The organism is Micromonospora sp. NPDC049359 (genome assembly GCF_044466585.1).
Lineage (GTDB): Bacteria > Actinomycetota > Actinomycetes > Mycobacteriales > Micromonosporaceae > Micromonospora.
Genome location: NZ_JBITMW010000001.1, coordinates 978,416 through 1,034,152, shown reverse-complemented (window position 1 = coordinate 1,034,152; position 55,737 = coordinate 978,416). Strand labels below are relative to the sequence as shown.

Below are 55,737 nucleotides of genomic sequence, written 5' to 3'. Positions count from 1 at the left end.
CGGGGCAGGGCGGCCACGTGCCGGGCGTCGGTCAGGTGCATCGGGCCGTAGCCGCCGCTGGTGCTCGGCGTGCCGGCATTGCTGTCCCAGCGGGACTCCAGGTAGGAGACGCCGAGTAGTACGTCGATGGGTACGCCGTACTCGGTCGCCGCGGCGGCGTACTGCTGCTGGCGGTCGGCGGCGGGGGCCGCGGTGGCCGGGCCGGCGGGCAGCGGTACGGCCGCCGTGGCGGTGACGAGCGCGACGGCGAGCAGGGTCGGACGTTTCATCGAACCCCCTACATGTGAACTGGTGTCGGTGCCGTCACCTTCGTCCTGCTCGGGAGCCCACGTCAATACCTTTCTATGTTTCGAAACGTACGGAAGGAAATCTTCACGTCCGCTCGATGGCCCGCCGCAATCGGTACGGAGTGTCACGGCCGCACGGGTTGCGGATCGGTAACGGCCGTCTCTACTCTGGTCATTCGTCGGCCCGGTAGCAGGTCTGCCCACCCCGGGCGGTAACGGACCGACACCGCCGAGTCGCTCGCGAGCGAGCCGGGGACCCAGGTTCCTCGGGGTGAATCCGCAGTTCCTGCGGTAGGGCGCCCACTTCCCGCCCGAACCCGTCAGCTAACCCGGTAGGCGGTCAGGAAGAAGGAGTACGGAACCCGGTGGCCCTCCAAGCCCCGCGGCCGTCGTCCGGACGGTCGGCCCCGGCCGACCCGACGTCGATCGTGCCGCGTCCACGCTGGTCCCGCTTCACCACCGCCCTCGCCGCCCTGGTCGGCGTCGCCGTCGTCCTGACCGGTAGCGCCACGGTGGCCCACGCCGACCCGTCCGTCGCCGAGATCGAACGGCAGATCGACGACGACTGGAACAAGCTCGAACCGATCATCGAGCGGCACAACGCCACCCGAGCCGACCTGGCCCTCAAGCGCAAGCAGGCCGACACGCTCGCCGCCCGCATCGCGCCGCTGGAGCGCCAGGTCGACGCCGCGATGGACAAGGTCAGCGCGCTGGCCGTCCGCGCGTACATGGGTGAGAACCTGTCGACCGTCAACACGATGCTCGGCAGCCGGTCGCCCAGTGAGATGGTCGGTCAGCTCGAAATGCTCGACCGCTTCGCCCACAACCAGCAGGAGGACGTCCGCCAGGTCGCCGACCTGCGCAACGAGCTGGCCCGGCAGAAGGCGCCGCTGGACGAGATGGTGGTCCAGCTGACCCGCACCGAGGCCCAGTTGGCGGCGAAGAAGAAGCAGATCAACGAGGAGATCGACCGGCTACAGAAGCTGCGCCTCAAGGTGTACGGCAACGGCGGCGGCGGTTCGCTGCGTCCCGCGCCCTGCCCGGCCAGCTACCCGGGTGGCGGTGCCGGCATCGCGGTCAAGTTCGCCTGCGCCCAGATCGGCAAGCCGTACGTGTGGGGCGCCGAGGGTCCGAACTCGTACGACTGCTCCGGGCTGATGCTGGCCGCCTGGGCGAAGGCTGGTGTGTCGCTGCCGCACAACGCCGCCGCGCAGAGCAGGGTGACCAAGAACGTCAGCAAGGGCGAGCTGCGCCCCGGTGACCTGGTCTTCTACTACAGCGACATCCACCACGTCGGCATGTACGTCGGCGACGGCTGGGTGGTGCACGCCTCCCAGGCCGGTGTGCCCGTCAAGATGAAGAAGGTCGACGACGGGCCCATCCACAGCTACGGCCGCCCCGGCTGAGGTGTAAGGAAGGGCCCCCTTCTAACGCCTCAGGTATAGAAGGGGGCCCTTCCTTACATCGCAAGGGCGGATCAGCGCGTCGGCCAGGCACGCCAGTTCTGCCAGGAGCGACTGGGCGTCGGGCCTCGCTGACCCTGGTAACGCGAGCCGTAGACCACCGAGCCGTACGGGTGTTCGGCGGGCGACGAGAGCCGGAAGATGCAGAGCTGACCGATCTTCATACCCGGCCAGAGGGTGATCGGCAGGTTCGCCACGTTGGACAGCTCCAGCGTGACGTGCCCGGAGAAGCCCGGGTCGATGAACCCGGCGGTTGAGTGGGTGAGCAGGCCGAGGCGGCCCAGCGAACTCTTCCCCTCCAGTCGGCCGGCGAGCTGGTCGCCGAGCGAGATCACCTCCAGCGTCGAGGCGAGCACGAACTCTCCCGGGTGCAGCACGAACGGCTCGCCGTCGGGCACCTCGACCACCGAGGTCAGGTCGTCCTGCTGCATGGCCGGGTCGATGTGGGTGTAGAGATGGTTGTTGAAGACCCGGAACAGCCGGTCGAGTCGTACGTCGATGCTGGAGGGTTGGACCAGGGTGGGCTCGAACGGCTCCAGGCCCAGCGTGCCGGCCTTGATCTCGGAGACCAGGTCACGGTCGGAGAGCAGCATCGGACCACCATAGCGAGGTGGGCGGTGACCAGCGTGTCGAGGTCGCTCCTCGTACATTTGTTCGATAGAATGCTCGCATGGCTTCCTGGTCCGATTTCGCCGTCGACGAGCCCCGCCTCGCCGACGGCATCCGCGTTCTCCTGCAGCAGTACGGGCCGGGCTTCGGCTATCTGGCCACGGTCCGTGCCGACGGTGGGCCCCGGGTCCATCCGGTCTCCCCGGTCATCACCGACGAGGGTCTGTTCTGCTTCATCATCGACTCGCCGAAGCGCCGGGACCTCGAACGGGACGGCCGATACGCGCTGCATTCGTTCCCTCCGGAGGAGAGCGACGACGAGGCGTACGTGGCGGGTCACGCCTGGCCGGTCACCGATCCGGTCCGGGTGGCCCGGCTGGCGCAGAGCGCTCGGGCCGAGCCGCGGGCCGACTGGCGGCTGTTCGAGTTCACCGTCGACGTGGCGATGCTGACCCGTCGTGACCAGCACGGCCTGGGCATCGCCGTGGGGCGTCCGGCCGTCCAGGTCTGGCTCGATCCGCAGACCCCGCCCGCGGCGGCCGCGCCCGCGGCCGTACCGCAGACGCGCCCGACCCGCCGCAGCCGCGACGTTCAGTGCACGGCCGCCTGACCACGGCCCTGGGGGCAGAGACGCCGGTGCCGGCTCCGTCGTGACGGAGCCGGCACCTGGTGTACGCGAGGAGCTAGGCCGCGCGGTACGCGTTCCACGCGGTCAGCATGCGGCTCGCCTGACCCGCGGTGAACTGGTACATGCACGAGTCGTAGGTGTAGTCCATGAAGTTGGTGATCGGGTCCAGGCCGGCCGCCGAGCAGGTGTTCCGGCCGGTCGGGCACTCGTACGCGGGCGACGCCTCGGCCGGGGTGTCGCTGACGCCGTCACCTGAGCCGCCGCAGCCACCCTGGAAGGTGTGGTAGAGGTTCAGCCAGTGGCCGACCTCGTGGGTGCCGGTGTCGCCCTGGTTGTAGTTGGTGGCGGTGCCGCCCGGCAGCGACTCGTTCAGCACGACCACGCCATCCATGCTGCTGAGCCTGCGCTGCGGGAAGGTCGCCCAGCCCAACAGGTCGTCGCTCAACTCACCGAGGTAGATGTTGAGCGTGTTCTTGCCGCCCACCCGTAGCGACGACTTCATCGACCGCTCCGCCGACGAGCCGTCGACGATGGGATACCAGGACGGGTTCGTCACCCGGTCGATCGAGTCGAGTCGGAAGGCGAACGCGGTGGCCGCGCCGCCGGTCCCACCCGCGTAGGCCTGGTTCAGCACGCTGATCTGCGAGGTGATCATCGAGTCGGGGATGTTTCCGCCGGCCCGAGTGCTGTTTTCCTGGATCACGTGCACCACCACCGGGATGGTGACCGTAGCGGCCAGCGTCGTGGCGCCGGCGCCGGCCCGGTAGTTGGCCCGCTCGCGCAGCGCCGCCGCGAGGTCGGCGTCCCGCTCGCGGACCTGCTTGGCGGTCAGCTCGTTCGGCTCGTGCAGGGCCCCCGCGCCGGGCTTCGCCCGGGCGTTGGCGTGGCTGTCGACCGGCTGCGCGCAGGCGCCACCCGGTGCTGAGGAGAAGGCCGAAGCGGCCGGAACGACGCCCACCGCAGCGGTGCTGAGCAGCAGCGCGAGAGTTGTCGACGCGACACCGGCGACGCGCCGGGTCAGCAGGTTGGGACGGAGTCCCATGGGCCCACCTCTTTCTGGCGGCGCGGCAGGGGGTGTGTCACGCCGTGGCTGGGAACGTGTGGCCGACGTTACAACTCATCGATGCATTTGAGAACGGTCATATGTTGCCGTCTGGAAACTTCTTCGGGCAGGAGCGGGGGCGGTCGGCGCGTGGGGGTGGTTGGGTGCATGGCTGCGACGACTCGGGTACAGTGGTGCCGCCCGCGGGTGTAGTTCAATGGCAGAACATCAGCTTCCCAAGCTGACAGTGCGGGTTCGATTCCCGTCACCCGCTCCACGTACGGAAGCCCTGGTCAGGACAGATGTCCCGCCAGGGCTTCCGTGGTTCTAGGTCATGCTGAAACAGGGATGGGCCATCAGCGCGGCACGCGGGCTGTCGTGCCCCATCCGCGCCATGACGTCGCGCAGGCTCGCCCCGGGTGCCCGCGACGCGAGCGTGTTGCCGGTATGCCGCAGGTGACCCCCGGGGCACCTGGGCGCCCAGATGCCCCGCGGTCCGGTGCGCGGGCTACCCGGTGGCGCAGTTGACGTTGTTGAGCGTGAACGCGATCGGCACCGCGTCGCTGGCCTGCCAGGTGCCCAGGACGCCGAAGACCACCGAGGCGCCCGGCGTCACCAGGGGGTTGTAGCTGAGGTTCCGGGCCGTGACGGTGGCACCGCTCTGCTGGGCGGTGGCGGACCAGGACTGGGCGATGTGCTGGTCACCGCGGAAGGTGAAGCTGAGCGTCCAACCGTTGATCGGCGCGGTGCTGGTGTTCATGATGGTGATCTGGGCGGTGAAGCCTCCCGGCCACTCGCTCCCGGTGCGGTAGCTCACGGTGCAGGGCGCCGCCTGCGGCGGGCCGATCGGCACCGTGTCGGTCCGGGTGAGCAGGGTGCCGGTGGCGTCGTCCCCGACCCGGGCCGTGACCTCCAGGCCGGTGGCCGTACAGCCGGGGGACACCAGGTAACCCATGCTCCAGCTGAAGGTCGCGCCCGGATCGACGGTGACCGCCCGGCCAGGCAGCGGGTCGAGGGCCCGGCAGCCGGTGGGGAGGCCGGGGGTGGAGCCGACGAACCGGGCGTAGATCACCGTGGAGAACTGTTTCTGTTGGGCGGTGCAGTTCTGCCCGAGGGCCGTGGCGGTGATGGCCTGGCCCGGAGCCCCCCGCGGCGGGTCGAAGGTGAGCGACTAGAGCTGGACGGTACCGGCGCAGCCGTCGGCCGGATCGGCCTGCGCCGCCGCTGCGGGGACGGCCAGTGCACCGGCGGCGCAGACGGCGGCCGCGGCGAGGGTCAGGAGCGTACGCAAGAGGGTCCTCCTGGGTGAGCCGGGGGATACGGGCGCCGTCAGCGGACCGTATCAATCAATGTATGTCAATTTACCGGATCGGCGGTCGTCTCCACCATGCCCTGCCCTGCCCTGCCCCGGCCTGGCCTGGCCCGCCCCGGCCTGGCCTGGCCCGCCCCGGCCTGGCCTGGCCCGCCCCGGCCTGGCCTGGCCCGCCCTGGCTCAGCCCCACATCTGGGGCAGCTCGACAGGAGTCGAGGACACCGTCAGCCCTCGACGGGGACCTGTCGGTACGACGCGACCGATCGACCCCGTCCGGCAAAGGCATCTCGAACCCTCGTTCGTGACGTTGCCGCCGTGCGCCTTTGGGGGAGACATGCTGAGCCTCTTCGCCTTCCGCTGGCTCGCCGGGTTCGAGAAGTTCGCGCTGCGTCACCGCCGCCAGAACAGCAGGTGGGTGACGCCGCTGGGGCTGGGCACCGTGTCCAGGTGGAAGCGGTCGAGCAGGTCGGTGTGGCTGTCCCACAGCCGTTCGCCCCGGTGCAGGTCGACGGGGGCGACGGCGATGTGCATCGTGTCGACCAGGTCGGCGTCGAGGAACGCGCGGATGGTCGCCACCCCGCCGCCGAGGCGTACGTCCCGACCGTCGGCCGCTTCTTTCGCTCGGGCCAGCGCCTCGGCCGGGCTGGCGTCGAGGAAGTGGAACGTGGTGTCGGCGAGGGTGAACGACGGCCGTACGTGGTGGGTGAGCACGAAGACCGGCGTGTGGAACGGCGGGTTGTCTCCCCACCAACCCTGCCACTCGTGGTTCTCCCAGGGCCCACGCTGGGGGCCGAACTTGTTGCGGCCCATGATCTCCGCGCCGATGTTGTGCTCGGCGTCGCGGGTCAGGTAGTCGTCCAGGCCGCGGGTTCCGCCGGGCTCGGCGCGGTAGACGAAGCTGGCGGTGGCGGCACGCCAGGAGAACAGCGCGGTGGGGTCGGCGTGGCCGAAGGGCCGTTCCAGGCTCTGCCCCTCCCCGGTGCCGAACCCGTCACGTGAGACGTTGAAGCACTGCACCCGCAGTAGCTGTGGCATGGGAACTCCCCGATGTCAGTTGGTGGTCGCCGTCGGTCCGCCGCCGCGACCCCGGTCGTCGAGCACGAGCGGGGCGCGACCGTCCACGACGTACCGGATGTGGGTGACCTGCGGCGTAGGGATCACCCGGGTGGGCGTCAGCTCGATCGCCTCCTTGTCGCCGAGGTCGAGGTCGGCGTCGAGGAGCCGCAGGCCGGTGCCGAGCACGACCGGCACGACGTGCAGCTCCAACTCGTCGAGCAGGCCGGCCTTGAGTACCTGTCGTACGAGGCCGCCGCCGCCGGCCACGGCGACGTTCTTGCCGCCGGCCACGGCTCGCGCCTGCTTGACCGCGCTGGCCACTCCGTCGGTCACGTAGGTGAAGCTCGTGCCACCGCCGCGCAGCAGGGTTTCGCGGGGTCGGTGGGTGACGACGAAGACCGGTGCGCGGAACGGCGGCTCCTCGCCCCACGGCACCTCGCCGCCGTCGGCCATCCGCCGACCCATGACGTACGCGCCGGCCGCCTCGAACGTCTCGGCCATCACGTCGGAGTTGGCGTCCCGCTCGCCGCCGGCGAAGCCCTGTCGTTCGCGCCAGGCCGCCGCTTCGGTGGCCCAGCGGGTGATCCGGAAGAAGCCGGCGGCCTCGGCCGAGTCGATCCAGTCGCCGTCGCCGTCGAACTGCGGGCCGGCGTAGAACCCGTCGACCGAGACGGACAACTGTGCGGTCACCTTCGTCATGCGTTCGTTCCTCTGCTCGGGCGGCACCCCTCGGGTGCCTGCTCGCAACGAGGTCGGAGCCGAGCAGGACGCCCCTACGGGGGTTACCTGTGACCTGGATCACATTAGAGTCCCGGTAGGCTGGCGATCATGCGGATTGGCATCGTGATCCTGCCGGACCAGCGCTGGAGCCAGGCGCAGCACCGCTGGCGGCAGGCCGAAGAGTGGGGCTTCGACCACGCGTGGACGTACGACCACCTGGGCTGGCGGGACCTGGTCGACGGCCCGTGGTTCGACTCCATGAGCACGCTGACCGCCGCCGCCACCGTGACGTCCCGGATTCGACTGGGCACGCTCGTGGCGTCGCCGAACTTCCGCCATCCGGCCGCGTTCGTCCGTCAGATCACCACGGTGGACGACGTGTCGGGCGGTCGACTGCTGCTCGGTCTCGGTGCGGGCGGGATCGGGTTCGACTCGGCGGTGCTGGGTGGCGAGACGCTGCCGCCGCGCCAGCGGGTCGACCGGTTCGCCGAGTTCACCGAACTACTCGACCTGATCCTGCGCGAGGACGGCACCACCTGGCGGGGTGACTGGTTCGCCGCGGTGGACGCCCGCAACAACCCCGGCTGCGTGCAGCAGCCCCGGGTGCCGTTCGTGGTGGCCGCCAACGGGCCGCGCTCGATGCGGCTGGTGGCCCGCTTCGGGCAGGGGTGGGTGACCACCGGCACCGGCGACGACAACGACCTGGCGAGCTGGTGGACCAGCGTCTCGACGCTGTCCGAGCGGATGGACCGGACGCTCACCGAGGCCGGCCGCGACCCGGTGACGCTGGACCGTTACCTCCTGCTGGACTCCGCGCCGGTGTTCTCGCTGACCAGCGCGCAGTTCTTCGCCGACCAGGTCGGTCGGGCCGCGGAGCTGGGCTTCACCGACGTGGTGACGCACTGGCCGCGCGCCAGCAGTTGGTACGCCGGCGACGAGGCCGTCCTGGTCGACGTGGCGACCCGACTGCTGCCCGAGCTGCGCGGATAGCGCCGGCTCAGGTGCCCAGGTCTCCGGTGGCTACGCCGCCCTCGCCGCCGGAGACCAGCCGCAGGCGCAGGCAGACGATCGGGGTGTCGTCGTCGACGGGGGTGCCGAGCCGCGCCCAGTAGGCGGCGTGCCCCGTCCGCCACTCCTCGATCGAGCGGTCGCCCTCGCCCTCGGCGCGGGCGAACTCCCAGGGCACGTCGCCGAAGCGGACCACGTCGACACCGGTGATCTCGACCATGCCGGCCAACGCGTCGTCGTCGTCGACGAGCGCCAACCGTTCGCCGACCTGCTCCAGCTCCTCGCCCTCCTGCGCGTACTCGGCCAGCCGTCCGGCGGTCGCGGTCTTCACTCCGGCCAGCACCAACGTGTTCAGGGTCGTCCGCAGCTCGCCCGGCGTGCCGAGGGCGAGCGTGCGTAGGTCACCGATCCGAGGCCACATCCTGCCGAGGCTAGGCCAGCGCGGCCGGACGCGCCGCCGTAATCCGCCCCGCGCGGCTCAGATCAACTGCACGGCGTAGCCGGCGGCGTCGAGCAACCGCTGGTCACCGGTGGCCGCGTGGGCATCGAGGACCGCGTCGGCCAGCTTGACCACGTGCTCGTCGCCGTGCCGGACCGCCCGGGCGAAGACCTCCTCCGGGGTCCCGGCGGTCACCGACGGCGGCTTCACCGCGTCGCTCGAGGCGTACACCGAGGTCACGGCCGCCGTCGCGGCCCAGGCCGCGGCGAAGCTCGGCGCCCAGAGCCCCCGGTCGAGTGCCGGCAGGGTACGCAGCACGGCGGTCGGCGCCGTCACGGCGTGCACCAGCATGACCGGCTCGGCGTGCCCGAAGCGCAGGTAGTCGAGACCGGCGCGGTACACGAGCGTGTGGAGCCCGCGCTCCGCCTCAGCCGGCGTCCGCGCGGGGCGCAGCGCCGTGAGCGCCGGTTCCCACCGGGGTACGCTCACCAGCCGCCCCAACCGCTCGCGGATGCCCCCGGTCCGGTCGTCGATGCGGGGCAGCCCGGCCAGCGCGGCGACCACGTCCGGCTCAGCGGTGCCCGGGTGGCCCGACGGGACCGAGCTGAGCAGCCGGTCGGCGCCGGGCACCTGCTGCCAACGGGCCGCCCAGTAGCCGAGGGCCTGGCCCAGTTCGGTGAGCCGGGGCGGGTTCGCCCCGTACAGGTGCAGGGCGCGTACCGCGTGCCCGACCCGGATCACCCCGTGGGTGGCGCCCGCGGCGATGCCGGGCAGCAGTCGGGGCCACCAGGTGCCGAGCACGTCCCGCCACGGCGTCTCGCGCAACTGCCGGTCGAAGTACGCCAGCCAGTCGCCGGTCCGCTTCGCGTCGCCCAGCGCCGCCCGCCAGTCGTCGATCGGACGCAGCCCGCGCGGCAGCTCGTCCAGTCGGGTGAGGTAGTCGTCCAGCCAGCGGTGCACCTGTCGCTCGTGTCCGTGCCGGGCCAGCGCCTCGACGGCCATCGGGCCGTGGTTGGAGAGCCAGCCCTCGAACTCGGGACCGGTGTGGTGCAGCCGTTCGTACGCCTCGTCGAGGATTCCGTCGCTCATGCGTCGATCGTCGAAGGTGAAGTGCGCTTCAGGTCAACCCGGCAACTCTTCACCGCTGATCAGGCCGGTGATCCGCAGCGCGGCGGCGGTCTCCGGCGGGCAGTCCACGGCCACCACGGCCGCCCCGAGGACCTGTGCGCCGCGCAAGGCGCAGATGTCGTAGAGGGCGCGGATCTGGGCGCCGGTGCGTACCCAGTCGTCCACCACGAGCACCCGGTCTTCGGGGCCGAGGTGTCGCTCCCGGACGGCCAGGTCGACCTGCCGGCCCCGGTAGTCGGGCGGGCTCTGCGCCCAGGTGAGCGGGCCGGCCGGCAACCTGCCGTCGCCGGGTTTGTGCGCGGCCACGAAGCCGACCCCGAGGGCGGTCGCGGCCAGCGGTCCGAGCAACAGGCCGGTGACCGCCGGGGCGAGCACCACCGTCGGTCGGGCCTTCCGGTACGGGGCGACCAGGGCGGGGCCCAGCTCGGCCAGGACCGTCGGGTCGCGCCACCAGCCGGAGATGTCGCTGACCAGGTGGCTGACGTCCGGGCCGGGGTCGATCCAGCGGAACAGGTCGGCCAGACGTCCGGTCAGCTCGGCGGGCATCCGTCCATCGTGCGGCACGGGCGCTCGGCGCGTCCGCACCTGGGCCGCTCGACCCACCCCGCCTCGGATGATCGGCTATAGCTACTGGGGCAAATACTGGCATACCACCATGATCACGTTGACTTCGGAAGTGCTTCTCTCGTTACGGTCCGACCCGGTTTGTTCAATCGACGAAAGGACCGGGCCGGTGGCAGGTAGGCACTCCCGTACCCGCATCTTCTCCTCCCCGGCGGGCATCGCGGCCACCGCGGCGGTCGGCGTCGCCCTGGCCGTCGGCGGTACCGTCGGCGCCGTCCAGCTCACGTCGGGCTCCGGCCAGTCGGGGCAGGCGGCGCTGGACTTCACCCCCACCACCGCCGCCAGTCTCACCCCCGCCTCCCCGAGCGTCTCGCCGAGCGCCAGTGCCACCGCGACACCCAGCGTGACGGCGAGCCCGTCCGCCAGCCGATCGCCGCAGGCCGCCTCCCGGGGCAAGGCCCGCACCGCGTCGCCGAAGCCGAGCCCCAAGGCCAAGAAGACCACGGCGGCGGCGAAGGTCCTGGAGAGCGGATCGTGTGGCGCGTCCTTCTACTCCGACGGGCAGCTGACGGCCAACGGTGAGTCGTTCAACCCGAACGAGTTGACCGCGGCGCACAAGACCCTGCCGTTCAACACCAAGGTCCGGGTGACCAACCCGAGCAACGGCAAGTCCGTCGTCGTGCGGATCAACGACCGTGGGCCGTTCATCGACGGTCGCTGCCTCGACCTGTCCCGGGCCGCCTTCGCGACCATCGCCTCGGTCGACGTCGGAGCGCTCACCGTTCGCTACGAGGTTCTCGGCTGAGCGTATTCGAGAACGCCGATCCGGCCGCCAGTGTGGGCCGGGCGGACAGAACATCCTCGGACGACGGGCCAGGTTCATTCACCGGTTCACGTCGATCAGGCATGCTGTCCCTCGTACCCACGCGACTCCTCCAGTCGGGCCGTAGCCCGCTGAGCCCCGGATCCCGCGCCGGCATCGGCGCGGCCGTCGTCCTGCTCGCGATCGTCTCGGTGCTGGAACTGGCCGACGGCCGCCGGGCCCACTATGTCGCGCTCCTGGCCGCCGCCCCGATCCTGGCCGCCGCGCTGGCGGCCTGGCGGGTGGTGCTGGGCGTGGGCGCCGTGGCGACCGTGATCGGGATCGCCTTCGCGGCGACCGACCCGAGGATGATGTTGGTGACCTCGGTCAACATGGTGGCGGTCGGGATCGCGAGCGGGCTGGCCGTGGCGGTGGCCTGGGTACGACAGCGCCAGGCGGAGCAGATCGCCGAGCTGACCAAGCTCGCGTCGGTGGCCCAGCAGGCCGTGCTGCGGCCACTCGGACCGCAGGTCGGCATGCTCTCGGTGGCCGGCCGCTACATCTCCTCCACCGCCACCGCCGAGATCGGCGGGGACCTGTACGAGGCGATCGACACCCCGTACGGGGTCCGCATGATCATCGGTGACGTACGTGGCAAGGGTCTGGACGCGGTCCGCCTGGCCAGCATCGTCCTGGGTTCGTACCGGCACGTGGCCTACGAGCGGGCCGACCTGCGTGCCGTGGTCGCCGACCTGGACCGCGCGGTGGCCCGCAACGTCGGCGACGAGGATTTCGTGACGGCCGCGCTGGTCGAGGAGCGGGGCGGGACGCTGACGATCGTCAACTGCGGCCACCCCTCTCCGCTGCTGCTGCGCCGGGGCGCGGTGATCCCGTTGGAGCCGCCGGCGCCCGCGCCGCCGCTCGGGTTCATGCCGGCGGTCCGGCCCCGGGTGGAGCGTCTGGAGCCGGGCGACCGGCTGTTGTTGTTCACCGACGGTCTCGGTGAGGCCCGGCGGGACGGCGAGTTCTTCCCCACCGCCGACCGGGCGTGGCGGTTGCTCGGACACGGCACGGTCGCCGACGGGCTCGCGTCGCTCGAGACCGCCCTCGTCGAGTGGGTGCACGGTCGCCTGGACGACGACATCGCGCTGGTCCTGATGGAGTACGTCGGTTCCCGCACCGGGGTCACGTCGGCCGTGCCGAGCTGGGAAGTCGGCGCCGCCGAGAGCTGAACGGGACCACCGCTCGGGAACTGTGTAATCGCCGTCACTCAGGTGATCGGCTTGTCGCTGCCTACCCACGAGTAATACAGTCGGGGTTACTGATCGGTAACACCTGTCCGGAAGCGGGGCCAGCGAGCATGACCCACTACAAGAGCAACCTTCGGGACCTCGAGTTCAACCTGTTCGAGGTCTTCGGGGCGGACCGGTCGTTCGGCCAGGAGCCGTACTCGGAACTGGACACCGACACGGCCCGGAGCTTCCTCGCCGAGGTGGACCGCCTGGCCCGCGAGGACCTGGCCGCCAGCTACCCGGACAGCGACCGCAACCCACCGGTCTTCGACCCGGCCACGCACACCGCGCCGCTGCCGGAGTCGTTCAAGAAGTCGTACCAGGCGTTCATGGACTCGGAGTTCTGGCGGCTGGACCTGCCTCCGGCGCTGGGTGGCACCAACGCCCCGCGTGCCCTCTGGTGGGCCCTCGCCGAGCTGGTGCTCGGAGCGAACGCGCCGGTCTGGATGTACTCCTCCGGCCCCTCCTTCGCGCACGTGCTGCACGTCGAGGGGACCGAGCGGCAGAAGGGCTGGGCCAAGCTCTTCATTGACAAGCAGTGGGGCTCCACGATGGTGCTCACCGAGCCGGACGCCGGTTCGGACGTGGGCGCGGGTCGTACGCGGGCGATCCAGCAGCCCGACGGCAGCTGGCACATCGAGGGCGTGAAGCGCTTCATCACCTCGGGCGAGCACGACCTGAGCGACAACATCGTGCACTACGTGCTGGCCCGTCCGGTCGGTGTGGAGGGCGTCGGCGGCCCCGGCACCAAGGGCCTGTCCCTCTTCGTGGTGCCCAAGTTCCACTTCGACGAGACCACCGGCGAGCTGGGCGAGCGTAACGGCGTCTACGCCACGAACGTCGAGCACAAGATGGGCCTGAAGGTCTCCAACACCTGCGAGATGACCTTCGGCGAGCACGGCGTACCGGCCAAGGGCTGGCTGCTGGGCGACAAGCACGACGGCATCCGGCAGATGTTCATGATCATCGAGTACGCCCGGATGATGGTCGGCACGAAGGCGATCGCCACGCTGTCCACGGGCTACCTGAACGCCCTGGAGTACGCGAAGAACCGGGTGCAGGGCGCCGACCTGGTCCAGCAGGCCGACAAGACCGCCCCTCGGGTCACCATCACCCACCACCCGGACGTGCGGCGCTCGCTGCTGCTGCAGAAGTCGTACGCCGAGGGTCTGCGGGCCCTGGTCCTCTACACCGCCACCTGGCAGGACAAGGTCGCGCTCGCCGAGGCGGCCGGCGACGAGAAGGCCACCAAGCTGGCCAAGCGGGTCAACGACCTGCTGCTGCCGCTGGTGAAGGGCGTCGGTTCGGAGCGGGCGTACGAGTTGCTCGGCCACGAGTCCCTGCAGACCTTCGGTGGCTCCGGCTTCCTTGCGGACTATCCGCTGGAGCAGTACGTCCGGGACGCCAAGATCGACACCCTGTACGAGGGCACCACCGCCATCCAGAGCCTCGACCTGATCTTCCGCAAGATCGTCCGGGACAACGGCAAGGCGCTGCTGGCGGTGTCCGGCGAGATCCAGGAGTTCATCTCCACCGAGGCGGGCAACGGCCAGCTCAAGGAGGAGCGGCAGGCGCTCGGCAAGGCGCTCGCCGAGATCCAGAACATCCTCGGTGTGCTGACCGGCTGGCTGGGTGAGGCGCAGGCCGGCGACCCCCGCGCGCTCTACAAGGTCGGCCTGAGCAGCCGGCGGTTCCTGCTGGCGATCGGTGACCTGGTCGTCGGTTGGCTGCTGCAGAAGCAGGCCGACGTCGCGCTCAAGGCCCTCGCCGGCGAGGTGTCCGCCACCGACAAGGCGTTCTACACCGGCAAGGTGGCCGCCGCCCGGTTCTTCGCCCGGGAGGTGCTGCCGCGAATCGGCGCCGACCGGCGCATCATCGAGGGCACCGACCTCGACATCATGGACCTCCCGGAGGAGGCCTTCTGACCGCGCCACGGCACGCGTGAGCGGTTCCGGGTCGCACCACCCGGCACCCTCGGTGACGGCCGGTGGGGCCCACGCGCCCCGCCGGCCGTCGCCGTCTCCGAGGGCCACCAGCCGAGCGGTACGACGCGCGGCGCGTGTTGGCCGGGCGCGGTCGGGTATGCCGCTGCCGTGGCGGGTAACCCGCCTCGACCACGGGAACGCCCAGAGCCACCGCACGGGGGAGTGCAGCGCACATGGGTGTAGGAAGCGGCATCTTTCTCATCGCGCTCGGCGCGATCATGACCTTCGCGATCCGGGCCAACGTCTGGTGGATCGACCTGCGCGCGGTCGGCTGGGTGTTCATCCTGGCCGGGCTCGCCGTGCTCCTGACCACCCTCTGGTTCTGGCAGGACCGGCGCAAACGGGCCCGGACCCTCATCGTGGAGGAGAACCGGCTGTCCCATCCCACGGCGATGATGCCTCCGCCGCCGGACCCGCCGCCGCCGACCGCGCCACCGTCCTGACCCCCTGAGCGCGTACGCCTGAGCCATCCGCCGAACGGCGGGTGGCTCAGCCGCGTGCCGTGTGCCGCTGGGCGATCGGCGCTCCACCCCGGTCCCACTGGGTCCAGGTGGCCGCGCTGCGGTGCACCGCCAGTTCGGCGGTCCGCAGCCCCTCCTCGTCCGCCGTCTCCGGGTCGAGAAACGCGGAGAGCAGCGAGACGCCCGGATTGTGGGCGATCAACAGCACCACCCGAGCCGCCGGATCGGCCGTCCGGGCCAGCGACAACAGCTCCTCGGGGTGGGCGTCGTACGCGCCGGGCTCGTAACGCACGCTCGGGCGGGGACCGGCCGGCCCGCCCTCCGGGGGCGAACCCGTCATTCCCATGGCCACGCCGTGCCAGGTCTGCCGGGTCCGCAGGGCGGTCGAGCAGATCACCACGTCGGGCAGCAGGTCGTGGTGGGCCAACCACGCGCCGGCCGCCGCCGCGTCGGCCTCCCCGCGGGCGCTCAACGGGCGCTGGGCGTCGTCCGTACCCTCGCTGCCCGGCTCGGCCTTCGCGTGCCGGAGCAACACCAGTGTCCGCGCCTCGGCAGGGCTGTCCGTCATGCCCCCAGCTTGCCCGATTGGCGATCTCCCTGCCGGGGTAAGTCCACGGATGCCGCACCCCCTACCAACGGCCGCGGCGGGTCGTACGCCAGGTTAGAGCCGAGGAGCGAGACATGGGCATTGGTGGCAGCATCTTCCTGATCGCGCTGGGCGCGATCTTCGCATTCGCCGTGGAGGCCGACCTCGGGTGGCTGAACCTGTCCGTGGTCGGCTGGGTGTTGATGCTCGCCGGTGTCGCCGGCCTGCTCGTCACCCTCTACTTCTGGAACGGTCGCCGTCGTACCGTGGTCGCCGCGCCGGTCCGCGAGGACGTGGTGGTCGACCGGGTGGTGCCGGTCCAGGACGACCAGGTCATGCGGGAGTACCGCGAGGTTCGTCGGCCGGGCCGTCCGGTCTGACCCGCAACCGCGTCAGCCGGGGCCCCGCAGCGTGGCGGGGCCCCGGCTCGCGTCTGCGGCTGCGGTAGCTCAGGCGAACAGCGCGAAGTAGATCGCGACGTGGTGGCACAGCGCGGCCACCAGCGTGCACGCGTGGAAGAACTCGTGGTGGCCGAAGACCGTCGGCCACGGGTTGGGCCGGCGCAACGCGTAGAACACCGCGCCGACGCTGTAGATGGCACCACCGACGATCAGCAGCACCAACGCCGTGACACCGCCGCCGTGCAGGATGTCCGGCAGCATGGCGACCGCGACCCAGCCGAGCGCCAGGTAGAGCGGCGCGGACACCCAGCGCGGCGCGTGCGGCCAGACGAGCTTCAGCGCCACGCCGCCGAGAGCCCCACCCCAGACCAGGGCCAGCATGATGGTGGCCTGCCGGGTCGAGAGCAGCATGGTGCAGAGCGGGGTGTACGTGCCGGCGATGAACACGAAGATCATGCAGTGGTCCATCCGGCGCATCACCTGGTAGCCGCGCTCCGACCACACTCGACGGTGGTAGAGGGCGCTGGTGCCGAACAGCCCGCAGACCGTCAGGCTGTAGATGGCGCAGCTCACGAGGGGCGCCCAGCCCGGGCGGCTGGCGGCGATCGAGCAGAGCACGATGCCGGCGACCAGCGCGACGAAGAACGCGTACGTGTGTAGCCAGCCGCGCATCCGGGGCTTACCGATGTCGACCGGCTTCAGGCGAAGCGGGGCGGAGGTGCTCACGCCCTCAGGTTACGGCACCGTAGGTTACTTTCAAGTAGTCCAACCGGTGACGCGTGGCACGCGCCGATCTTGCGGTTTCGGTGGTTGAAATGAGTGGGCAGCTCCTTGTGTCGCCACAGAAAGTGCAAGATCGCGAGGGATGGAAACGACACCCGTCGGTGAAGATGGGGCGATGCGGATTCGGCCCGTCGGGGCGCACGCCCTTCTGATCGAGTTCGGCGCACTTGCCGGCCTGCCTGCGGCTCACCTGGTCGAGGCGTGGCGGGCCGAGTTGTGGCAGCGCCGCGAACGCGGGGACCTGGCCGCAGTGGAGATCGTTCCCGCGGCCACCACGGTCCTACTGGACGGGCTACCAAACCCCACCGCGACCGCCACCCTGCTGTCCCGCTGGGCACCCGAAGTCACCACGGCAGCGCGTGAAGCCGCCCGCGCCCACCCCGCCGATCTTGCACTTTCTGTCCCGACAGAACGGCCTGATCGGGTCATGTCGACAGCAGAAACTGCAAGATCGACGCACGGGACAGGCGCGGAGGTCGTCGTTCCGGTCTTGTTCGACGGGCCGGACCTGTCGGTCGTCGCCGAGCACTGGGGCGTCGACGTGCCAGCGGTGCGGCGTCGCCTCACCGGCACGCCGTTTCGGGTGGCCTTCTGCGGGTTCGCCCCCGGCTTTCCCTACCTGACCGGGCTCCCCGCCGAGCTGGCGTTGCCCCGGCTGCCCACCCCACGCCCACGGGTACCGGCCGGCTCGGTCGCCCTGGCCGGCCCGTACGCCGGGATCTATCCCAGCGCGTCCCCCGGCGGTTGGCTGCTGGTCGGCCGGACCGACCTGACCCTCTTCGACGTCGACAGCGACCCGCCCGCCCGGCTTGGTCCCGGCACCCGCGTACGGATGGTGACGGCGTGACAGGTCCCGCCGAGATCGAGGTGCTGCGCGCCGGGGCGCTCACCACCGTGCAGGACCTCGGCCGGCCCGGCTGGGCGCACCTCGGCGTACCCCGCTCCGGCGCTCTCGACCCGGCCGCGCTGCGGCTCGCCAACCGGCTGGTCGGCAACGCCGAGGAGGCCGCCGGCCTGGAGATCACCCTGACCGGCTGCGCGCTGCGGCTGACCCGCGCCACCACCGTGGCCATCACCGGCGCGCAGGTGACCGTCCAGGCCGGGGACCGGGCGGGCGACACCGGACGCCCGCTCAGCCTGCCCGCCGGTACGGTGCTGCGCGTCGGCCCGGCCCGTCAGGGCGTACGGAGCTGGCTGGCCGTGGCCGGGGGCATCGACGTGCCGGCGGTGCTGGGCAGCCGCGCCACCGACACCCTCGCCGGGCTCGGCCCGGCCCCACTGCGCGACGGTGACCGGCTGCCGCTCGGCGTACCGACCGGCGAGCCCGCACCGGTGGACGTGACCATCGGTGCGACTCCCGCGCCGGAACTGCGCCTGGGCGTACGCCTCGGCCCCCGTGACGACTGGTTCACCCCGACCGCGCTCGACCGGCTGTTCGGCAGCGCGTACACCGTGAGCCCGGTCAGCAACCGGGTCGGCGCGCGGCTCGCCGGCGCGCCGCTGCCCCGCGCGGTGGCCGGCGAACTGCCCAGCGAGGGCATCGTGCTCGGCGCGGTGCAGGTGCCAGCGGACGGCCAACCCCTGATCTTCCTCGCGGACCATCCGACCACCGGCGGTTATCCGGTCATCGGGGTGGTCACCGACGTGACCCCGCTCGCGCAGGCCCGCCCAGGTACTACCGTCAGATTTCATGGACCTCAACGCTGACCTGGGCGAAGGATTCGGCATCTGGCGGCTCGGCGACGACGACGCCCTGCTGGCCCTGGTGACCAGCGCCAACGTGGCCTGCGGCTTCCACGGTGGCGACCCGTCCACGATGCGACGGGTCTGCGAGGGCGCGGTACGGCACGGGGTAGCGGTGGGCGCGCAGGTCGGCTACCGCGACCTGGCCGGCTTCGGTCGGCGACGGATCGCGTACGACTTCGCCGAGCTGCGCGACGAGATCACCTACCAGTTGGGGGCGCTGGACGCGTTCTGCCGGATCTTCCGGACCCGGGTGCGCTACCTCAAGCCGCACGGCGCGCTGTACCACGCCGCCGCCACCGACGAGTCCCAGGCGGCGGCCGTGGTCGCCGCCGTCAGCGACCACAACCCCGACCTGCCCGTACTCTGTCTGCCCGGCTCCACGCTCGCCCAACTCGCCGTCGGCGCGGGCCTACCGGTGGTCGCCGAAGCCTTCGCCGACCGCGGCTACCTGCCCAACGGGTCGCTGGTGCCGCGCGGCGCGCCCGGCGCGCTGATCAGCGACCCGGAGGAGGTGGCCACCCGGGCGGTACGGATGGCCACCGAACGGACCGTCGTGGCGGTGGACGGCACCGTGATCCCCTGCCCGGTCGAGTCGATCTGCGTCCACGGCGACACCCCGGGCGCGGTGTCCGCCACCGAGCTCGTACGCGCCAGCCTGATCGACGCCGGCGTGACACTCACCCCGTTCGCGTGAAAGGAAGGGCCCCTTGTTATCGGATTTTGTATAACAAGGGGCCCTTCCTTTCACTTACGCGTCGAGGCCGCGCAGCACCAGGGGCAGCCGGGTCGCGGCGCCGTCGACCACGCGGACCGGGACCCCCCAGTCCTGCCGGGTCAGGTGGCAGGCCGCGTGCTCGACGTCCGCGTCGCAGGTCGCCGCCTGCGCGGTCACCTGGAGCACCCCGCCGGTGACCTCGCCGTTGAGCACCAGCCGGCGGGACAGTTCGGTGCCCGTACCGCCGCCGTCGAGCAGCAGCTCCGGCGGGGACGCCGAGACGACCAGACGGGTGGACGGCCCGTACGTCTCGTCCAGCTTCTGGCCCGGGGCGGGGGTGAAGACGATGTCCAGGGTGACCTCGCCGGCCGCCACGTCGGTCGGCTTGCGCTCGGTGCGGTGCCGAGGGCCGTCCACCGTGCTCGCGCCCGCCGCCGACAGGGCGCCCGGAGCGAGCCGGGTCAGTCGGTGCGCGGCGGACTCCACCACCAGCACCTCACCGGACGGGGTGAGCACCAGGTCGCTCGGCTCGGCCAACCCGTCCGCCACCGTGGAGACCTGGTTGCTGGCCGGGTCGAAGCGGCGCACCGCGCCGTTGTAGGTGTCCGCGATCAGCACCGAGCCGTCCGGCAACGCGCACACGCCCAGCGGGTGTTGCAGCAGCGCCGACTCGGCCGGCCCGTCCACGTGCCCGAAGTCGAACAGACCCTGGCCGACGGCGGTGCCCAGCACCCCGTTCTCGACGTACCGGACGGCGCTGGTCTCGCTGTCGGCCACCCAGAGCCGGACGCCGTCGGCCGAGACGGACAGCCCCGACGGCTGCGCCATCCACGCCTCGGGCAACGGCCCGTCCCGCAGCGCCTCCACGGTGGTGCCCGCGTACATGCCGGCGGTCCGCTTGATCGGGTCGAACCACCAGAGCTGGTGGATACCCGCCATCGCGATGATCAGCTTGTCGTCGTACCAGGCCAGGTCCCACGGGGAGGAGAGGTCCACGGCGAGCGCGTCGTGGGCGTGGTCGTCGACTGCGGCACGCCACTGCCGGCCGCTGCCGGCGACGGTGACCACCTCGCCGGACTCCAGCCGTACGCCGCGCAGGAGGTGGTTGACGGTGTCGGCGACCACCAGGTCGTAACCGGCCACCTCGGCGACGTGCGTGGGCAGCAGGCACAGGCCCTGCGGCTCGGAGAAGGTCGCCGAGCCGACCGGCCCGTCGGCCCGACCCCGCTCGCCCGAGCCGATCCGGCGTACCGGCGTCTCGCCGTCCGGGGCCACCTCGACCAGCGAGTGCCGCGCCGAGTCGGAGACCAGCAGGTTGCCGTCCGGCAGCAGCACCGCCTTGCCCGGGAAGCGCAGCGCCGTCTCCGGCGCCGGCGGAGGAACGTACGGCCCGTCGCCCCGGTGCAGGGTGCCCTTCGCCTCGTGGGTGGCGATCAGCTCATCGATCAGCCGGGCCAGCCCTTCGGCGTGACCCTCGCCGGCCATGGTGGCCACCACGTACCCCTCGGGGTCGATCACCGACAGGGTCGGCCAGGCGCGGGCCGCGTACTGCTGCCACATGTCCAGCTCAGGATCATCGAGTACGGGGTGGTGCACCCCGTACCTTTCGACGGCGGCGACCAGCGCGTCGGCGTCCTTCTCGTGCTCGAACTTCGGCGAGTGCACGCCGATCACGACGAGCACGTCGCCGTACTTCTCCTCAAGCGGCCGAAGCTCGTCCAGCACGTGCAGGCAGTTGATGCAGCAGAAGGTCCAGAAGTCGGCAAGAACGATCTTGCCACGCAGGTCCTGGAGAGTCAGATCCTTGCCGCCGGTGTTGAGCCACTGCCGGCCCCGAAGCTCGGGGGCCCGTACGCGCGCTGTCGTTCCCATGCCTGCCAGCCTGCCACGCGGCATCGGTGCGGCCGTCGTGACCCGGACGACATCACGCGCCGGGACCACCGGACGCGAAGCGGCGGGGCCACGGTCGCCCGTGGCCCCGCCGTCGTCGGTCCTACTTGGTGGCCGGCTTGAGGCAGAGCACCCGGTTGGTGCCCTCGCCGGGTAGCACCACGTGGGGCTGCGCCGGGTCGGCGCACTTGTCCTTCGCATCCACCTTGGAGACGATCGTGAATGCGCCCGCCTCGGCGCAGTTCACCTCGGAGGCGCCCTGGCCGACCTGCTTGACGCAGGTGCCGACCGCCGGGTCGAAGGCGGGCGTGTCGTTCCCGCCACCGAACTTGCCGAGCAACATGAGCAGGCCGAGCGGCACCGCCAGGATGAGCACGGCGGCGATCAGCACCGCGGCCAGGACCCGCCCGTTGCGCACCTTCGGCGTGGGCGGTTCCACCTTGGGCTCGTCCGCGTCCGGCTTGAACGAGTCGAACCGGCCCTGGTCCGATTGGCTGGCCTCCTGGCCCCAGGACGGTGTGGGCTGCGGCGGCGGGAAGGCCGGGAACTGCGCCCCTGGCGGCTGCTCGACGCTTGGTCCGAAGCCCGCAGCGCCGTTCACCGTGGCGGTGCCGGCGGCGGGCGCGCCCGGTCCGAATCGGTCGTCGGGACGCTCGCCGCCGGACTGCGGCCGTACCCCGTTCATCGGCCGGTTGTTGCCCGGCGTGTCGACGAAGGACGGCACACCGGGCGGGAAGGCCGGCGGCGCGGCTGCGGCCGCCGCGGGCGGCTCACCGAAACCGTTCGGCGCGGACGGCGCTTCCTCGCCCCATCCGGGGAAGCCCTGCCGTTCCGGCCCGTTCTGCCAGTCCGGCGGGCTCTGGCGCTCGGGCGCCTGCGGCCAGTCGGGCACGCTGGGACGGCCGGCGTCCTGCTGCCAGTCCGGTACGGCCGGACGCTCGGGTGCCTGCTGCCAGTCGGGGGCGCTGGGGCGGTCGGCGTCCTGCTGCCAGTCGGGCGTGCCCGGGTGCTCGGGGCTCGGGTTGGCCTGGAACGCCTCGGGACCCGCCTGCTGCGGCTCGTCCTCCTCGGGCCGGGACGGACGGCCGTACACCCGGGGTTGGGGCGCGGCCGCGCTGGCCGGCCGCATCGCCTGGTCGGCCGGGGGCATCACGCGGCTGGCCAGCGGCACCGAGGCGCTCGCCGAGGCACGGCCCGCCGCGCCCGCGGCCGGTTCGGCGTCCGCCGCCGGTACGACCGCGCGGCCCGCCCCGGACTCCGGCGAGGTACGCGGAGCGGGCACGAGGGCGGCACCCGGCGAGGCCTCCTCGCCCCGGCCCCAACCGACCGGCTCGGCGTCGTGCTGCACGTCCGGGGTGTCCCGCTCGGGGTACGCCGGCTGCTCGGGGAGCGCGGCGAATGGCGTCGGGGGCACGTAGTCGGCCGGTGGGGCGGCGGCGAGGCTCGCACCCGGTACACGCTGCTCCTGCGGTGGCAGCGGCACGGCGTTGGCGGGTGAGATGCCGGGTGCGGGCGCGGGCTGGTACACCGGCGGCTCGTCGCCCCGGTCGGCGTCCCAACCGCCGCGGGCCTGTGCGGATGCCTCCGCCTCGGCGCGGCCCCACACCTCGCCCGCTGACCACGGCTCGGCCTGGGCGACGCCGGGAGTGGCCGGCGCCTGGTTGTCTGGGCCGGCGGCGGCCCAGCCGGGCGTCGCGTCGTTGCCGGGCACGCTGACGCTGGCCCGGGCGGACGCGGGGCCGGCCTGCTCGGCTTGGGGCCATGCGGTCGGTTCCGGATGCTCGACGGGCTGGTCCTGGGACGGAAGCACCCAGTCCGGCTGCTGCGGACGGCTCTCTGCCGCACCCCAGGCGGTGGGCTGCGGGGCGTCGTCCTGCGCGGGCCAGGTACCGGCCGGGACCTGGGCCGCGCCGCGCGCTCCGGCCGCTTCGGCCGGCGCCCAACCAGGGGATGCCTCTTCGGCCTGCCCGGCCGGTTGGCCCCAGGTCTGGGGCGGCTGCTCGGCCGGCGTCCACACGGGCTGGTCTTCCCGGGCGGCGGCGGCCCCGACGGGCCATCCGCCCGATCCCGACGGGTCGTCCTGCTGCGCGGGTACGCCAGCACGGCCGGCGTGCTGCGCCGGCTCGGCGTGCCACTGGGGGGCTGACGGGCTGACCGGGGCCGCCCCGCCGGCCCATCCGCCGGAGCGGGACGGGTCGTCCTGGGCGGGCCAGGCGGCGGTGGCCGGGGGCACCTGGGCGGCGCCACGCGCGGCCGGTTGGGTCTGCGCCCAGTCGGGCTGCTGCTCGGCCGAGGCGGCGGGCCAGGCGGGGGCCGGCTGCTCGGGTGGCGTCCAGGCCTGCTGCGCGGGAGTCCACTGGGCGGTCGGGGCCGGCTCCGGAGGGCCTCCGGCGGCCCAGGCGGGCTGTGCCGGATCGCTGGGCTGCGGCGCGGCGGCAGCGCCCCATGCGGGGTTCGGTTGCTGCTCCACCTGGGTCGCCCAGGACGGGTTCGGTCGCGCGGGCGGCGGGGGTGGTGCCCAGCCCAGGTCGGGGCCGGCGGCGTTGCTGCCGTTGTCCGGCTGCGCCGGGCGGTCGCCGTACGGCGCCGGTCCGCCGGCGCCCGGTGACACCTCGTCCGGCTCCTGGCCGGGACGGTGCGGGCCCTCGGACGTCATGGGTGCGCCTCCTCCATCACATGTCGGCCGCCGGTGCCGATCGGTCTCCTCGGCATGGCTGCCGGCGTCACCGGCGTACCGCCGTGCCGGCTCCCCGCACCGTATCCGGTGGCCCCTTGGGGCGTCCAAAGGAGCACCGGTCGTCACTGCCCGTCGCCGGGTGGTGTCGAGCAGCTTCTATCGGCTCGGCGTCGGCCGGGCCGGCGGGCGGCGACCGAAGCCCACCGTACCGGGCGCTGCGGCGGTGCGGAATCCCGGTGTCACGTGCGGGCGTCCCGGTGTGACGCACGGGCGGAACGCCGATGGCCCACCCGGTGGGCCGGGTGGGCCATCGATCTGGAGGAGGTGAGGAAAGTTGTGGAGCGTCAGCTCATGTGACGCTGGGCGATGACGAGAAGCTCCTCGCGAACGGCCGGCGAGTTCGCCGAGCGCAACGCGTGCTCGATGGCACGGGCGCGGCGGTTGGCGTCGCGGTGGTTGCGGATTCGCTCGATCATGCTGCTCATTGCTGGGTCCCCCTGGCTATTCGGTTGTCGGCCCCTGATGTGTCTATTCAACCGCAGAAGCCGGCCAACTTCCATCGATTATTAGGTGAGCTGAGACACCTGCCTAACAATCAAAGGTCAACAGGGCTCGCCGCCGACGGTTCCTTCGCCCAACGGACACGGCCGGTGTGCCGGGCGTTAACCCGTGGCACACCGGCCGTGGCTGGCGTCTCGAACCGTCAGGTCCAGGCGAGCAGCGCCGCCTCAGGGTCGGCGAGGAAGTCGCCGATGTCGCGCAGGAACTTCGAGCCCAGCTCACCGTCGATGATCCGGTGGTCGAAGCTCAACCCCAGGGTGGTCACCTGGCGAACCTTGACCTTGCCCTTGTGCACCCAGGGCATCTCCCGCACCGCGCCGAAGGCGAGGATCGCCGACTCACCCGGCGGCAGGATCGGCGTTCCGGTGTCCACGCCGAACACCCCGACGTTGGTGATGGTCAGGGTGCCGCCGGACATGTCGGCGGGTGAGGTGCGGCCGGACTTCGCCGTCTGCACCAGGCCGTTCAGCGCGTCCGCCAACTCGCGCAGCGAGAGCCGACCGGCGTCCTTGACGTTGGGCACGATCAGGCCGCGTTCGGTCGCCGCCGCGATACCGAGGTTGACGTACTCCTTGACCACGATCTCGTCACCCGCCCAGGTCGAATTGACCATGGGGTGACGCTTGACGGCCAGCAGCACGGCCTTCGCGACCAGCAGCAGAGGCGAGACCCGTACGTCGCGCCACTCGCGCCGGCCCCGCAGGCGCTCCAGCGCCCGCATCGCCCGCGTCACGTCGACGGTCAGGAACTCCGTCACGTGCGGGGCGGTGAACGCCGAGCGGGACATGTTCTCGGCGGTGAGCTTGCGGACCCCCTTGACCGGGATGCGCTGCTCACGATCCGCGCCGAAGCTCGCGGCGCTCGTCGTGGTCGAGGTGGTCGCGACCGACTCGGCCGCCACGGCCCCGCGAGACGCCTGCTGTACGTCCTCCCGCGTGATCGAGCCGAGTGGCCCCGACCCGACCACCGCCCGCAGATCAACCCCGAGATCCTTGGCAAGCTTCCGAACCGGCGGCTTCGCCAAAACGCCCGCCCCGCCGGACCCCGCCCCGTCGCGTCGATCATGGACTCGTGGTGTCGTACTTGCGGGAGTTGGGATGGCTTTGTCACCCACCACAATTCCATGATCGACCCCAGCGGGGGCCGCGGGGGTCGCGGGGGTTGCGGCCTGCGCTGGGACGCCGTTCTTGCGGGGGCGACGCTTCGCGCTGGTCGTACGGGGGCCGTAGCCGACCAGGACCGCCGTGCGGCCGCCCGGGGCGGCGCCGCCGATGAGGCCGGGCTCGACCATGCCCTCGGCCGGGGCCACCTCCACGGCCGCCAGCGACGCCGCCGACGGAGTGGGCAGGTCACCGGTGGGCGTAGCCGTGGTGGACGGGACGTCCAGTGGACCCGCTCCCGGGTCGGTGTCGATCGCGATGATCGGCGTACCGACCTCGACCGTGGTGCCCTCGGGGTGGTGGATGGCTTGCACCTGTCCGGCCCACTTCGCCGGGATCTCCACCGCCGCCTTGGCCGTCTCGACCTCGACGATCGGTTGGTTCAGCTCGATGGTGTCGCCGACCTTGACCAGCCAGGCCAGGATCTCGCCCTCGGTCAGCCCTTCGCCCAGGTCGGGCAGGTTGAACGTCTTGATCCGGGACATGTCGCTCACCAGCCGAAGGTGCGGTCGACGGCGTCGAGCACCCGGTCGAGGTCGGGCAGGTACTCCTCCTCCACCCGGGCCGCCGGGTAGGGGGTGTCGAAGCCGGTCACCCGCAGCACGGGCGACTCCAGGGAGTAGAAGCACTCCTCGGTGATGCGGGCGGCCAGTTCGGCGCCCAGCCCGATGTTGGACGGCGCCTCGTGCACCACGACCGCGCGGCCGGTGCGCTTCACCGACTCGTAGACCGCGCCCAGGTCCAGCGGGGACAGCGTGCGGAGGTCGATGACCTCCAGCTCCCGGCCGTCCTCGGCGGCGGCCGTCGCGGCCTCCAGGCACGTGCGCACCATCGGGCCGTACGCCAGCACGGTCACGTCCGTGCCAGGCCGCACCACCCGGGCCGAGTGCAGCGGGTACGCGTCGGACAGCGACGCGTCCAGGTCCACCTGGCCCTTCTCCCAGTAGCGCCGCTTGGGCTCCAGGAAGACGATCGGGTCGTCGGAGGCGATGGCCTGCTGGATCATCACGTACGCGTCCTGCGGGTTTGAGCAGGTCACGACCTTCAGGCCGGCGGTGTGCGCGAAGTACGCCTCCGGCGACTCGGAGTGGTGCTCGACCGCGCCGATGCCGCCGCCGAACGGAATGCGGATCACCATCGGGATTCTGAGCTTGCCGCCGGAGCGGTAGTGCATCTTGGCCACCTGCGACACGATCTGGTCGTACGCGGGGTAGACGAAGCCGTCGAACTGGATCTCGCAGACCGGTCGGTAGCCACGGATGGCCAGGCCGACGGCGGTGCCGATGATGCCGGACTCGGCGAGCGGGGTGTCGATCACCCGTTGGTCGCCGAAGTCCTTCTGCAGTCCGTCGGTGATCCGGAAGACGCCGCCGAGCTTGCCGACGTCCTCGCCCATGATGACGACCTTGTTGTCGTTCTCCAGCGCGCGGCGCAGACCGGTGTTGAGGGCCTTGCCGAGGGTGAGCGTCTCCGTGGCCATCAGTGGGCGCTCCCCTCGAACGACTCCATGTAGCGGTTGAACTGCGCACGCTGCTCGTCGAGCAGCGGCGAGCCGTTGGGGTAGACGTGGTCGAACATCGTCACCGGCTCCGGGTTGGGCATGCTGAGCACCCGCTCGCGCAGGTGCACTGACTCGCGGCGGGCCTGCTCGTCGACCTCGGCGAAGAAGGCCGCGTCGGCGATCTGCTGCTTCTCCAGGAAGGTCTTGACCCGCAGGATCGGGTCCTTCGCCTGCCACGACTCCACCTCGCTGGCGATCCGGTAGCGGGTCGGATCGTCGGAGGTGGTGTGCGCGCCCATCCGGTAGGTGTACGCCTCGATCAGGCTCGGGCCCTGCCCGTGCCGCGCGTTGTCCAGCGCCGTGCGGGTCACCGCGTACGACGCCAGCACGTCGTTGCCGTCCACCCGTACGCCGGGGAAACCGAAGCCGGCGGCCCGCTGGTAGAGCGGGACGCGGGTCTGCCGCTCCAGCGGCTCGGAGATGGCGTACTGGTTGTTCTGGCAGAAGAAGACCAGCGGCGCGTTGAACACGCTGGCCCAGACGAACGCCTCGTTGACGTCACCCTGGCTGGTGGCCCCGTCACCGAAGTAGGCGATCGCGGCCTCGCCGTCGTCGGTGCCGACCTTGCCGTCCATGGTGATGCCCATGGCGTACCCGGTCGCGTGCAGGGTCTGCGCCCCGATGACGATCGTGTACATGTTGAACTTGAACTCGTTCGGGTCCCAGCCGCCCTGGTCGACGCCACGGAACAGGCCGAGCGGCATGATCGGGTCGATGCCCCGGCAGTAGAGGACGCCGTGCTCCCGGTAGGTCGGGAAGGCCATGTCCTGGGTACGCAGGGCGCGCCCCGAGCCGACCTGCGCCGCCTCCTGGCCCAGCAGGCTGGCCCAGAGGCCCAGCTCGCCCTGCCGCTGCAACGCGGTCGCCTCGGCGTCCAGCTTGCGGACCAGCACCAGGTCGCGGTAGAGCCCGCGGTACTCCTCGTCGGTGAAGTCGACGCGGTACTCGGTGCCGTCCGGTCCGGTGGCGCTGTCGATCCGCTCGCCTTCGGGGGTGAGCAGCTGCACCAGCTCGGGATTGCCGGCCGCGCCCTTTCTGGAGCGGGGAGCTGCCCGCCTGCTGCGGGTGGTGCCCCCGGGGTCGCCCTTTGCCATCGGTCTCTCCCTGTCGTGTCTGCGTCGGCACCGGGGGGTCACCCGGCCACGCAACTCGTGCGCCTGTCCGGCTGCTGCCGGACCGGTTCCTGGCGGCCGCGCCTAGCCCGGGTGGGGGTTGCCGCGCGGCGTGAGCCGGGTTCTGGCCGAACCCGGATCGGGAGCGCCGGCGCCGGGCCGCGTCTGCCGCGGGGGTGCGCGGAGGTCGCGGCTGCGTTGCCGTCGTGCTCCATATTCGCAGAGCAGGTGAGCGTGCCCACAGTACGCCCAGGTCGCATTCCGACCGTCTACGGTTTGCCACCCTTTGTCGCCATGATGCCGCTGCGCGTCCACCGGGTGATCCGGTGCTGATTCGTCACCCTTCGGTCAGTGCCGCGTGTCGACACGCGGTGGGTGTTGGCTGACGGACCGTAACTGGGCGAGGCTGATTACGCAGGATCGCGCCGATCGGGTGATTAGCCGGATTACACCCTCGCGCGGTGCCCACAGCGACCCGCAGGGTCCGACGACGAGGGGTGTGCGGTGGACGAGTCAGGTGACGGGCCCGGCACACCCGTGCTCGGTCGCCACCGTTCGCCGGGCGGCTACCGCCGGGTGATCGGAGCGCACCGGGCATCCGGCGCGGGTGGTCCCTCCCGGGGATACCTGCTCACCGTCGCACTTCTGGCCGGCACCGCGTCGATGCCCGTGCTCGCGGCGATCAGCGCGGGCTCGGCCACTCCCGGCACCTCCGCGTTGCCGGACACCAGCACGCCGTTCATCCCGACCCCGTCGGTCGGACCGGTGGTCATCCCGATGCCGGTGACCAGTCAGCCGCCGTCGCCCGTGCTCCCGTCCCCCGGCCCGCCCAGCGCCGGCCCGACCGCGACCACCGGCTGGCTGCCCGGCGCGCCCCGGCGTGTCCCGGACGACTCGTGGTACGGCCCGCACGTCGACGAGCGGGTGCCCACCCGCCGGGTGGTGTCCGCGCCGCCGGCGCCCCGGCCCACCCGCAGCGCCCCGCCGGCCGGGCCACCGGCCAGCCCGTCGCCGGTGCCGTCGCCGACCGCGCCCCCGGATCCGGATCCGGACCCGACCGAGACGTCCACCCCGAGCCCGTCGCCGACCGATCCGACGACCCCCACCGCCACCGATCCGGGAACCCCCGCCACGACCGATCCGACGACCCCCACCGATCCGACTGCCCCCACCGATCCGACGACCCCCACCGATCCGACGACCCCCACCGCCGTCCCCACCAGCACCCTCTCCGCCCCGGCGACCACCGCCCCGCCGTCGCCCACCCCACGCCCATCCGCCACCCCACGCCCATCCGCCACCCCACGTCCATCCGCCACCCCACGTCCGTCCCCCACCCCACGCCCATCCGCCACCCCACGCCCATCCGCCACCCCACGCCCGTCCCCCACCCCAGCCACCTCACCCGAGCCCACCACCGCGCCGTCCCCGACGCTCACGCCCGGTCCCGCCGCCGCACCCGGAGACCGCCGCGATCTCGCACTTTCTGTCGCGACATAAGACTCGATACGGCCCATAACGGCAACACAAACCGCAAGATCGGCGCGATCGTGGACGCCCCCGCCCGGACCGACGACGTCAAGCGCTCCGGCGACCCAGCGCAGCCCATCACCCGCCGAACTCCGGTGATCAAGAGCTTTGCGTCAAGGATCGTGGTCGCGGTGACGCAAACTTCTTGATCACCGCGAGCGACCGCGGGGGCGGGGGGCGTGGGGGTGGGGGTGGGGGTGGGGGTGGGGGCGTTGGGTGGGTCTGTCTGGCGGCGGCCGGACCCGTGCATTCGAGGGCCGTCTCGGCGGTACGGTGACGGGCAGGTGCCGCCGAGACGGCGCTGGTCAACGGTGGCGAGTAGCAGGGGGTGGCGTGGGCGGCGGTGCGGAACCCCGCCCGGTCGCCCCTCGTCCCGGTCCGGGGCTGCGGGTCGCCCGGCTCGTCACCGAGCTGACCGCGCCGGCCGTGCTGGTGTCGCTACTGATCATCACCGTGAGCTGGCACAGCAGTCGGGACAGCGTTCGAGGGCTGGTGTGGGGCCTGCTCGCGACGGTCTTCGTCACCGGCATCCCGTTCGCCTACATCGTCGGTGGGGTCCGCCGGGGGCGACTCACCGACCACCACATCGGCCGTCGGGAACAGCGCCGGGTGCCGCTGCTGGTCGGACTCGGCTCGGTCACCGCCGGGCTGGCCCTGCTCGTCGTCCTCGGCGCACCACGGCCCCTGCTGGCGCTGGCGGTGGCGGGGCTGGTCGGACTGGTGGTCGCCGTGTCGGTGAGCCACTGGTGGAAGATGTCGATCCACTCGGCGGTCTCCGCCGGCACCCTGGTCATCCTGGCGCTGACCTTCGGACGCGGGCTCCTGGTCGCCGCGCCGCTGTTGGGCGTGGTCGGCTGGGCCCGGGTACGTCTGCGGGACCACACCGTCGCGCAGGTGCTCGCCGGCGGGGTGCTCGGCGCGCTGATCGCCGCCGTCGTCTTCGGTGCCCTGCGTTGAGCGGGCGAAACCACGCGGCCGAGCGGACCCATCGGGCGGGTGGCCTGGTGCTGCCACCCGCCCGGATGCCGTCAGGCGCCGTCGTCGGCGAGTCGGTGCCGGTTCGCCTCGATCCAGGCGTCGAGCGCGGCCGGGTCGTCCGGGTCCACGCCGTCGGCCATGAGTTGCGCGACGGCCGCCGTGGCCGGGCTACGCCGCTCGCCGGTCGAGTAGAGCCGGGCGAACTCCGGCACCATCTCCTCGATCGCCTCGTCGGTCCGTTCGGCGGCGGCCTCGGGCAGCCCGCGCTGCTGTGACGCGTACCGGGCCCAGGCGCGCAGCACCCGGGGCAGCATCGCCGCGTCGTCCATGTCGAGCACGGCACGGCGGTGCACCCAGTCGAGCAGGAAGAGCCCGGACACCGCCGGACTCCACCGCATCGGGTCGGAGTCGGGGAAGGACGCCGCGTGGTCCAGCAGCAGGCTCAGGCAGAAGTGCAGCGACGCGAGCTCGGGACCGTCGACGCTGTCGAGCCCGAACCGGGCGGCTTCTGGCGACGCCAGGAACCGCCGGACCAGGTCGGTGCGCTCGGCGGCGGACAGCGGTTCGACCTCGGCCGGGCCGGTCGGCCCGGCGGCCATGGGCAGCACCGCGAGCCGGGCGCCCACGAGCGCGCGGTCGGTGGCGAGCGAGCCCTCGCCGGGCAGTTCGCCCAGGTCGTCGGTGACCGAGAGGTGACGGGCCACCTCGCCGCGCAGCCGGGACGGGTCCTCGGTGCGGAACCAGGTCAGCTCGTCGTCCGCGCACATCTGCCGGACCTGGTCCAGGATCCGTTCGGCGGGCCCGCCGACGAAAATGTCCTTGGTGATTCCGATGTTGTGGTCGACGAGGGCCACCAGCGCGTGCTCCGGGCCGCCGGCCGCGTCGTCGTACGCGAAGGTGGCGAGGTAGGAGGTCTGGTCGCCGTAGACGTCGCCGTACGCCCAACTGCCGGTGAGGTGCACCCGGGTGAGCTGGCTGGACCAGGCGGGGGCCTGGGTGCCGGGGCGTACCCGCTCGACGCCCTCGGCGGTCGGGACGAGCGCGGCGAAGACCTGGCGGATGGTGGTCGCCGCCGCGATCCGGCGGCGGGCGGTGGCGGCGAGGAAACCGGTGACGAACTCCCGCACGGCGGTGTCGCGGTCGGTCTCCGCGATTGCGTAGACACTGCCCAGCAGCGCGCTGCCGAGCATCTCGGCGTCGAGGGCGGACTCCAGCTTGGTCACGTCGCGTGCGGCGTGCAGCACCGCGTCGTAAGGGGTCTGAGGCGTGGCCATGCTTCGACCCTACGCCGCTCGGGGCGTACGCAGAGGCGTCAGCGGCGGGCAGCCTCACCGAGCGCGTCGCGCGCCTGGGCGTACGAGGTGAGCACGATCCGTACCGGGGCGAGCACGTACTCCTCGCCGACCTCGGCGACCCGGACCGTCAGCCGCTGCCGGGCGCGGGCCCGCGCCCGTTGGGCCGCCCAGCGCACGACCGGTCGGGTCAGCGCCGCCGTCAGCAGCCCGGCCAGCAGGCCGCCGAGCAGCAGCACGGTCGGCATGGGCACCTGCCCGACCATGGGGTTGTCCAGCGCGGGCAGGCCGAGCGCCCGCAGCGCGTAGCCGAGCGCCAGCCAGCCCAGACCGACGGCGGCGGCCAGGGTGACCAGCCACTGCACGCCACCGACGACCCGCCACCACACCGGCTGGTGGTCGAGGCCGAGGTCCGTGCCGGCGATCGCGCGGTCCAGCGCGTCCGGCAGGTCGTCGAGGCGGGACCGGGCCGCGGAGGTCACTGCCGTCGGCCAGGCGGCGGGCAGGTCGCCGCCGGCCCGGTCGGCCACCGCACGGATCGCCAGACCGAGCGCCGACCGCTGGGCGGCCGTCGGATCGGGCACCGAGGTGGCCGCCACCAGGCTCTCGGCGGGGTCGGCGTCCGCGCCGGCCGGGCCGGGCAGGTGCAGCCGGCGCAGCGGGTCGGGCCGCAGCCGCCGCCAGCCCCGGACGACCGGCCAGCCGGTGGCCGCGCCGGCCCGATGTCGGTACGCCCGCTCCACCGCCTCGCTCACCGCCGGTACTCCGGCGGCGCCGGCCAGTGCCCGGTTCAACCCGGCGACGGTCGCGTCGTCCGGACCGCCCCCCGGCCGGGCCGAGCCGATCATCTCGTCCAGCCCGGCGACCACGGTGTCGACGTCGCCGGCCAGTCGACGCAGGGCGGCCTGCCGCTCGGCGACCGTGCGCTCCAGCGCGCTGCGCAGCCCGACCATGCCGGCCGGGTCGATGGCGGTGGTGGCGAGCAGGGGTACGCCGGTCAGCCCGTCGGAGTCGAGCAGTCGGCGCAGGTCGTCCAGGACGCGGGGCAGCTCGGCCGCCGGCAGCCGGTCGGCCTGGTTGAGCACGACCAGGGTGACGTCCCGGTGCCGGTGAAACTCGCGCAGGTAGCTGTCGTGGATGACCCGGTCGGCGTACTTCTGCGGGTCGACCACCCAGACCACCTGGTCGACGAGGCCGAGCAGCCGGTCGACTTCGAGGCGGTGGGACCGCTGCACCGAGTCGAAGTCGGGCAGGTCGAGCAGGATCAGGCCGTGCAGGGGCGTCTCGTCGTCGCCGTCGAGCGCGCTCTCGCGGACGAAGCGGTGCCGGGGCAGCACCCCGATCCAGTCGAGCAGCCGGTTGGCGTCCTCCAGTGGCCCCCACACGCACGCGTGCGTCACGCCGGTGGTGGGTCGGCGGACGCCGACCGGTGAGAGTTCGAGCTGGGCCAGCGCGTTGAACAGGCTGGACTTGCCGCTGCCGGTCGCGCCGGCGAGGGCGACGACGGTGTGGTCGCGGGACAGCGCGAGCCGGGTGCCGGCCCGTTCGACCAGGGTGTGCGCGGGCACCAGTTCGGCGTCGGGCAGCAGACCGTCGACGGCGGTCAGGAGGCGGCGTACGGCGTCCAGGCGGGCGATCAGCCCGTCCGGGTCGATCCGCTGGTTGCCGCGGAAGGCTTCGCGTACCCGGCCGGCGATGTTGCTCATCGCGAACTCTCCTCGTCACCGGCCGGCAGGTTGCCGTCGTCGCTGGCCAGGCCACTGCGGTGCCGGGCCAGCTCGACCCGCCCGGCGGCCTGGCGCAGCGTCTCGCCGGCCGCCTCGGTGGGCCGGGCGTCGGCGGTGCGGGTGAGGAAGCGGTCGGCCTCCGCGTCCAGCAGCGTCCGCACCCGCGCCAGGAGGTCGACCCGGGCCTTGGCGGCAAGGGTACGCACCGCCTGGTCGCCGAAGATCGCCTGGAGTACGGCCTGCGCGGCGACCGTCGTGCCGGCCCCCGTCGCCACCTCCAACCCGGTGGGAATGAACGCGGTCGAGGCGAACACGGCGATCATCACGGCCAGCCCGGTGGCGTTCACCGCGTACGCGGCCGTCCGGGCCACGAAGCGCTTGTCGCCGCCCTCGACGCGGACCAGCTCCAGCACCCCGCGCTGCCAGTCCCGGACCATCCGCTCGGCGCGTTCGGGCAGGTCGCCACTCGGGTGGGCGAGCGCCGGATCGAGCAGATCCGCGCCGGCCGGGTGCGCTTTCCACCCGGTGTACGCGGATTCGGCGGCCTCGGACGCCACCCCGCGCAGCAGGGTGACGAGTTGCGACTCGATGGCGTTGCGCAGTTCGGCGGAGGGCGCGGGACGGCCGGTGACGGCGGCCACCACCCGGTCCCGGAGACGCCCGATGCGGGCCTCCAGCGTGCGGAAGAACTCGCCCGTGCCGACGAACTCCTGCCAGCGGGCCAGCACCTCGCCGCGCAACAGTCGACCGTCCTGCAGACCCTGCTCGACGGTCCGTTCGGCACTGCGGTACGCCGCCCGTACCCTCTCGTCCAGCGCGTCGGCGGCGGTGACCTGCTCGTCGGCGGCGTCGGCCAGATCCTCGACGGCGGGGTGCAGGGCGGCCAGCGCGCCGTCGAGCGTCTGCCGGACCACCGCGGCGCGGGCGTCGGCGTCGGCGGCGAGTCGGGCGAACCACTCGGCCAGCGGCGCCGTGACCCCCTCGGGCAGCAGCCCCTGACCGTCGACCCAGGTCTCCGGCAGCACGAACAGGGGGGCGCGGTCGAGGCCCTGGGCGGCGAGCATCTCGGCGAGGTGCGCGGCGATCTCGTCGCTGGCCTCGGCGGGGACGCGGTCGAGCACCATGGCGATCACGGCACCCCGGGCCCGTGCGCTGCGCAGCAGCTCCCACGGCACCGCGTCGGCGTACCGGGCGGCGGTGGTGACGAACAACCACAGGTCGGCGGCGGCGAGTAGTTGGCTCGCGAGCGCGCGGTTGGCGTCGACCACCGAGTCGATGTCCGGCGCGTCGAGGAACGCGAGGCCCGGGGGGAGGGCCGGAGCGGTCACCAGGTGCAGGGAGCGCGGGTCGTCGCTCGGCTCGGTCGTACGCGTCAACCCGGGCAGCAGGTCGCCCTGCCGGAACCAGGTCGCGTCGGCCGGGTTGCACACCAGCACCGGGGAACGGGTGGTGGGTCGCAGCACCCCGGCGGCGCTGACCCGGGCCTTGACCAGGCTGTTGACCAGGGTCGACTTGCCCGCGCCGGTGGAGCCGCCGACGACCACGAGCAGTGGGGCGTCCAGCCGGGCGAGTCGGGGCAGCAGGTAGTCGTCGAGTTGGTCGGTGAGGGCGTTGGCGGCCTGCCGGGCGGAGGTGGCCGAGGGCAGCGCGAGCGGATAGCGGGTGGCGCCGATCGCGGCCCTCAGGCCCGACAGCGCGCCGGGGAGGCTGTCGTCCCCGCTGGTGACGGAGGGCTCCTCCGCGGCGTCCGGAGGGACGGTGCGGGCGGCGACGGCGGGCGCGCCGGAACGGGTGGCGGAGTCGCCGTGCGTCGTCACCGCTAAAGCGTGCCCGACCGATGCAAGGGAAGACAACCGGACGGTAATAACGTCTGGGTTGCGTCGGGTCGGCTCAACTCGACTTGACGATTCGCAGGCGCGTGGCACTATTGAGTCAAGTTCACTCAACTTGTGGTGGGGCCCGCTGCGGGCGGCGCCCGCCGAGCAGTCGCGGGCGGTGCCCGTCACCTGCACAACCTTACGAAGCGAGGAAGCGAAGATGGCACGTGCGGTCGGTATCGACCTCGGCACGACGAACTCCTGCGTCAGCGTTCTCGAGGGCGGTGAGCCCACCGTCATCGCCAACGCTGAGGGCTCGCGGACGACCCCGTCGATCGTCGCGTTCGCCCGCAACGGCGAGGTGCTCGTCGGCGAGGTCGCGAAGCGCCAGGCGGTGACCAACCCGGACCGGACGATCCGCTCGGTCAAGCGTGAGGTCGGCACGAACTGGTCCGTCGACATCGACGGCAAGAAGTACACCCCGCAGGAGATCTCGGCCCGGACCCTGATGAAGCTCAAGCGGGACGCCGAGGCGTACCTGGGCGAGCAGATCACCGACGCGGTGATCACCGTCCCGGCCTACTTCAACGACAGCCAGCGTCAGGCCACCAAGGAGGCCGGTGAGATCGCCGGCTTCAACGTCCTGCGGATCGTCAACGAGCCGACCGCGGCCGCCCTGGCGTACGGGCTGGACAAGGGCTCCAAGGAGCAGACCGTCCTGGTCTTCGACCTCGGTGGCGGCACCTTCGACGTGTCGCTGCTGGAGTTGGCCGAGGGCGTCATCGAGGTCAAGTCGACGAGCGGTGACAACCACCTCGGTGGCGACGACTGGGACCAGCGGATCATCGACCACCTGGTCAAGACGTTCCGCGGTGAGCACGGCATCGACCTCGGTCAGGACAAGATGGCCCTCCAGCGCCTCCGTGAGGCCGCCGAGAAGGCCAAGATCGAGCTGTCCGCCGCCACCACCACCAACATCAACCTGCCGTACATCACCGCCGGTTCCGCCGGCCCGCTGCACCTCGACGTGACGCTGAGCCGCGCCGAGTTCCAGCGGATGACGCAGGACCTGCTGGACCGCTGCAAGGGCCCGTTCGAGCAGGCCGTGAAGGACGCCGGGATCAAGATCTCGGACGTCGAGCACGTCATCCTCGTCGGTGGTTCGACCCGGATGCCCGCCGTGACCGACCTGGTCAAGCAGCTCACCGGCCGCGACCCCAACAAGGGCGTCAACCCGGACGAGGTCGTCGCCGTCGGCGCCGCCCTGCAGGCCGGTGTGCTCAAGGGTGAGGTCAAGGACGTCCTGCTGCTCGACGTGACCCCGCTGAGCCTGGGCATCGAGACCAAGGGCGGCATCTTCACCAAGCTCATCGAGCGCAACACCACCATCCCGACCAAGCGCTCCGAGGTGTTCACCACCGCCGACGACAACCAGCCGTCGGTGCTGATCCAGGTGTTCCAGGGCGAGCGGGAGATCGCCGCCTACAACAAGAAGCTCGGCACCTTCGAGCTGACCGGCCTCCCGCCGGCGCCGCGCGGCGTGCCGCAGATCGAGGTCGCCTTCGACATCGACGCCAACGGCATCGTCAACGTGCACGCCAAGGACCTGGGCACCGGCAAGGAACAGAAGATGACGATCACCGGCGGCTCCTCGCTGCCGAAGGACGACATCGAGCGCATGCGCCGGGACGCCGAGGAGCACGCGGAGGAGGACAAGCGCCGCCGCGACGACGCCGAGACCCGCAACGTGGCCGAGGCGCTGCAGTGGCAGACCGAGAAGTTCCTGGCCGAGAGCGGCGACAAGCTGCCCAGCGAGAACCGGGAGCAGCTCAACGAGGCGCTCGGCGAGCTGCGGGGCGCCCTGGGCGGCCAGGACATCGAGAAGATCAAGTCGGCGCACGAGAAGCTGGCACAGGTCTCCCAGCAGGCGGGTTCGCTGCTCTACGCCCAGCAGGCCGAGCAGGGCCAGCCCGGCGGCGAGGCCGGCCCGGGTGCGACCGGCGCGACCGGTGCCACGGGTGGCGCCCAGACCGGCGGTGCGGACGACGTGGTCGACGCGGAGATCGTGGACGAGGACGGCAAGAAGTGACTGCCCACCTCCGACACGTATCCACGGCGAAGGGATGAGGTAGCCCCATGACGCAGAAGCCACGAGCCGCCGACTCGGACGACACCGGGTCGACGCCGGGTGGCTCCGCGCCCACGGAGTCGACCACCGGCGCCGAGGAGCGGGTCGTCATCCGCAACAACCGCAAGCTCAGTGACGCGACGGAGCCGGAGGGCACCGCCGCCGACGCGGAGACCGGCGCACCGGCCGAGGGTCTGGTCGAGGACGCCGAGGTCGTGGTCGACGAGATCGAGGTCGAGGTCAACGCCACCGACGGGCCGGAACCCTCCGGTCCGCCGGTGGTGGACGCCCCGGCGCAGCCGGTGGGCGGCACCGGGACCACGCTCGGCGCCGAGTTGGAGGCGCTCCGCGCCGAGCTCGACGAGCGGACCAGGGACCTGCAGCGGGTGTCGGCGGAGTACGCCAACTACCGCAAGCGGGTCGACCGCGACCGTGCCCTGGTGCAGGAGCAGGCGACCGGCTCGGTGCTGGCCGCGCTGCTGCCGATCCTCGACGACCTGGACCGGGCACGGGAACACGGCGACCTGGTCGGACCGTTCGGAACGGTGGCGGACCAGCTCACCGCCGCGCTGGGCAAGTTCGGCCTGACCGCCTTCGGCGAGCAGGGCGACCCGTTCGACCCGACCCGGCACGAGGCCGTCGCGCACCAGACCTCGGCCGAGGTCGGCGAGCCGACCTGCGTGCAGGTCATGCGGCGCGGCTACCAGCTCGGTGAGCGGCTGCTGCGCCCCGCGCTGGTCGCGGTCGCGGATCCGGAATAGTGCGAGACGGTGACCAGGCCGTCCCGCCCCCCGCACTGCGGCGGGCGGGACGGCCGGGCCACGACGGTCGGAAGGGGGTGGACCGGTGAGTTCGAAGGACTGGCTCGAGAAGGACTTCTACGCCGTGCTCGGCGTGGACAAGGCCGCCTCCGCGGATGACATCAAGAAGACGTACCGCAAGCTGGCCCGGGAATCGCACCCGGATCACAATCCGGGCGACCCGAAGGCCGAGGAGCGGTTCAAGGCCGTCTCCGAGGCGTACAACGTGTTGTCGGACGCCGGCCGTCGCCGGGAGTACGACGAGATGCGTTCGCTGTTCGGTTCGGGCGCGTTCCGGCGCAACGCCCGCGCCGGCGGCCAGCCGGGCGGGATGCCGTTCGACGTCTCCGACCTGTTCGGCGGCGGAGCGGGCGGCGGCGACCGCCGTTTCGGCGGTGGCGCCGGTTTCCAGGACCTGTTCAGCTCGATCTTCTCGGGCGGGCAGGCCGGTGGGCAGGCCGCGGCGCGTGGTCCGGCCCGGGGCCGGGACGTCGAGACCGAGGTGGCGCTCGACTTCGGCGACGCGGTGCGCGGGGTGACCCTGCCGCTGACGTTGCGCGCACCCGGTGTCTGCGACACCTGTCACGGCAACGGCGCCAAGCCCGGCACCCAGCCGCGTACCTGCCCGGTCTGCCACGGGGCCGGGGTGACGACCCGCAACCAGGGGTCGTTCAGCTTCTCCGAGCCGTGCGGCAACTGCCAGGGCGTCGGGACCGTGGTGGAGGAGAAGTGCCCGGAGTGCCACGGCAGCGGCGGGGTCACCAAGACCCGCACGATGAACGTGCGCTTCCCGGCCGGGGTGGCCGACGGCCAACGCATCCGGCTGGCCGGGCGCGGCGAGCCGGGTGAGCGCGGTGGCCCGGCCGGCGATCTGTTCGTGCACGTGAAGGTTCGACCGGACGAGTTGTTCGGGCGTACCGGAGACGACCTGACGTTGACGGTGCCGGTGACCTTCCCGGAGGCCGTGCTCGGCACGGACCTGCGGGTGCCCACGCTCGACGGCGCGGTGACGCTGCGGGTGCCGCCGGGCACGCCCAGCGGGCGGGTGCTGCGGGCCCGGGGCAAGGGCGTGGTCCGCCGCGACGGGCAGGCCGGGGATCTGCTGGTCACCCTGGACGTGGTGGTGCCCGCCCGACTGACGGACGAGGCGCGGGCCGCGCTGGAGGCGTTCGCCGAGCAGAGTCCGCCGGCGGCGCGGGAACATCTCGACGCGCGTGTGCGTCGGGTCGGATAGTCCGGTGGGATGGACGCGGAGGTGAGCGGGATGTCGGGCGAGTTCCTCGGTTCGGGTGACCCTGCCTACGAGGCCAAGGTGCTCATGATCTCGGTGGCGGCGCGGATGGCGGGGATGCACCCGCAGACCCTGCGCCAGTACGACCGGCTGGGGCTGGTGCAGCCTGGCCGGGCGGCTGGTGGTGGTCGTCGCTACAGCGTCCGGGACGTGGTGCTGCTGCGCGAGGTGCAGCGGCTCAGTCAGGACGACGGGATCAACCTCGCCGGCGTCAAGCGGATCATCGGCTTGGAGCGGCTGCTGGAGCAGGCGCAGCAGCGGGTCGCGCGGTTGGAGGCGGAGTTGGACGCCGCCTACCGCCGGGTGGCCGAGCTGGAGTCGCTGGCGCGCTTCCCGGGTCGGGATCTGGTGCCGACCAACCGCACGTCCACCGCGTTGGTGGTCTGGCGTCCCCGCCGCAACACCGACCGCTGACCCCACGTACCGCTTCCTCGGCCCGGCCCGCGCTCCGATTTCCCGGCGCGGACCGGGCCGCTTCCGTTAACCTGTCGATACGGGGTCCAAACGGCTTAATTCGGGCCTACCGGCATGGCGAGGGGGAGCGATGGCGGAGCCGGCGAAGAAGGTCGCTCAGCAGACGGAGGAGCGGTTGGAAAGCCTGGCCGACACCGTCCGCGAGAAGTTCGACAAGGTCACCGAGGGAACGTTCCGCGACCGGATCAAGGAGGGGCGATTCGCCGAGCAGGGCGAGCCGACCCGACCGGAACCGGACCGCAAGCGCGACTGAACCGGCGACCGACGTACGGGCCGGGACCCACGGGGGGTCCCGGCCCGTTCGCCATGCCGCCCCTACCCCGCCGATCTTGCACTTTCGTACGGTGAAATGTTCCGATTCGCGCAGGAAGTCGGCACAGAAAGTGCAAGATCGGCGCAATGAGGGGCGCGGGCTCAGCCGAGGCGGCGGTTCTCGCGGACCAGGCCGCCCTCGCACCAGTCCCGGTAGACGAAGAGATCCGGCCGGGCCAGCAGTACGCGGCCGTTGTGCGCCCAGATCTTCATCAGCTCGTCGCCGTCGCGTTCGGCCTGCTCCACGAGTTTGCGGAAGCGGCGCTTGGGATGGGCCCGGAAGTTCGTCCGGATGCCGTCGGCGGCGTAGATGTAGAGGCAGTGCAGCGCGAAGCGCCGTGCCGGGCACGTCGGGTCCATGGCCAGCTCGAAGAGCGTCAACACCAGCCGGTCACCCGAGACCAGCAGGTCCCAGTCGGGTGGCATGGACGCCAACGGGACCGAATCCGGCTGGTACGCCCAAGCTCGCAACTCCGCCGGGCTCGGATCGACGGGGTTCGCGAAGCCGTGGAACGTCGACTCCTGCACGCTCACCGGCCAACCTTCCGCTCTCGCCCGCGGGTGGCAACGCTGCCTGCGGACCCTGGCTGCTGGGGCGAAACGGTAACCCGCCGTCGGTTACTGCGGTAGTACCCGTAAGGCGCAATTCGGCAACCGTTGGCCGGCCCGACCCGAACGGCCGTTCGGGTGCCCTGGCCAGCGCCGCTGTCGCACCTCACCCGGGCAGGACAGCGGCGGCGAACGTCAGTCGTGGACGGGAACCGGTTGACGCCGCTGGGCCGAGGCGCGGTTGCGCAACCACCGCTTGAACCACGGGAAGTCGGGCAGCCGGGCCAGGACCGGTCCGGTCACCACGGTGATCAGGACGTACGTCGCGGCGAGCGCGGCCAACCGCGGCTCGACGCTGCCGGCCGCGACCGCGAGGCCGGCGATGACGATGGAGAACTCACCTCGGGGTACGAGCGCCAGACCGGCCCGCCAGCGACCGGGTTCGGCGATGCCGACCCGGCGGGCCGCCAGGTAACCGGTGAGCGTCTTCGTGCCCATGGTGACCACGGCCAGCGCGAGCGCCGGCAGCAGCACCGGCGGGATGTCCTGCGGGCTGGTGGTCAGGCCGAAGAACACGAAGAACACGGCTGCGAACAGGTCCCGCAGTGGCGAGAGCAGCTCGGTCGCGTGGTGGGCCACCGGGCCGGAGAGCGCGATGCCGACCAGGAACGCGCCGACGGCCGCCGACACCTGCAGCGACGCCGCGATGCCCGCGATCAGCAACGTCAGGCCGAGTACGCCGAGCAGCAGCGCCTCCGGGTCCTTCGCCGACAGGGCGGACGAGATCAGGTGGCCGTACCGGATGGCGACCACCAGCACGATCAGCACCGTGCCCACCGCGACGGTGAGCGCGATCCCGCCGCCGAGCAGGCCGGTGCCGGCCAGTACGGCGGTGACCAGCGGCAGGTAGAGCGCCATCGCCAGGTCCTCGATGACGAGCACCGAGAGGATCACGGGGGTCTCGCGGTTACCGAGCCGACCCAGGTCGGCGAGGACCTTGGCGATCACGCCGGACGAGGAGACCCAGGTGATGCCGCCGAGTACGAGGGCGGCCACCCAGTCCCAGCCGAGCAGCAGGGCGAACCCCGCGCCGGGCAGCGCGTTGAGCACCCCGTCGATCAGACCGGCGGGTGCCGCTGAGCGCAGGTTGCCGACAAGCTCGTTGGCCGAGTACTCCAGGCCGAGCATCACCAGCAGGAGGATCACGCCGATCTCGGCGCCGACCGCGAAGAACTCCTCGCTGGCGTCCAGCGGCAGCAGCCCGCCGTGCCCGAACGCGAGCCCGGCGAGCAGGTAGAGGGGGATGGGAGAGAGGCCGAAGCGGCGACTGAGCCGGCTCAGGAGCCCGAGCAGCAGGAGGAGCGCACCAACCTCGATGAGCAGTGTGGTGAAATCGTGCATCCGCCTCAGCCGTCCGGGTCACTGTCGGCGAGGATGGCGGACACACCGTCGAGACCTCTGCGGGTCCCGACGACGACCACCACGTCACCGGCGGCGAAGCGGAACGAGGGGAGCGGCGAGACGATGACCTCGCCGTCACGCAGCACCGCCACGATGGAGGCACTGGTGCGGGTACGCGCCTTGGTGTCCGCGAGCGGACGGTTGACGTACCGCGACCCCGCCGGGATGGCGATCTGCTCGGTGAGCAGCCCAGCGGCCTGCTCGCGCAGCCCGGAGAGCTGACCGAGCATCAGCGAAGCGCCGAGGATGTCGGCCAGCGCCTCCGCCTCGTCGTCCGTCAGCGGAATATCCGCCTGGCAGGCGTCGGGATCGTCGGGGTCGTAGAGGACAAGATCACGGCGGCCGTTGCGGTGGGAAACCACGCCGAGCCGCCGGCCGGATTCGGTCACCAGATCGTGACGCACTCCGATGCCCGGTAAGGCAGTCTGTTCCACACGTACTCGCACCCGGGCAAGGCTACCGCTTCGGAGACGCCGATGATCGGACGGATATCGGGTCGGACAGTGGTGCTGCTGCTCGTAACTCTGTTGGCTGCGTGTTCGATCGGCGATGTCCGCCGTAAACCGCCGACCGCGTCGCCCGGGGCAACCGTCACCGCGCCGTCTCCAACGGCCGCCGTCGCGCAGGAGCGCCGCGTCCGGGTCGCCGTTCCCCAGCGGTACGACCCGCCGTACGTCGAGTTCGTCGACGCCGAGCGCGGCTACGCCCTCTTCGCCAACTGCGGCGAGCCGCCGCCCGACGACGACTGTCCGGCGCGACTGTTCAGCACCGATGACGGCGGACGGTCCTGGCGGGAGTTGCGACATCCCCACCCGGCGGCGGAGAACCACCAGCTCTACGCCGCGCCGGGGGTTCTGACGCTGTGGAGTGAGCCGCACGGCTGGTGGACCTCGACCGACGGTGGCACCTCGTTCACGCACGCGCTGGACGGGCCGCCGCCGCAGTGGGTCGGCGCCCAGAGTCGATTTCAGGTGATCGAGGGCAGTGATCAAATCGGCGAGTGGGACGGCCAACGGCTGCGCCCGCTGGCCGCGCAGCCCCGCGTACCCGGATTGAACGCGGTCGACGCGGGCGACGGCCCGCTGCTGGTCGCGACCGGGGAGAAGGACGGGAAGCTGTACGCGGCTGTCTCCTTCGACCGGGGGCGGAGCTGGCAGCAGACCCCGGTGCCGGCACCCGACGGGCAAATCGCCGCTCTGAACGCCCACGTCGAGGGGGACGGGACGGCCTGGCTGGTCGGGACGCGCCCGGACCGCAGATCCTTCCCGGCGCTCTGGCGACTGCGCCGAGGGTGGGATCTGATCCGCGTCGACGGCGCTCCGCCACAAATCCAATCCGTCGCACCGATCGGCGGCGGGCTGCTCGCGGTGACCGGCCCGGCGGGCGCCGGGGCTGTCGGGGAGGACGGTCGCTACACCGGGTTGCCCTGGCCGATCGGCCCCGACCGCAGCCTGTCCGTGCTGACCGACGGCACGATCGTGGCCATCGGCGGGGACGGTGGGATCCTGCTCGGCGTCGGCTGGGTGACCGAGCGTCGCTGGACGAAGATCATCCTCGACAACGCCTGACGTCTAGCCTGATCGACTCGACGTCACGCAAGTCGGGGTGTCCGGACCTCCAGGACACCCCAACTTCCGGGAAACCGAGTCGATCAGAGCTGCGCGAAGAACTCGCGGATGTCGTCGACCAGGACGTCGGTCGCCTGGTGGGCGGCGTAGTGGCCGCCGACGTCACCGCGCCCCTCCACGTCGGTCCCGTAGGCCGTCCAGCGGACGATGTTCGCGTGGTCGCGATCGGCGAAGCGGCGGATGGACTGGAAGTCACCGGGGAACATGGCCACCGCGGTGGGCGTCGTGGTCGGCTCGGCCGGCTGCTCGTCGGCGTGGGCGTCCTCCCAGTAGAAACGGATCGCCGAGGCGGCCGTGCCGGTGAACCAGTAGAGGGCCACGTTGGCCAGGACGAAGTCGGCGTCCAGGCTCTCGTCGAAGAGTTGCGCGTTCCAGGCCAGCAGCCCGATGGGCGAGTCGGCCAGCGCGTACGCCAGGGTCTGCGGCTGCTGGCTGTGCACCTGGTTGAAGGAGAACTTGTTCTCGTAGAACCACTGGAGGTGCCCCAGCGCCGCCTGGTCCGCCTCGGAGAGGTCGGCGAACTCGGTCGGGTCGCCGGACGGGAACGAGAAGATCTGGGTGACGTGCACGCCGAGCACGTGCTTGCGGTCGATCCGACCCAGCTCCGGCGAGATCAACGAGCCGCCGTCGTTGCCGACCGCGCCGTAGCTGTCGTACCCCAGGCGGCTCATCAGCTCGGCCCAGGCGCGGGCCGTGCGGTGCCGGTTCCAGCCGGCGCTGCGGGTGGGGCCGGAGAATCCGAAGCCCGGCAGCGACGGGATGACCACGTGGAAGGCCGGTGCGGCCGGGTCGCTCGGCTCGGTGAGCGGGCCGATGACGTCCAGGTATTCGAGCACCGAGCCCGGCCAGCCGTGGGTGAGCACCAGGGCGGTGGCGTCCGGCCGGGACGACCTGACGTGCAGGAAGTGGATCTGCTCGCCGTCGATCTCGGTGACGAACTGCGGGTGGGTGTTGAGCCGAGCCTCGACGGCTCGCCAGTCGAACCCGTCGCGCCAGCGGTCGGCGAGCGCGCGGACCCGGTCGCCGCTCATCCCGTACGTGTCGCCGACGCCGGGCAGCTCGGCGGGCCAGATCGTGCGGTCCAGGCGGGCGGCCAGGTCGTCGAGGGCGGTCTGCGGGATCTCGACGCGGAACGGGCGGATCGCGGTGCCGGTCATCTCGGGACTCCTTCGGAACGGAATGTTTCGTTCTGCAATCACGGTAGCAGACCGGAACGATCCGTTCCAGTGGTAGCCTCGACCCATGTCGACGAAGCCCCTGGCCGGCCGCCGCGCCCAGGCCGCCCGCAACGACGAGGTGATCCTCGAAGCCGCCCGCGCCGTCTTCCTCGACGACCCGAAGGCCCCGATCGCCGCCGTCGCCGACCGCGCCGGCGTCGGGATCAGCGCGCTCTACCGGCGGTACGCGGGCAAGGAGGCCCTGCTGCGCCAGCTCTGCCACGACGGGCTGCGCCGCTACATCGCGGTGGCCGAGGAGGCGCACGCCGAGCCGGACGACTGGGCCGCGTTCGCCGGGTTCCTGGCCCGGGTGGTCGACGCCGACGTGCACTCGCTCACCGTCCACCTGGCCGGCACCTTCACGCCGACCGAGGAGATGGGTCGGGACGCGGTACGCGCGGGCGAGCTGGCCTCGGCGCTCGTCGAGCGGGCGCACGCCAGTGGGCGGCTGCGCGCCGACGTGGTCGTACAGGATCTGGGGCTGGTGTTGGAGGGGTGTGCGGCTGTGCGCGTACCCGACGTGGAGCGCACCCGTGAGCTGCGCCGCCGGCAGCTCGCGGTGCTGCTGGGCGGCCTGTCGACGGTGCCGGAGGCGGGCGAGCTGCCCGGCCCGGCGCCGGCCGCCGGGGAGTTCGACTGGCGGTGGCGACCCCGCGAGTGACAGGCGTCACACGGTAAGGTTGAGTGGAATACGCTCAACTCTGGTTGCGTCCAAGACAGTGGACAACGCCGATCCGGGGGAGCCCATGAACACCGAGAAACTCACCACCAAGAGCCGCGAGACCATCACCGGTGCCGTCTCCCTGGCCAACCAGCGTGGCCACGCGACCGTGGAGCCCTGGCACCTGCTGCTGTCCCTGCTCGACACCGAAGGCTCGACCGCCGCCGGTCTGCTGCGCGCCGTCGGGGCCGACCCCGCCGAGCTGCGCCGGGCCACCGATCGTGCGGTCGACGCCCTGCCGGCCGCGCGGGGCTCCAGCATCGCCGAGCCCACCCTGGCCCGCGAGTTCGTCAACGCCATCGGGGCCGCCGAGCAGATCGCCCGCCCGCTGGGTGACGAGTACACCTCCACCGAGCACCTGCTCGCCGGTCTGGCCCGGGTGGGCGGTGCCGTGTCGGCCGCGCTGAAGTCGGCCGGGGCCACCGAAGAGGCCCTGATCGCGGCCTTCCCGACCGTACGGGGCGGAGACCGGCGGGTCACCACCGCCGACCCCGAGCAGACCTACCAGGCGCTCAGCAAGTACGGCGTCGACCTGACCGCCAGCGCCCGCGACGGCAAGATCGACCCGGTCATCGGCCGGGACTCCGAGATCCGCCGGGTCATCCAGGTGCTCTCCCGGCGTACGAAGAACAACCCCGTGCTGATCGGCGAGCCCGGCGTTGGCAAGACGGCCATCGTCGAGGGTCTCGCCCAGCGGATCGTGGCCGGTGACGTGCCGGAGTCGCTGCGCGACAAGAAGCTGGTCTCGCTGGATCTCGGGGCGATGGTTGCCGGCGCGCAGTACCGGGGCCAGTTCGAGGAGCGGCTGAAGTCCGTCCTGGAGGAGATCAAGAACTCCAACGGGCAGGTCATCACGTTCCTCGACGAGCTGCACACCGTCGTCGGCGCCGGCAAGGGTGAGGGCTCGATGGACGCCGGCAACATGCTCAAGCCGATGCTGGCGCGTGGTGAGCTGCGGATGGTCGGCGCCACCACGCTGGACGAGTACCGCGAGCACATCGAGAAGGACCCGGCGTTGGAGCGCCGCTTCCAGCCGGTGCTGGTGGGCGAGCCGACGATCGAGGACACGATCGGCATCCTGCGCGGGCTCAAGGAGCGCTACGAGGTGCACCACGGCGTACGGATCACCGACGCCGCGCTGGTCGCCGCCGCCACGCTCTCCGACCGGTACATCACCGACCGGTTCCTGCCGGACAAGGCGATCGACCTGGTCGACGAGTCCGCGTCCCGGCTCCGAATGGAGATCGACTCCCGGCCGGTCGAGGTGGACGAGATCGAGCGGGCCGTACGCCGGCTGGAGATCGAAGAGATGGCGCTGGCCAAGGAGCCCGACGCCGCCTCCGCCGAGCGGTTGGCCCGGTTGCGCCAGGAGTTGGCCGACAAGCGCGAGCAGCTCACCGTGCTCTCCGAGCGCTGGCAGACCGAGAAGAGCCACATCACCAAGCTCTCCACCGCGAAGGAGGAATTGGAGCGCCTGGGCGGCGAGGCCGAGCGGGCCGAGCGCGACGGCGAGCTGGAGCGCGCCGCCGAGCTGCGGTACGGGCGCATCCCGGCCCTCAAGGTCGAGCTGACGCAGGCCGAGGAGGAGCTGGCCCGGCTCCAGGCCGACGGCGCGATGCTCAAGGAGGAGGTCGGCTCGGACGACATCGCCGCGGTCGTCGCCTCCTGGACGGGCATCCCGGCGGGCCGGCTGCTGGAGGGCGAGACGGCCAAGCTGCTGCGGATGGAGGAGTCGCTCGGCAGCCGGGTGGTCGGCCAGGCCGAGGCCGTCGGCGCGGTCTCCGACGCCGTACGCCGGGCTCGGGCCGGTGTCGCCGACCCGGACCGTCCGACGGGCAGCTTCCTCTTCCTCGGACCGACCGGTGTCGGCAAGACCGAGTTGGCCAAGGCGCTCGCCGGGTTCCTCTTCGACGACGAGCGGGCGATGGTCCGCATCGACATGAGCGAGTACGGCGAGAAGCACTCCGTCGCCCGCCTCGTCGGTGCCCCGCCCGGCTACGTCGGCTACGAGGAGGGCGGCCAGCTCACCGAGGCCGTCCGCCGCCGGCCGTACTCGGTGATCCTGCTCGACGAGGTGGAGAAGGCGCACCCGGACGTCTTCGACGTGCTGCTCCAGGTGCTCGACGACGGTCGGCTCACCGACGGCCAGGGCCGGACGGTCGACTTCCGTAACGCCATCCTGATCCTCACCTCCAACCTCGGGTCGTCGGTGATCAGCGACCTGACGCTGGCCGAGGAGCAGCGCCGCGAGGGCGTCCTCGCCGTCGTCCGGTCGCACTTCAAGCCCGAGTTCCTCAACCGGCTCGACGACATCGTGGTGTTCGCGGCGTTGCGCGGGGACGATCTGCGCTCCATCGTGGACATCCAGCTCGACCGGATGCGAAGCCGTCTTGCGGACCGTCGGTTGGCGCTGGACATCACCGAGTCCGCCCGTGGGTGGCTGGCCGAGCACGGCTACGACCCGATCTACGGCGCCCGACCGCTGCGCCGCCTGGTGCAGACCGCCATCGGCGACCAGTTGGCCAAGGCCCTGCTCTCCGGAACGATCCGAGACGGCAACACGGTCAAGGTCGACCTGAACCCCAACACCGCGCCCACCTCCCTGACGGTCACCCCCGCCTGAGCCCCGCGATCAAGAGGTTTGCGTCATCGGGACGTCTTCCCATGACGCAAACCTCTTGATCAACAGGGTGAGAGGCGGGCCGGCGGGGAAAGGAGTGGGGCATGTTCGGGATGAGTAGGTGGGAGCGGGACCTTCGGGCGGCGGTCGACGAGCTGATGACCGCCGACACGCTGGCCTTCGGCGGTGTCGGGTTCGCCGGTGAGGTGCTGCCGGTGACCGAGGCGTACCACCGCGTCGAGGCAGCACTCGACGAGCACCCCGAGGAGGTACGCCGGCAACTCGACCACCTGCTGGCAGAGGGATCGCCCGCCGGCCGCGCGTACGCGGCGACGCTGCTGGAACGAGTCGACCCGGCCGCCGCCCAGGCGACCTGGACGTCGCTGCGCGACGACTCCACCGAGTTCACCACCTTCGTCGGCTGCGTCATGGGTCGCTCCACCCTCGGCGACTACGCCACGCAGCGACTCGCGGCGGCCTGACAATCGCCGCACACCCCCACGCGTTCCGCGGTCCGTCGTGGGTGGCTGAGCTTTCGGTCACGACGCGACTCATTTCGGTGCGCCAGGTTGTTACCGTCTGCGCCGACGTACCTGGGGAGGTGGTCGGGTGGACGGGTCGCTGGCGTCCCTGGTGGGGGCCGTTGTCGTACTCATGACGGTCGTGCTCGTGGCCGTCGTGCGCGCCCGGCGCCGAGCCGCGGCCCGGCCCACCGGCCTCCCGCCGACCCGCCGGCTGGCTCCGGGTGACCGCGTGCGGATCCGCCAGCGGGAGTACGTCGTGAGCGGCACCATCCGACTGGTCGAGGGGGGCTGGACGTGGGTGCAGCACCTCCTCGACGACGCCTCCGGCACGCCGCACCGGCTCTCTGTGGAGGGTGATGGTGGTCCCGAGCTGGAGCTGGTGCTCTGGACCGCCGAGCCCGGCGCGACAGTCACCCCCGGCGCGCCGACCATCGACCTCGGCGGGCGGCGGTACACCTGGGCCGAGACCGGGCAGGCGCGCTACACCTCCACCGGGGAGACCGGCCTGCCGGCGGCGGGGACCATGCGCTACCACGACTACGAGTCGGGCGGGCGTGACCGGCTCTCCTTCGAGGCGTACGGCGAAGAGGGCTGGCGGGTCGCGCGCGGTGACCTGCTCGATCCGGCCGACCTGACGATCCGACCTGTCGACGACGCGCGCTGAGCGACCTCGCCGGGCGCGCCGCTTTCGTCACGGCATGCCGGAGTGGCCGGTTGCCGATACGGTGTGGGCCCAATCTAGGAAAGGAGAATCGTGGTCGACTCCCCGAGCACGCCGACCCGCCAACGGCCCTCCACCGTGACGATTTCCAGCTATCTGCTCTACCTGTTCCTGGCGTGCCAGGTGATCAGTCTCATCATCACCCTCTCCACCATCGGCAAGACCCGGGACGTGCTCCGCGACGCGTACGCGGGCAGTTCCGCCGACGGGGCGGAGCAGGTCGCGGACTTCTTCTTCGCCTTCGGCCTCGGCAGCGCGATCCTCGTGCTCCTGCTGGCCGTCGTGCTGGGCGTGCTGGCCATCTTCAACAACCAGGGTCGTAACGGCGCCCGGATCACCACCTGGATCGTCGGCGGCATCATGGTCTGCTGCACGGGTGGCACCCTGCTCAGCGGGGCGGCCGGCGGTTTCAACACCGGTGGGAGCGGCAGCGGCGACATGCCGAGCCCCGAAGAGGTCCAGCGCCGCCTCGACGAGGCGCTGCCGTCCTGGATCACCCCGGTCAGCCTCCTGCTCGGCGTGGTCAGCCTGCTCGCTCTGCTGGCGGCACTGATCCTGCTGGCCCTGCCGAAGTCCAACGAGTTCTTCCGCAAGCCCGCCGCCGCGTGGGAGCCGCCGACCCCGGGCGCCAGCTACCCGGCCTACCCGCAGGCGTCCGGCCAGCCCGGCTACCCGCAGGCGTCCGACCAGCCCGGCTACCCGTCGACTCCCGGTCAGCCGTCCAGCGGGGAGCCGGCCTACCCGTCGACTCCCGGCCAGGCGTCCGGGCCGGAGCAGCCGACCGCCCCGCCGGCCAACCCGTCCAGCTCGGACCGTCCGGACGACACGCCGCCGGCGGACCGCCCCGGCAGCACCGGGCCGTCGACGAGTTGATCCACGGATAGGCACGACGCGGACGATCCCTCCGAGTAGGTTGCAACCCGACGCCTACCGGAGGGATCCGTCGTGTCGTACCCCGAACCGGCACCGCCCCGCCGGCCCGCCGTGGTCCCGGCGGCCACGGCCGTGCTGCTGCTGATGGCGGTCGGCGCGCTCGCGTACGCCGCCGTCGACCTGGCGGTGCTGGGCCGGACGGTGGACGAGTTCCGCGCTGTGGCGCGCAACACCTCGGCCAGCCCGCAGCAGATCGACGGCGTGGTGGCCCTGCTGCGCGCGTCGGCGGCGCTGACCGCGGTGGTCGCCGGGCTGTCCGCGCTCGTGCTCGCCGGACTGGCCCTCGGACTGTTGACGGGTCGACGGGGCGTACGCGTGGCCACCTGGGTGGTCTGCGGGCTCGGCCTGCTCGCGGGCTGTTGCAGCGTGGCGGTGCTCGTCGGCGAACGCGCCGCGCCGCTGCGGCTGGGGGCGGACGAGCGGGCCACCGCCGAGCTGCTGGGTCTGCTCTCGGACGCGTACCCGTCCTGGTGGATTCCGCTCAATGCCGGGCTTTCCGTCGGGCAGGCCCTCGGTTACCTTGTGGTAGCCGCGCTGCTGGCCCTGCCGGCGGCGAACGCCTGGTTCGGTCGACACCGCCGCACGGCACCGACCGCGCCGTCCACGTTCCCGCCCGCGTCGCACCAACCCCCGCAGGCACCGGCCACGCCCCCGTACCCGCCCAGGTGAGGACCGCCCGTGACGCTCGAATCCACGACCCCCGAGCGACGGGCCCTGATCACCGGTGCCACCGCCGGCATCGGCGCGGCGTTCGCCCGGCGCCTGGCGGCCGACGGTTGGCACCTGGTGCTGGTCGCCCGGGACGCGGATCGACTGGCCGCGATGGCCACGGAGCTGGGCGCCCGACACGGGCACGACGTCCAGACGCTGCCGGCGGACCTGTCCACCGATGACGGCTGCGCCACCGTCGAACAGCGGCTGGCGTCCGACGCTCCCGTTCACCTCCTGGTCAACAACGCCGGCATCAGCCTGAACAAGCCGTTCCTGCGCTCCACAGCGGAGGACGAGGCGCGGCTGCTCCGCCTCAATGTGCACGCCGTCATGCGATTGACACTGGCGGCGCTACGTCCGATGACCGAACGGCGCGATGGGGCAGTGATAAATGTCTCTTCAGTTGCTGGGTTTGGCGCGGTGATGCCCGGGTCGACCTACTCGGCCAGCAAGGCGTGGGTCACCAATTTCAGTGAGTCCGTGGGCCAGTCGGCCCGCCCTTTCGGCGTCCGGGTGATGGCTCTGTGCCCCGGTTACACCCGTACCGAATTCCACGAGCGGGCCGGCATCAACATGTCCAAAACGCCGAACTGGATGTGGCTGCGAGCCGAGGACGTCGTCGAAGAGGGCCTGCGTGACCTGCGCAAAGGCAAGTTGGTGAGTGTTCCGGCGTGGAAGTACAAGGTGGCCGTCGCCGGTCTGCGGCACGCGCCGCGCCGGCTACTCGAAGTGGTCTCGCGCGACACCCGCGGCCGGATCGGTCGCGAGGAACGCTGAGCCCTGGGCGCGTCGTCGCGCCGGAGACGCCGCCGTCGGTCGTTGGCGCACCGCGACCGAGCCAGTCGCTGAGCGTAGTCGGACATCGCCCGTCATCGGTGTCTCACCGCCCTGATTCGGCAGGCCCGTCCACACGGCGTTCAGAGTTGCGCAGTAACCTCTATCGCCATGGGGGACCACGACGACCTGCGCAAATTCATTACCGACCTGGCTGTGGTCCACGGACGGGTCACGTTGTCATCGGGGCGCGAGGCAGACTGGTACGTCGATCTGCGACGCGTCACGCTCCATCACCAGGCCGCTCCGTTGGTCGGTAAGGCGCTGCTCGACCTGACCGCCAACTGGGAGTACGACGCGGTCGGTGGCCTCACCCTGGGCGCGGACCCTGTCGCGCTCTCGATGCTGCACGCCGCCGCTGGAACCGGCCGCGCCTTGGACGCCTTCGTGGTGCGCAAGGCGGGCAAGGCACACGGTCTACAGCGACGGATCGAGGGACCGGAGGTGGCCGGCCGCCGGGTGTTGGCGGTGGAGGACACGTCCACAACGGGCGGAAGTGTGTTGACCGCCGTCGAGGCTCTTCGCGAGGCCGGAGCCGAAGTCGTGGGCGTGGCGGTTATTGTTGATCGAGGCGCCGGCGACGCGGTGCGAGCCGCCGGATTGCCGTACCGGGCGGCCTATACGTTGGCTGACCTCGGCCTTGTGGCGTAAAAGTCTGCCGATTCGTATCTGCTGATATGCAGGCGGATCGATGCTGCTGGTGGAAGGATGGAATACGTGGGAACTGCGTTGGCCGAAATGACTATGCCTCAGATCTCGCCGCTTGCCGGTGAGCCGATCGAACGTGCCGATGCCGAGCGTCTCGCGGGGGTCCTCAAGGCCCTTGCGGATCCCGCCCGGTTGCGGCTGCTCAGCCTGATCCAGTCGGCCCCCGAGGGCGAGGCGTGCGTCTGTGACCTGACCGCGCCGCTCGGCCTCTCCCAGCCGACGGTCAGTCACCACCTGCGTATCCTCACCGAGGCCGGCTTGCTGGAGCGGGAGAAGCGCGGTGTCTGGGCGTACTACCGGCTGGTCCCGAGCGCGATCGCGACGATCGCCGACCTGCTGACCCCGCCGCGTAAGCGGGCCACCAAGAAGGCCCGCTGACGTAAGGCGCTGCGCACCGTCTCGTACCCGGGGCGGTGTCCGGTGGCGAACCAGGGGTGGCGCCACCGGTAGCTGATACCTGCTCGTCCCCGGCCGCACCGCCGGAGGCCGGGTCCGCCATGCCGACGGCCGACCCCCACACCAGGGGGCCGGCCGTCGTCGTACCCGGGATCAGCGCTGCTGACCGTGGCCGTGCCCCCCGCGACGGTCGTGCGGGTGCTCGTCGTGGTCGAACTTCTCACGCACCGCGTCCACGGCGCCCGCGGCGCTGGCCGCCGCGACGACCGCGACCGCCTCGCCCCGCTTGCGCGCCCGCCGGTCGCGGAGGAACTCGAAGAAGATCGGCAGCACCGAGATCAGGATGATCAGTGCGACCACCGGCAGGATGTAGTGGTCGATCTTGTCGCCGATCGCCTTGTAGATCCGGTCGGCGAGCAGGTAGCCGATCAGCAGGATGCCGTCCACCCAGAGCACCCCGCCGACGATGTTCCACAGCAGGAACTGCCGGGCCGGCATGCCCAGCGCCCCGGCGACCGGGTTGAGGAACGTCCGCACGATCGGGATGAAACGCGCCAGCACCACGGCCTTGGCCGGGCCGAACTTCTGGAAGTAGTACTCGGCCTTCTCCACGTACTCCTTCTTGAAGAGCCGCGAGTTGGGTCGCTCGAACATCCGTCGGCCGTACCGCGCACCGAGCCAGTGCCCCAACTGCGCGCCGAGGATCGCGCAGATCGGTCCCCCGATCAGCAGACCGGCCAGCGAGAGCCGGGTGCCGTCGCCGAAGATGGCGTCCGCCACCGGCGAGGCGGCCACCCCGGCGAGGAACAGCAGTGAGTCGCCGGGGAAGAAGAAGCCCACCAGCAGGCCGGTCTCGGCGAAGAGGATCACCCAGACGCCGACCAGCCCGAAGGTCTGCAACAGGTCCTTGGGATCGAGCGGGTTCAGGGCGACGCTCTCCGTGAGAGCGCGGGTCTTCTCAGCTGTGTCCACGGCCACAAAGGGTACCGAAGCCCGCAGTCCGGGCCGCGCCGGACCGGTGCTCACCACCCGGTTGCCGGATACGACGGTGCCCCGCCGACCAGCGTGGTCGACGGGGCACCGGTACCGCTGGGATGGATCAGGCGACGAAGCGGGTCCGGCGGCGCTTGGCCACCAGGTAGCCGCCGACGCCCGCGGCGAGCAGCAGCGCGCCGAGGCCGGCGAGCAGGCCGGTCGACTGACCGGTGATCGGCAGCGAGCCACCGTCACCGTTGCCGCCACCCTCGCCGCTGGACGAGGCCGGGTTGATCACGATCGTCGCCGTGTTGTTGCCCTTGTTCGGGTCACCGGCGAGCACGGTGGTGACAGCACCCGAGGCGTTCGCGTCGACCTTGTCGATCCGAAGTCGGAACTCGTACGTGGTCACGTCGTCCGGCCAGGTCTCGAGGCTCAGGCACGCGTACTCCTTCGCGCCCGGCTCACCCCAGGCCGCGTCCCACGGGTCCCACGCGGTGCCCGGCTTGAACGGCACGCAGTTGGGGTCGACCTCTACCGCCGTGGTGCCGGCCGGAACGGTCACCCGAACCGGCAGGTCCTCCATCCCGAGGTCCGGCGTGCCCTGGCCGATGTACTCCAGCACCGCCGGCCCCAGGTTGGTGAAGCTCGGCGCGACGGTGACCACGTCGCCCTTCTTGCCACTTGCGGTCGCGCCCTTGGCCGCGAGGTCAGCCGAAGTGTTGCCGGTTACCCGAACGCTCCCGATGGTGACGTCGTTCGACACGTCGACGTCGGTCTGCGGCACCCGTGCTGCCTGCATCGACTGCTCGACCAGGCGGAGCTTGTCGCCGTTGCCGGGCTTGAAGTCCTCCATGGGCGAGTCCTTGGACGCCAGGTCCCAGTCGTCAGTGGTCCACCAGGACAGCGCCACTGAGAAGGTCGCACGGGTGCGTGCCTTCGCGCTCACCTTGATCGGCATGCCGTTCGAGAGCTTGTACGACTTGCCCGGCTCGATCTTCGTGTCGAACGCGCAGACGGCGACCATGCCCCACTCGTCGGACCTGCAGTTCGAGTGGTCGCCGCCGTAGGCGGCGAGTTCCTGGGCCTGCAACACGAGAACGGCGCCATCGATGGCGGTCTCGCCGGTGTTACGAACGACACCCGGCAGTCCTGCCGTGGTGCCCGGGGCGCCGCTGGCCTCGACGGTCGGGTCGCCCGCCAGGTCGACGCCCTCGGCGATGGTGACGCCTGCCGTCGCCTTGGCGGTCTTGCCCCCGGAGGTGATGCTGATCGCCAGGGATCCCTGCTGCCCCGGCTTCGCGTCGTCCTTACCCGAGACCGTGTAGTCGAACCACGGCGGCATGCCGTCCTCGGTTTCGCTCTCGCAGTGCAGCTTCGTCGGCGAGACGTCGCAGGTCCA

At 71.8% G+C, this 55,737-nt stretch carries 54 protein-coding genes, 1 tRNA gene, 3 pseudogenes and 1 riboswitch (2 of these 59 only partly in view); of the genes and pseudogenes, 29 read left to right on the top strand and 29 right to left on the bottom strand.

The features are described from left to right. Positions 1-269, bottom strand: partial view of an N-acetylmuramoyl-L-alanine amidase gene (locus tag ACIBTX_RS04815; protein ID WP_396832050.1) — the beginning only. 1,687 nt of this gene lie to the left of the window's left edge; the window shows 269 of its 1,956 coding nt (coding positions 1-269); the start codon lies at positions 267-269; its stop codon lies beyond the left edge, outside the window. Between the two features lie 235 nt (positions 270-504). After that, positions 505-640: riboswitch (cyclic di-AMP (ydaO/yuaA leader) on the top strand. A 12-nt stretch (positions 641-652) separates the two neighbouring features. Between ACIBTX_RS04815 and ACIBTX_RS04810 the strand changes: the two genes are divergently transcribed. Further along, on the top strand, positions 653-1,693 hold the full coding sequence (locus tag ACIBTX_RS04810) for an NlpC/P60 family protein (protein ID WP_396832049.1): 1,041 nt from the start codon (positions 653-655) through the stop codon (positions 1,691-1,693). Positions 1,694-1,764: 71 nt separating this feature from the next. Here ACIBTX_RS04810 and dcd read toward each other — a convergent pair whose 3' ends face one another. After that, entirely contained in the window at positions 1,765-2,343 is a 579-nt protein-coding gene (dcd, locus tag ACIBTX_RS04805; RefSeq protein WP_266247661.1) for a dCTP deaminase, read from the bottom strand. Positions 2,344-2,420: 77 nt separating this feature from the next. On the opposite strand from dcd, the gene ACIBTX_RS04800 reads away from it, so the two are divergent. Continuing rightward, entirely contained in the window at positions 2,421-2,969 is a 549-nt protein-coding gene (locus ACIBTX_RS04800; protein ID WP_357129478.1) for a pyridoxamine 5'-phosphate oxidase family protein, read from the top strand. A 73-nt stretch (positions 2,970-3,042) separates the two neighbouring features. On the opposite strand, the gene ACIBTX_RS04795 is transcribed toward ACIBTX_RS04800, so the two are convergent. Next, a complete protein-coding gene (locus tag ACIBTX_RS04795) occupies positions 3,043-4,029 on the bottom strand; it encodes a zinc metalloprotease (protein ID WP_396832048.1) in 987 nt (328 codons plus the stop codon). Positions 4,030-4,232: 203 nt separating this feature from the next. Between ACIBTX_RS04795 and ACIBTX_RS04790 the strand changes: the two genes are divergently transcribed. Beyond that, positions 4,233-4,306: transfer RNA gene (locus ACIBTX_RS04790), tRNA-Gly, on the top strand. Positions 4,307-4,383: 77 nt separating this feature from the next. Here ACIBTX_RS04790 and ACIBTX_RS04785 read toward each other — a convergent pair. The 4 genes and pseudogenes from ACIBTX_RS04785 to ACIBTX_RS04770 all read right to left on the bottom strand — a co-directional run. Beyond that, positions 4,384-4,491 (bottom strand): annotated as a pseudogene (locus ACIBTX_RS04785) (site-specific integrase); the annotation flags it as partial. 46 nt (positions 4,492-4,537) lie between these two features. Continuing rightward, entirely contained in the window at positions 4,538-5,101 is a 564-nt protein-coding gene (locus tag ACIBTX_RS04780; RefSeq protein ID WP_396832047.1) for a cellulose binding domain-containing protein, read from the bottom strand. Positions 5,102-5,731: 630 nt separating this feature from the next. Further along, the gene (locus ACIBTX_RS04775; RefSeq protein WP_363660109.1) at positions 5,732-6,376 is read right to left on the bottom strand and encodes a dihydrofolate reductase family protein; all 645 of its coding nucleotides are present in this window, start codon (positions 6,374-6,376) and stop codon (positions 5,732-5,734) included. A 15-nt stretch (positions 6,377-6,391) separates the two neighbouring features. Beyond that, the gene (locus ACIBTX_RS04770) at positions 6,392-7,096 is read right to left on the bottom strand and encodes a dihydrofolate reductase family protein (RefSeq protein WP_357392159.1); all 705 of its coding nucleotides are present in this window, start codon (positions 7,094-7,096) and stop codon (positions 6,392-6,394) included. Between the two features lie 129 nt (positions 7,097-7,225). On the opposite strand from ACIBTX_RS04770, the gene ACIBTX_RS04765 reads away from it, so the two are divergent. Next, entirely contained in the window at positions 7,226-8,107 is an 882-nt protein-coding gene (locus tag ACIBTX_RS04765; RefSeq protein ID WP_357171703.1) for an LLM class flavin-dependent oxidoreductase, read from the top strand. Positions 8,108-8,114: 7 nt separating this feature from the next. On the opposite strand, the gene ACIBTX_RS04760 is transcribed toward ACIBTX_RS04765, so the two are convergent. The 3 genes from ACIBTX_RS04760 to ACIBTX_RS04750 are packed head-to-tail and all read right to left on the bottom strand — an operon-like array spanning position 8,115 to position 10,238. Next, positions 8,115-8,546: an ASCH domain-containing protein gene (locus tag ACIBTX_RS04760; protein ID WP_357129497.1), complete on the bottom strand. Its 432-nt coding sequence runs from the start codon at positions 8,544-8,546 to the stop codon at positions 8,115-8,117. Between the two features lie 57 nt (positions 8,547-8,603). Continuing rightward, positions 8,604-9,653, bottom strand: coding sequence for a questin oxidase family protein (locus ACIBTX_RS04755; RefSeq protein ID WP_396832046.1), 1,050 nt, complete (start codon positions 9,651-9,653; stop codon positions 8,604-8,606). 33 nt (positions 9,654-9,686) lie between these two features. Further along, the gene (locus ACIBTX_RS04750) at positions 9,687-10,238 is read right to left on the bottom strand and encodes a phosphoribosyltransferase (RefSeq protein ID WP_396832045.1); all 552 of its coding nucleotides are present in this window, start codon (positions 10,236-10,238) and stop codon (positions 9,687-9,689) included. Positions 10,239-10,425: 187 nt separating this feature from the next. Between ACIBTX_RS04750 and ACIBTX_RS04745 the strand changes: the two genes are divergently transcribed. The 5 genes and pseudogenes from ACIBTX_RS04745 to ACIBTX_RS04725 all read left to right on the top strand — a co-directional run bounded on the left by ACIBTX_RS04745 (position 10,426) and on the right by ACIBTX_RS04725 (position 14,778). Next, positions 10,426-11,061, top strand: a complete 636-nt coding sequence (locus ACIBTX_RS04745) for a septal ring lytic transglycosylase RlpA family protein (RefSeq protein ID WP_357171700.1) — start codon at positions 10,426-10,428, stop codon at positions 11,059-11,061. Between the two features lie 101 nt (positions 11,062-11,162). Continuing rightward, positions 11,163-11,412, top strand: a pseudogene (locus ACIBTX_RS04740) (serine/threonine-protein phosphatase); the annotation flags it as partial. Between the two features lie 65 nt (positions 11,413-11,477). Next, positions 11,478-12,290 (top strand): annotated as a pseudogene (locus ACIBTX_RS04735) (PP2C family protein-serine/threonine phosphatase); the annotation flags it as partial. Between the two features lie 128 nt (positions 12,291-12,418). Beyond that, complete coding sequence (locus ACIBTX_RS04730) at positions 12,419-14,275, top strand: acyl-CoA dehydrogenase (protein ID WP_357129511.1); 1,857 nt, start codon at positions 12,419-12,421, stop codon at positions 14,273-14,275. A 233-nt stretch (positions 14,276-14,508) separates the two neighbouring features. After that, complete coding sequence (locus tag ACIBTX_RS04725) at positions 14,509-14,778, top strand: DUF6458 family protein (protein WP_007454197.1); 270 nt, start codon at positions 14,509-14,511, stop codon at positions 14,776-14,778. A 46-nt stretch (positions 14,779-14,824) separates the two neighbouring features. Here the strand turns inward: ACIBTX_RS04725 and ACIBTX_RS04720 are convergent, their stop codons facing one another. Continuing rightward, positions 14,825-15,364, bottom strand: coding sequence for a histidine phosphatase family protein (locus ACIBTX_RS04720; RefSeq protein WP_357171696.1), 540 nt, complete (start codon positions 15,362-15,364; stop codon positions 14,825-14,827). Between the two features lie 113 nt (positions 15,365-15,477). On the opposite strand from ACIBTX_RS04720, the gene ACIBTX_RS04715 reads away from it, so the two are divergent. Continuing rightward, positions 15,478-15,762 (top strand): DUF6458 family protein, encoded by a 285-nt coding sequence (locus ACIBTX_RS04715; protein WP_357129517.1) that lies wholly within the window; start codon positions 15,478-15,480, stop codon positions 15,760-15,762. Between the two features lie 69 nt (positions 15,763-15,831). Here ACIBTX_RS04715 and ACIBTX_RS04710 read toward each other — a convergent pair whose 3' ends face one another. Then, positions 15,832-16,509: a hemolysin III family protein gene (locus ACIBTX_RS04710; RefSeq protein ID WP_357129520.1), complete on the bottom strand. Its 678-nt coding sequence runs from the start codon at positions 16,507-16,509 to the stop codon at positions 15,832-15,834. Between the two features lie 172 nt (positions 16,510-16,681). Between ACIBTX_RS04710 and ACIBTX_RS04705 the strand changes: the two genes are divergently transcribed. The 3 genes from ACIBTX_RS04705 to ACIBTX_RS04695 are packed head-to-tail and all read left to right on the top strand — an operon-like array spanning position 16,682 to position 19,006. Next, the gene (locus ACIBTX_RS04705; protein WP_357129523.1) at positions 16,682-17,413 is read left to right on the top strand and encodes an allophanate hydrolase subunit 1; all 732 of its coding nucleotides are present in this window, start codon (positions 16,682-16,684) and stop codon (positions 17,411-17,413) included. Then, on the top strand, positions 17,410-18,273 hold the full coding sequence (locus tag ACIBTX_RS04700; protein WP_357129526.1) for a biotin-dependent carboxyltransferase family protein: 864 nt from the start codon (positions 17,410-17,412) through the stop codon (positions 18,271-18,273). The genes ACIBTX_RS04705 and ACIBTX_RS04700 overlap by 4 nt, the downstream gene beginning before the upstream one ends. After that, entirely contained in the window at positions 18,257-19,006 is a 750-nt protein-coding gene (locus tag ACIBTX_RS04695; protein ID WP_357129529.1) for a 5-oxoprolinase subunit PxpA, read from the top strand. Before ACIBTX_RS04700 ends, ACIBTX_RS04695 begins: the two co-directional genes overlap by 17 nt. 54 nt (positions 19,007-19,060) lie before the next feature. Here ACIBTX_RS04695 and ACIBTX_RS04690 read toward each other — a convergent pair whose 3' ends face one another. From ACIBTX_RS04690 to ACIBTX_RS04655, 8 genes are all read right to left on the bottom strand, one after another. Then, positions 19,061-20,899: an NHL domain-containing thioredoxin family protein gene (locus tag ACIBTX_RS04690; RefSeq protein ID WP_357129532.1), complete on the bottom strand. Its 1,839-nt coding sequence runs from the start codon at positions 20,897-20,899 to the stop codon at positions 19,061-19,063. Between the two features lie 121 nt (positions 20,900-21,020). Beyond that, a complete protein-coding gene (locus tag ACIBTX_RS04685) occupies positions 21,021-23,573 on the bottom strand; it encodes a hypothetical protein (protein WP_396832044.1) in 2,553 nt (850 codons plus the stop codon). Positions 23,574-23,938: 365 nt separating this feature from the next. Next, positions 23,939-24,079 (bottom strand): hypothetical protein, encoded by a 141-nt coding sequence (locus ACIBTX_RS04680; RefSeq protein ID WP_357129538.1) that lies wholly within the window; start codon positions 24,077-24,079, stop codon positions 23,939-23,941. A 218-nt stretch (positions 24,080-24,297) separates the two neighbouring features. Then, on the bottom strand, positions 24,298-25,809 hold the full coding sequence (locus tag ACIBTX_RS04675; protein WP_396832043.1) for a dihydrolipoamide acetyltransferase family protein: 1,512 nt from the start codon (positions 25,807-25,809) through the stop codon (positions 24,298-24,300). After that, positions 25,806-26,795: an alpha-ketoacid dehydrogenase subunit beta gene (locus ACIBTX_RS04670; RefSeq protein WP_357129543.1), complete on the bottom strand. Its 990-nt coding sequence runs from the start codon at positions 26,793-26,795 to the stop codon at positions 25,806-25,808. The genes ACIBTX_RS04675 and ACIBTX_RS04670 overlap by 4 nt, the downstream gene beginning before the upstream one ends. Then, positions 26,795-27,970 (bottom strand): pyruvate dehydrogenase (acetyl-transferring) E1 component subunit alpha, encoded by a 1,176-nt coding sequence (gene pdhA, locus ACIBTX_RS04665; RefSeq protein ID WP_355048474.1) that lies wholly within the window; start codon positions 27,968-27,970, stop codon positions 26,795-26,797. The genes ACIBTX_RS04670 and pdhA overlap by 1 nt, the downstream gene beginning before the upstream one ends. A 584-nt stretch (positions 27,971-28,554) precedes the next feature. After that, a complete protein-coding gene (locus tag ACIBTX_RS04660; protein WP_357129549.1) occupies positions 28,555-28,761 on the bottom strand; it encodes a hypothetical protein in 207 nt (68 codons plus the stop codon). A gap of 18 nt (positions 28,762-28,779) precedes the next feature. Continuing rightward, positions 28,780-29,121, bottom strand: coding sequence for a hypothetical protein (locus tag ACIBTX_RS04655; RefSeq protein WP_396832042.1), 342 nt, complete (start codon positions 29,119-29,121; stop codon positions 28,780-28,782). 730 nt (positions 29,122-29,851) lie between these two features. Between ACIBTX_RS04655 and ACIBTX_RS04650 the strand changes: the two genes are divergently transcribed. Beyond that, complete coding sequence (locus tag ACIBTX_RS04650; RefSeq protein ID WP_355048472.1) at positions 29,852-30,475, top strand: phosphoesterase PA-phosphatase; 624 nt, start codon at positions 29,852-29,854, stop codon at positions 30,473-30,475. Positions 30,476-30,546: 71 nt separating this feature from the next. On the opposite strand, the gene ACIBTX_RS04645 is transcribed toward ACIBTX_RS04650, so the two are convergent. Genes ACIBTX_RS04645 through ACIBTX_RS04635 form a run of 3 tightly spaced genes read right to left on the bottom strand, consistent with a single transcriptional unit; the run spans position 30,547 to position 35,332 of the window. Beyond that, positions 30,547-31,770 carry a hypothetical protein gene (locus ACIBTX_RS04645; RefSeq protein WP_357129555.1) on the bottom strand — a complete coding sequence of 408 codons (1,224 nt, stop codon included), beginning with the start codon at positions 31,768-31,770 and terminating at the stop codon, positions 30,547-30,549. Positions 31,771-31,808: 38 nt separating this feature from the next. After that, the gene (locus ACIBTX_RS04640) at positions 31,809-33,494 is read right to left on the bottom strand and encodes a GTPase (protein ID WP_357129558.1); all 1,686 of its coding nucleotides are present in this window, start codon (positions 33,492-33,494) and stop codon (positions 31,809-31,811) included. Further along, complete coding sequence (locus ACIBTX_RS04635) at positions 33,491-35,332, bottom strand: ABC transporter (protein ID WP_357129561.1); 1,842 nt, start codon at positions 35,330-35,332, stop codon at positions 33,491-33,493. Before ACIBTX_RS04635 ends, ACIBTX_RS04640 begins: the two co-directional genes overlap by 4 nt. Before the next feature lie 220 nt (positions 35,333-35,552). Between ACIBTX_RS04635 and dnaK the strand changes: the two genes are divergently transcribed. The 5 genes from dnaK to ACIBTX_RS04610 all read left to right on the top strand — a co-directional run bounded on the left by dnaK (position 35,553) and on the right by ACIBTX_RS04610 (position 40,278). After that, entirely contained in the window at positions 35,553-37,421 is a 1,869-nt protein-coding gene (gene dnaK, locus ACIBTX_RS04630) for a molecular chaperone DnaK (RefSeq protein WP_357129564.1), read from the top strand. A 47-nt stretch (positions 37,422-37,468) separates the two neighbouring features. Beyond that, the gene (gene grpE / locus ACIBTX_RS04625) at positions 37,469-38,221 is read left to right on the top strand and encodes a nucleotide exchange factor GrpE (protein ID WP_357129567.1); all 753 of its coding nucleotides are present in this window, start codon (positions 37,469-37,471) and stop codon (positions 38,219-38,221) included. 85 nt (positions 38,222-38,306) lie between these two features. Further along, positions 38,307-39,494: a molecular chaperone DnaJ gene (gene dnaJ / locus ACIBTX_RS04620; protein ID WP_357129570.1), complete on the top strand. Its 1,188-nt coding sequence runs from the start codon at positions 38,307-38,309 to the stop codon at positions 39,492-39,494. Between the two features lie 30 nt (positions 39,495-39,524). Continuing rightward, positions 39,525-39,965 (top strand): heat shock protein transcriptional repressor HspR, encoded by a 441-nt coding sequence (locus ACIBTX_RS04615; protein WP_355048782.1) that lies wholly within the window; start codon positions 39,525-39,527, stop codon positions 39,963-39,965. Between the two features lie 130 nt (positions 39,966-40,095). Beyond that, a complete protein-coding gene (locus ACIBTX_RS04610; protein WP_396832041.1) occupies positions 40,096-40,278 on the top strand; it encodes a hypothetical protein in 183 nt (60 codons plus the stop codon). 161 nt (positions 40,279-40,439) lie between these two features. On the opposite strand, the gene ACIBTX_RS04605 is transcribed toward ACIBTX_RS04610, so the two are convergent. The 3 genes from ACIBTX_RS04605 to ACIBTX_RS04595 form a co-directional block, all read right to left on the bottom strand. Next, positions 40,440-40,871 (bottom strand): hypothetical protein, encoded by a 432-nt coding sequence (locus tag ACIBTX_RS04605; protein WP_396832040.1) that lies wholly within the window; start codon positions 40,869-40,871, stop codon positions 40,440-40,442. Positions 40,872-41,081: 210 nt separating this feature from the next. Continuing rightward, the gene (locus tag ACIBTX_RS04600) at positions 41,082-42,287 is read right to left on the bottom strand and encodes a cation:proton antiporter (RefSeq protein WP_357129579.1); all 1,206 of its coding nucleotides are present in this window, start codon (positions 42,285-42,287) and stop codon (positions 41,082-41,084) included. Positions 42,288-42,292: 5 nt separating this feature from the next. Beyond that, positions 42,293-42,793 carry a TrkA C-terminal domain-containing protein gene (locus ACIBTX_RS04595; protein ID WP_355048462.1) on the bottom strand — a complete coding sequence of 167 codons (501 nt, stop codon included), beginning with the start codon at positions 42,791-42,793 and terminating at the stop codon, positions 42,293-42,295. A gap of 30 nt (positions 42,794-42,823) precedes the next feature. On the opposite strand from ACIBTX_RS04595, the gene ACIBTX_RS04590 reads away from it, so the two are divergent. Beyond that, positions 42,824-43,915 (top strand): hypothetical protein, encoded by a 1,092-nt coding sequence (locus ACIBTX_RS04590; protein WP_396832039.1) that lies wholly within the window; start codon positions 42,824-42,826, stop codon positions 43,913-43,915. Positions 43,916-43,998: 83 nt separating this feature from the next. Here the strand turns inward: ACIBTX_RS04590 and ACIBTX_RS04585 are convergent, their stop codons facing one another. After that, positions 43,999-45,132, bottom strand: coding sequence for an epoxide hydrolase family protein (locus tag ACIBTX_RS04585; protein ID WP_357129586.1), 1,134 nt, complete (start codon positions 45,130-45,132; stop codon positions 43,999-44,001). 85 nt (positions 45,133-45,217) lie between these two features. Between ACIBTX_RS04585 and ACIBTX_RS04580 the strand changes: the two genes are divergently transcribed. From ACIBTX_RS04580 to ACIBTX_RS04540, 9 genes are all read left to right on the top strand, one after another. Beyond that, entirely contained in the window at positions 45,218-45,853 is a 636-nt protein-coding gene (locus tag ACIBTX_RS04580) for a helix-turn-helix domain-containing protein (protein ID WP_357129589.1), read from the top strand. Between the two features lie 85 nt (positions 45,854-45,938). Then, positions 45,939-48,536 carry an ATP-dependent chaperone ClpB gene (clpB, locus tag ACIBTX_RS04575; protein WP_396832038.1) on the top strand — a complete coding sequence of 866 codons (2,598 nt, stop codon included), beginning with the start codon at positions 45,939-45,941 and terminating at the stop codon, positions 48,534-48,536. Positions 48,537-48,637: 101 nt separating this feature from the next. Beyond that, positions 48,638-49,015 (top strand): hypothetical protein, encoded by a 378-nt coding sequence (locus ACIBTX_RS04570; RefSeq protein WP_357129595.1) that lies wholly within the window; start codon positions 48,638-48,640, stop codon positions 49,013-49,015. A 127-nt stretch (positions 49,016-49,142) separates the two neighbouring features. Further along, the gene (locus tag ACIBTX_RS04565; RefSeq protein ID WP_396832037.1) at positions 49,143-49,721 is read left to right on the top strand and encodes a DUF4178 domain-containing protein; all 579 of its coding nucleotides are present in this window, start codon (positions 49,143-49,145) and stop codon (positions 49,719-49,721) included. Positions 49,722-49,811: 90 nt separating this feature from the next. After that, positions 49,812-50,651 carry a hypothetical protein gene (locus ACIBTX_RS04560; RefSeq protein ID WP_357129601.1) on the top strand — a complete coding sequence of 280 codons (840 nt, stop codon included), beginning with the start codon at positions 49,812-49,814 and terminating at the stop codon, positions 50,649-50,651. 72 nt (positions 50,652-50,723) lie between these two features. Next, positions 50,724-51,380, top strand: coding sequence for a hypothetical protein (locus tag ACIBTX_RS04555; RefSeq protein WP_396832036.1), 657 nt, complete (start codon positions 50,724-50,726; stop codon positions 51,378-51,380). Positions 51,381-51,389: 9 nt separating this feature from the next. Further along, entirely contained in the window at positions 51,390-52,199 is an 810-nt protein-coding gene (locus tag ACIBTX_RS04550; RefSeq protein WP_357129607.1) for an SDR family oxidoreductase, read from the top strand. 168 nt (positions 52,200-52,367) lie between these two features. Then, the gene (gene pyrE / locus ACIBTX_RS04545) at positions 52,368-52,907 is read left to right on the top strand and encodes an orotate phosphoribosyltransferase (RefSeq protein WP_396832035.1); all 540 of its coding nucleotides are present in this window, start codon (positions 52,368-52,370) and stop codon (positions 52,905-52,907) included. 57 nt (positions 52,908-52,964) lie between these two features. Further along, positions 52,965-53,342, top strand: coding sequence for a helix-turn-helix transcriptional regulator (locus ACIBTX_RS04540; protein WP_007454255.1), 378 nt, complete (start codon positions 52,965-52,967; stop codon positions 53,340-53,342). A gap of 171 nt (positions 53,343-53,513) precedes the next feature. Here ACIBTX_RS04540 and ACIBTX_RS04535 read toward each other — a convergent pair whose 3' ends face one another. After that, positions 53,514-54,338: a DedA family protein gene (locus tag ACIBTX_RS04535; protein WP_357171689.1), complete on the bottom strand. Its 825-nt coding sequence runs from the start codon at positions 54,336-54,338 to the stop codon at positions 53,514-53,516. Between the two features lie 121 nt (positions 54,339-54,459). Then, on the bottom strand, positions 54,460-55,737 hold the 3' portion of the coding sequence (locus ACIBTX_RS04530) for an LPXTG cell wall anchor domain-containing protein (protein WP_357392127.1). Its footprint extends 267 nt past the window's final position; the window shows 1,278 of its 1,545 coding nt (coding positions 268-1,545); its start codon lies beyond the right edge, outside the window; the stop codon is at positions 54,460-54,462.

Coding starts and splice junctions, on each gene's coding strand:
- dcd (WP_266247661.1), bottom strand. CDS start 2,343: ATGCTGCTCTCCGACCGTGACCTGGTCTCCGAGATCAAGGCCGGCACG.
- ACIBTX_RS04800 (WP_357129478.1), top strand. CDS start 2,421: ATGGCTTCCTGGTCCGATTTCGCCGTCGACGAGCCCCGCCTCGCCGAC.
- ACIBTX_RS04795 (WP_396832048.1), bottom strand. CDS start 4,029: ATGGGACTCCGTCCCAACCTGCTGACCCGGCGCGTCGCCGGTGTCGCG.
- ACIBTX_RS04775 (WP_363660109.1), bottom strand. CDS start 6,376: ATGCCACAGCTACTGCGGGTGCAGTGCTTCAACGTCTCACGTGACGGG.
- ACIBTX_RS04770 (WP_357392159.1), bottom strand. CDS start 7,096: ATGACGAAGGTGACCGCACAGTTGTCCGTCTCGGTCGACGGGTTCTAC.
- ACIBTX_RS04765 (WP_357171703.1), top strand. CDS start 7,226: ATGCGGATTGGCATCGTGATCCTGCCGGACCAGCGCTGGAGCCAGGCG.
- ACIBTX_RS04760 (WP_357129497.1), bottom strand. CDS start 8,546: ATGTGGCCTCGGATCGGTGACCTACGCACGCTCGCCCTCGGCACGCCG.
- ACIBTX_RS04755 (WP_396832046.1), bottom strand. CDS start 9,653: ATGAGCGACGGAATCCTCGACGAGGCGTACGAACGGCTGCACCACACC.
- ACIBTX_RS04750 (WP_396832045.1), bottom strand. CDS start 10,238: ATGCCCGCCGAGCTGACCGGACGTCTGGCCGACCTGTTCCGCTGGATC.
- ACIBTX_RS04730 (WP_357129511.1), top strand. CDS start 12,419: ATGACCCACTACAAGAGCAACCTTCGGGACCTCGAGTTCAACCTGTTC.
- ACIBTX_RS04725 (WP_007454197.1), top strand. CDS start 14,509: ATGGGTGTAGGAAGCGGCATCTTTCTCATCGCGCTCGGCGCGATCATG.
- ACIBTX_RS04720 (WP_357171696.1), bottom strand. CDS start 15,364: ATGACGGACAGCCCTGCCGAGGCGCGGACACTGGTGTTGCTCCGGCAC.
- ACIBTX_RS04715 (WP_357129517.1), top strand. CDS start 15,478: ATGGGCATTGGTGGCAGCATCTTCCTGATCGCGCTGGGCGCGATCTTC.
- ACIBTX_RS04705 (WP_357129523.1), top strand. CDS start 16,682: ATGCGGATTCGGCCCGTCGGGGCGCACGCCCTTCTGATCGAGTTCGGC.
- ACIBTX_RS04695 (WP_357129529.1), top strand. CDS start 18,257: ATGGACCTCAACGCTGACCTGGGCGAAGGATTCGGCATCTGGCGGCTC.
- ACIBTX_RS04690 (WP_357129532.1), bottom strand. CDS start 20,899: ATGGGAACGACAGCGCGCGTACGGGCCCCCGAGCTTCGGGGCCGGCAG.
- ACIBTX_RS04685 (WP_396832044.1), bottom strand. CDS start 23,573: ATGACGTCCGAGGGCCCGCACCGTCCCGGCCAGGAGCCGGACGAGGTG.
- ACIBTX_RS04680 (WP_357129538.1), bottom strand. CDS start 24,079: ATGAGCAGCATGATCGAGCGAATCCGCAACCACCGCGACGCCAACCGC.
- ACIBTX_RS04670 (WP_357129543.1), bottom strand. CDS start 26,795: ATGGCCACGGAGACGCTCACCCTCGGCAAGGCCCTCAACACCGGTCTG.
- pdhA (WP_355048474.1), bottom strand. CDS start 27,970: ATGGCAAAGGGCGACCCCGGGGGCACCACCCGCAGCAGGCGGGCAGCT.
- ACIBTX_RS04660 (WP_357129549.1), bottom strand. CDS start 28,761: ATGACCACCGGTCCGACCGACGGGGTCGGGATGAACGGCGTGCTGGTG.
- ACIBTX_RS04645 (WP_357129555.1), bottom strand. CDS start 31,770: ATGGCCACGCCTCAGACCCCTTACGACGCGGTGCTGCACGCCGCACGC.
- ACIBTX_RS04640 (WP_357129558.1), bottom strand. CDS start 33,494: ATGAGCAACATCGCCGGCCGGGTACGCGAAGCCTTCCGCGGCAACCAG.
- dnaK (WP_357129564.1), top strand. CDS start 35,553: ATGGCACGTGCGGTCGGTATCGACCTCGGCACGACGAACTCCTGCGTC.
- grpE (WP_357129567.1), top strand. CDS start 37,469: ATGACGCAGAAGCCACGAGCCGCCGACTCGGACGACACCGGGTCGACG.
- ACIBTX_RS04615 (WP_355048782.1), top strand. CDS start 39,525: ATGTCGGGCGAGTTCCTCGGTTCGGGTGACCCTGCCTACGAGGCCAAG.
- ACIBTX_RS04610 (WP_396832041.1), top strand. CDS start 40,096: ATGGCGGAGCCGGCGAAGAAGGTCGCTCAGCAGACGGAGGAGCGGTTG.
- ACIBTX_RS04600 (WP_357129579.1), bottom strand. CDS start 42,287: ATGCACGATTTCACCACACTGCTCATCGAGGTTGGTGCGCTCCTCCTG.
- ACIBTX_RS04590 (WP_396832039.1), top strand. CDS start 42,824: ATGATCGGACGGATATCGGGTCGGACAGTGGTGCTGCTGCTCGTAACT.
- ACIBTX_RS04585 (WP_357129586.1), bottom strand. CDS start 45,132: ATGACCGGCACCGCGATCCGCCCGTTCCGCGTCGAGATCCCGCAGACC.
- ACIBTX_RS04580 (WP_357129589.1), top strand. CDS start 45,218: ATGTCGACGAAGCCCCTGGCCGGCCGCCGCGCCCAGGCCGCCCGCAAC.
- clpB (WP_396832038.1), top strand. CDS start 45,939: ATGAACACCGAGAAACTCACCACCAAGAGCCGCGAGACCATCACCGGT.
- ACIBTX_RS04570 (WP_357129595.1), top strand. CDS start 48,638: ATGTTCGGGATGAGTAGGTGGGAGCGGGACCTTCGGGCGGCGGTCGAC.
- pyrE (WP_396832035.1), top strand. CDS start 52,368: ATGGGGGACCACGACGACCTGCGCAAATTCATTACCGACCTGGCTGTG.
- ACIBTX_RS04540 (WP_007454255.1), top strand. CDS start 52,965: ATGGAATACGTGGGAACTGCGTTGGCCGAAATGACTATGCCTCAGATC.